The organism is Streptomyces nymphaeiformis (assembly GCF_014203895.1).
In the GTDB taxonomy this organism is placed as follows: Bacteria; Actinomycetota; Actinomycetes; order Streptomycetales; family Streptomycetaceae; genus Streptomyces; species Streptomyces nymphaeiformis.
Genome location: NZ_JACHJY010000006.1, coordinates 339060 through 396197, shown reverse-complemented (window position 1 = coordinate 396197; position 57138 = coordinate 339060). Strand labels below are relative to the sequence as shown.

Annotated in this window: 50 protein-coding genes and 1 pseudogene (2 of these 51 running past the window's edge); 35 read left to right on the top strand and 16 right to left on the bottom strand. The window is 72.7% G+C overall.

The features are described from left to right. From GGE06_RS22380 to GGE06_RS22360, 5 genes are all read left to right on the top strand, one after another. Positions 1–97, top strand: the 3' end of a protein-coding gene (locus tag GGE06_RS22380) for a L,D-transpeptidase (protein WP_312883233.1). Its footprint begins 788 nt before the window's first position; 97 of the gene's 885 nt are visible here — the last part of the coding sequence; the start codon falls outside the window, past its left edge; it ends in the stop codon at positions 95–97. A 20-nt stretch (positions 98–117) separates the two neighbouring features. Beyond that, positions 118–1266, top strand: a complete 1149-nt coding sequence (alr, locus tag GGE06_RS22375; RefSeq protein WP_184931544.1) for an alanine racemase — start codon at positions 118–120, stop codon at positions 1264–1266. 6 nt (positions 1267–1272) lie between these two features. After that, positions 1273–2439 (top strand): alpha/beta fold hydrolase, encoded by a 1167-nt coding sequence (locus GGE06_RS22370; protein ID WP_116159323.1) that lies wholly within the window; start codon positions 1273–1275, stop codon positions 2437–2439. 10 nt (positions 2440–2449) lie between these two features. Next, positions 2450–2950 (top strand): tRNA (adenosine(37)-N6)-threonylcarbamoyltransferase complex ATPase subunit type 1 TsaE, encoded by a 501-nt coding sequence (gene tsaE, locus GGE06_RS22365; RefSeq protein WP_116159322.1) that lies wholly within the window; start codon positions 2450–2452, stop codon positions 2948–2950. Positions 2951–3060: 110 nt separating this feature from the next. Then, positions 3061–3207 (top strand): hypothetical protein, encoded by a 147-nt coding sequence (locus tag GGE06_RS22360; protein WP_184931543.1) that lies wholly within the window; start codon positions 3061–3063, stop codon positions 3205–3207. Between the two features lie 7 nt (positions 3208–3214). On the opposite strand, the gene GGE06_RS22355 is transcribed toward GGE06_RS22360, so the two are convergent. Beyond that, positions 3215–3757: a hypothetical protein gene (locus GGE06_RS22355; protein ID WP_116159321.1), complete on the bottom strand. Its 543-nt coding sequence runs from the start codon at positions 3755–3757 to the stop codon at positions 3215–3217. A gap of 120 nt (positions 3758–3877) precedes the next feature. Here GGE06_RS22355 and tsaB point away from each other — a divergent pair, with 120 nt between their 5' ends. The 8 genes from tsaB (at position 3878) to GGE06_RS22315 (ending at position 9728) form a co-directional block, all read left to right on the top strand. Further along, the gene (gene tsaB, locus GGE06_RS22350) at positions 3878–4534 is read left to right on the top strand and encodes a tRNA (adenosine(37)-N6)-threonylcarbamoyltransferase complex dimerization subunit type 1 TsaB (RefSeq protein WP_116159320.1); all 657 of its coding nucleotides are present in this window, start codon (positions 3878–3880) and stop codon (positions 4532–4534) included. A 17-nt stretch (positions 4535–4551) separates the two neighbouring features. Beyond that, complete coding sequence (rimI, locus tag GGE06_RS22345; RefSeq protein WP_116165369.1) at positions 4552–5025, top strand: ribosomal protein S18-alanine N-acetyltransferase; 474 nt, start codon at positions 4552–4554, stop codon at positions 5023–5025. Then, positions 5015–6127 (top strand): tRNA (adenosine(37)-N6)-threonylcarbamoyltransferase complex transferase subunit TsaD, encoded by a 1113-nt coding sequence (tsaD, locus tag GGE06_RS22340; protein ID WP_184931542.1) that lies wholly within the window; start codon positions 5015–5017, stop codon positions 6125–6127. Before rimI ends, tsaD begins: the two co-directional genes overlap by 11 nt. An 11-nt stretch (positions 6128–6138) precedes the next feature. After that, a complete protein-coding gene (locus GGE06_RS22335; RefSeq protein WP_184931616.1) occupies positions 6139–6384 on the top strand; it encodes a hypothetical protein in 246 nt (81 codons plus the stop codon). Between the two features lie 57 nt (positions 6385–6441). Beyond that, complete coding sequence (locus tag GGE06_RS22330) at positions 6442–7287, top strand: polysaccharide deacetylase family protein (RefSeq protein ID WP_184931541.1); 846 nt, start codon at positions 6442–6444, stop codon at positions 7285–7287. A 99-nt stretch (positions 7288–7386) separates the two neighbouring features. Further along, positions 7387–7752 carry a YciI family protein gene (locus GGE06_RS22325; protein WP_116159316.1) on the top strand — a complete coding sequence of 122 codons (366 nt, stop codon included), beginning with the start codon at positions 7387–7389 and terminating at the stop codon, positions 7750–7752. 64 nt (positions 7753–7816) lie between these two features. Then, on the top strand, positions 7817–9052 hold the full coding sequence (locus GGE06_RS22320) for an RNA polymerase sigma factor (protein WP_116165368.1): 1236 nt from the start codon (positions 7817–7819) through the stop codon (positions 9050–9052). Positions 9053–9062: 10 nt separating this feature from the next. Continuing rightward, positions 9063–9728: a hypothetical protein gene (locus tag GGE06_RS22315; protein WP_116165367.1), complete on the top strand. Its 666-nt coding sequence runs from the start codon at positions 9063–9065 to the stop codon at positions 9726–9728. Here the strand turns inward: GGE06_RS22315 and GGE06_RS22310 are convergent. Further along, on the bottom strand, positions 9667–10857 hold the full coding sequence (locus tag GGE06_RS22310) for a THUMP-like domain-containing protein (RefSeq protein WP_221518396.1): 1191 nt from the start codon (positions 10855–10857) through the stop codon (positions 9667–9669). The genes GGE06_RS22315 and GGE06_RS22310 overlap by 62 nt on opposite strands. 133 nt (positions 10858–10990) lie before the next feature. Between GGE06_RS22310 and GGE06_RS22305 the strand changes: the two genes are divergently transcribed. From GGE06_RS22305 to groL, 4 genes are all read left to right on the top strand, one after another. Further along, the gene (locus GGE06_RS22305) at positions 10991–11938 is read left to right on the top strand and encodes a polysaccharide deacetylase family protein (protein ID WP_376773574.1); all 948 of its coding nucleotides are present in this window, start codon (positions 10991–10993) and stop codon (positions 11936–11938) included. Continuing rightward, entirely contained in the window at positions 11935–12186 is a 252-nt protein-coding gene (locus GGE06_RS22300; protein WP_116159313.1) for a hypothetical protein, read from the top strand. The genes GGE06_RS22305 and GGE06_RS22300 overlap by 4 nt, the downstream gene beginning before the upstream one ends. 146 nt (positions 12187–12332) lie before the next feature. After that, complete coding sequence (gene groES / locus GGE06_RS22295) at positions 12333–12641, top strand: co-chaperone GroES (protein ID WP_017239619.1); 309 nt, start codon at positions 12333–12335, stop codon at positions 12639–12641. 110 nt (positions 12642–12751) lie between these two features. Continuing rightward, positions 12752–14380: a chaperonin GroEL gene (gene groL, locus GGE06_RS22290; RefSeq protein WP_116159312.1), complete on the top strand. Its 1629-nt coding sequence runs from the start codon at positions 12752–12754 to the stop codon at positions 14378–14380. Positions 14381–14475: 95 nt separating this feature from the next. Here groL and GGE06_RS22285 read toward each other — a convergent pair whose 3' ends face one another. Continuing rightward, positions 14476–15174 (bottom strand): ester cyclase, encoded by a 699-nt coding sequence (locus GGE06_RS22285; protein WP_116159311.1) that lies wholly within the window; start codon positions 15172–15174, stop codon positions 14476–14478. A gap of 73 nt (positions 15175–15247) precedes the next feature. Here GGE06_RS22285 and GGE06_RS22280 point away from each other — a divergent pair, with 73 nt between their 5' ends. Then, complete coding sequence (locus GGE06_RS22280) at positions 15248–18733, top strand: hypothetical protein (protein ID WP_184931540.1); 3486 nt, start codon at positions 15248–15250, stop codon at positions 18731–18733. Here GGE06_RS22280 and GGE06_RS22275 read toward each other — a convergent pair. The 5 genes from GGE06_RS22275 to GGE06_RS22255 form a co-directional block, all read right to left on the bottom strand. Then, a complete protein-coding gene (locus GGE06_RS22275; RefSeq protein WP_116159309.1) occupies positions 18710–19729 on the bottom strand; it encodes a hydroxyacid dehydrogenase in 1020 nt (339 codons plus the stop codon). The two genes, GGE06_RS22280 and GGE06_RS22275, sit on opposite strands and share 24 nt — an antisense overlap. 18 nt (positions 19730–19747) lie before the next feature. Further along, positions 19748–20599 (bottom strand): carbohydrate ABC transporter permease, encoded by an 852-nt coding sequence (locus tag GGE06_RS22270; RefSeq protein WP_184931539.1) that lies wholly within the window; start codon positions 20597–20599, stop codon positions 19748–19750. After that, entirely contained in the window at positions 20596–21540 is a 945-nt protein-coding gene (locus GGE06_RS22265; RefSeq protein ID WP_116159307.1) for a carbohydrate ABC transporter permease, read from the bottom strand. Before GGE06_RS22265 ends, GGE06_RS22270 begins: the two co-directional genes overlap by 4 nt. 4 nt (positions 21541–21544) lie before the next feature. Further along, on the bottom strand, positions 21545–22861 hold the full coding sequence (locus GGE06_RS22260; protein ID WP_116159306.1) for an ABC transporter substrate-binding protein: 1317 nt from the start codon (positions 22859–22861) through the stop codon (positions 21545–21547). Between the two features lie 102 nt (positions 22862–22963). Continuing rightward, complete coding sequence (locus GGE06_RS22255) at positions 22964–24061, bottom strand: substrate-binding domain-containing protein (RefSeq protein WP_184931538.1); 1098 nt, start codon at positions 24059–24061, stop codon at positions 22964–22966. Between the two features lie 178 nt (positions 24062–24239). On the opposite strand from GGE06_RS22255, the gene GGE06_RS22250 reads away from it, so the two are divergent. Beyond that, entirely contained in the window at positions 24240–26090 is a 1851-nt protein-coding gene (locus GGE06_RS22250; protein WP_116159304.1) for a DUF2264 domain-containing protein, read from the top strand. 30 nt (positions 26091–26120) lie between these two features. Continuing rightward, positions 26121–27091, top strand: a pseudogene (locus GGE06_RS22245) (RNA-guided endonuclease InsQ/TnpB family protein). Between the two features lie 286 nt (positions 27092–27377). Here GGE06_RS22245 and GGE06_RS22240 read toward each other — a convergent pair. Both GGE06_RS22240 and GGE06_RS22235 read right to left on the bottom strand, forming a co-directional pair. Beyond that, a complete protein-coding gene (locus tag GGE06_RS22240; RefSeq protein WP_116159302.1) occupies positions 27378–28151 on the bottom strand; it encodes an SDR family NAD(P)-dependent oxidoreductase in 774 nt (257 codons plus the stop codon). A gap of 61 nt (positions 28152–28212) precedes the next feature. Beyond that, positions 28213–28887 (bottom strand): MOSC domain-containing protein, encoded by a 675-nt coding sequence (locus GGE06_RS22235; RefSeq protein WP_184931537.1) that lies wholly within the window; start codon positions 28885–28887, stop codon positions 28213–28215. Between the two features lie 80 nt (positions 28888–28967). Between GGE06_RS22235 and GGE06_RS22230 the strand changes: the two genes are divergently transcribed. Beyond that, positions 28968–29861, top strand: coding sequence for a LysR family transcriptional regulator (locus tag GGE06_RS22230; RefSeq protein WP_116159300.1), 894 nt, complete (start codon positions 28968–28970; stop codon positions 29859–29861). Positions 29862–29951: 90 nt separating this feature from the next. On the opposite strand, the gene GGE06_RS22225 is transcribed toward GGE06_RS22230, so the two are convergent. Continuing rightward, positions 29952–30299: a WhiB family transcriptional regulator gene (locus GGE06_RS22225; RefSeq protein WP_116159299.1), complete on the bottom strand. Its 348-nt coding sequence runs from the start codon at positions 30297–30299 to the stop codon at positions 29952–29954. 442 nt (positions 30300–30741) lie between these two features. Here GGE06_RS22225 and GGE06_RS22220 point away from each other — a divergent pair, with 442 nt between their 5' ends. From GGE06_RS22220 to GGE06_RS22205, 4 genes are all read left to right on the top strand, one after another. Continuing rightward, complete coding sequence (locus tag GGE06_RS22220) at positions 30742–31353, top strand: response regulator transcription factor (RefSeq protein ID WP_003948568.1); 612 nt, start codon at positions 30742–30744, stop codon at positions 31351–31353. Between the two features lie 243 nt (positions 31354–31596). After that, on the top strand, positions 31597–32199 hold the full coding sequence (locus tag GGE06_RS22215; RefSeq protein ID WP_030211429.1) for a sigma-70 family RNA polymerase sigma factor: 603 nt from the start codon (positions 31597–31599) through the stop codon (positions 32197–32199). A gap of 140 nt (positions 32200–32339) precedes the next feature. Next, a complete protein-coding gene (gene guaB, locus GGE06_RS22210) occupies positions 32340–33842 on the top strand; it encodes an IMP dehydrogenase (RefSeq protein WP_116159298.1) in 1503 nt (500 codons plus the stop codon). A gap of 105 nt (positions 33843–33947) precedes the next feature. After that, positions 33948–35072: a GuaB3 family IMP dehydrogenase-related protein gene (locus GGE06_RS22205; protein WP_086828596.1), complete on the top strand. Its 1125-nt coding sequence runs from the start codon at positions 33948–33950 to the stop codon at positions 35070–35072. Between the two features lie 64 nt (positions 35073–35136). On the opposite strand, the gene GGE06_RS22200 is transcribed toward GGE06_RS22205, so the two are convergent. The 3 genes from GGE06_RS22200 to GGE06_RS22190 all read right to left on the bottom strand — a co-directional run bounded on the left by GGE06_RS22200 (position 35137) and on the right by GGE06_RS22190 (position 37283). Then, positions 35137–35625, bottom strand: a complete 489-nt coding sequence (locus tag GGE06_RS22200; RefSeq protein ID WP_181924543.1) for a hypothetical protein — start codon at positions 35623–35625, stop codon at positions 35137–35139. 40 nt (positions 35626–35665) lie between these two features. Further along, complete coding sequence (locus GGE06_RS22195) at positions 35666–35935, bottom strand: hypothetical protein (protein ID WP_116159297.1); 270 nt, start codon at positions 35933–35935, stop codon at positions 35666–35668. Positions 35936–36041: 106 nt separating this feature from the next. Further along, positions 36042–37283 carry a nucleotide sugar dehydrogenase gene (locus GGE06_RS22190; RefSeq protein WP_116159296.1) on the bottom strand — a complete coding sequence of 414 codons (1242 nt, stop codon included), beginning with the start codon at positions 37281–37283 and terminating at the stop codon, positions 36042–36044. Between the two features lie 278 nt (positions 37284–37561). Between GGE06_RS22190 and GGE06_RS22185 the strand changes: the two genes are divergently transcribed. The 6 genes from GGE06_RS22185 (at position 37562) to GGE06_RS22160 (ending at position 50662) form a co-directional block, all read left to right on the top strand. Beyond that, positions 37562–39268 (top strand): glycerol-3-phosphate dehydrogenase/oxidase, encoded by a 1707-nt coding sequence (locus GGE06_RS22185; protein WP_184931536.1) that lies wholly within the window; start codon positions 37562–37564, stop codon positions 39266–39268. Positions 39269–39480: 212 nt separating this feature from the next. Beyond that, entirely contained in the window at positions 39481–41835 is a 2355-nt protein-coding gene (locus GGE06_RS22180; protein WP_181924542.1) for a serine/threonine-protein kinase, read from the top strand. Between the two features lie 159 nt (positions 41836–41994). Beyond that, a complete protein-coding gene (locus GGE06_RS22175; protein ID WP_184931535.1) occupies positions 41995–45024 on the top strand; it encodes a serine/threonine kinase C-terminal domain-containing protein in 3030 nt (1009 codons plus the stop codon). 217 nt (positions 45025–45241) lie between these two features. Further along, positions 45242–46942 carry a serine/threonine-protein kinase gene (locus tag GGE06_RS22170; protein ID WP_184931534.1) on the top strand — a complete coding sequence of 567 codons (1701 nt, stop codon included), beginning with the start codon at positions 45242–45244 and terminating at the stop codon, positions 46940–46942. Positions 46943–47094: 152 nt separating this feature from the next. Continuing rightward, the gene (locus tag GGE06_RS22165) at positions 47095–48759 is read left to right on the top strand and encodes a succinic semialdehyde dehydrogenase (RefSeq protein ID WP_116159292.1); all 1665 of its coding nucleotides are present in this window, start codon (positions 47095–47097) and stop codon (positions 48757–48759) included. An 88-nt stretch (positions 48760–48847) separates the two neighbouring features. After that, positions 48848–50662 carry a GMC oxidoreductase gene (locus tag GGE06_RS22160; protein ID WP_116159291.1) on the top strand — a complete coding sequence of 605 codons (1815 nt, stop codon included), beginning with the start codon at positions 48848–48850 and terminating at the stop codon, positions 50660–50662. A 698-nt stretch (positions 50663–51360) separates the two neighbouring features. Here the strand turns inward: GGE06_RS22160 and GGE06_RS22155 are convergent. After that, a complete protein-coding gene (locus GGE06_RS22155; RefSeq protein ID WP_116159290.1) occupies positions 51361–51651 on the bottom strand; it encodes a chorismate mutase in 291 nt (96 codons plus the stop codon). A 393-nt stretch (positions 51652–52044) separates the two neighbouring features. Here GGE06_RS22155 and guaA point away from each other — a divergent pair, with 393 nt between their 5' ends. The 4 genes from guaA to GGE06_RS22135 all read left to right on the top strand — a co-directional run bounded on the left by guaA (position 52045) and on the right by GGE06_RS22135 (position 56680). After that, a complete protein-coding gene (gene guaA / locus GGE06_RS22150; RefSeq protein ID WP_116159289.1) occupies positions 52045–53637 on the top strand; it encodes a glutamine-hydrolyzing GMP synthase in 1593 nt (530 codons plus the stop codon). A 176-nt stretch (positions 53638–53813) separates the two neighbouring features. Continuing rightward, positions 53814–54602, top strand: a complete 789-nt coding sequence (locus GGE06_RS22145) for a class II aldolase/adducin family protein (protein ID WP_116159288.1) — start codon at positions 53814–53816, stop codon at positions 54600–54602. Positions 54603–54788: 186 nt separating this feature from the next. Beyond that, on the top strand, positions 54789–56021 hold the full coding sequence (locus GGE06_RS22140; RefSeq protein ID WP_376773573.1) for a hypothetical protein: 1233 nt from the start codon (positions 54789–54791) through the stop codon (positions 56019–56021). 92 nt (positions 56022–56113) lie between these two features. Further along, positions 56114–56680 (top strand): DoxX family protein, encoded by a 567-nt coding sequence (locus tag GGE06_RS22135; protein ID WP_116159286.1) that lies wholly within the window; start codon positions 56114–56116, stop codon positions 56678–56680. A gap of 156 nt (positions 56681–56836) precedes the next feature. Here the strand turns inward: GGE06_RS22135 and GGE06_RS22130 are convergent, their stop codons facing one another. Beyond that, a protein-coding gene (locus GGE06_RS22130) for a PspC domain-containing protein (RefSeq protein WP_116159284.1) crosses the window boundary here: on the bottom strand, positions 56837–57138 show its 3' end. 1039 nt of this gene lie beyond the right edge of the window; the window shows 302 of its 1341 coding nt (coding positions 1040–1341); the start codon falls outside the window, past its right edge; the stop codon is at positions 56837–56839.

The following is a 57138-nucleotide window of genomic DNA, read 5'->3' as shown; positions in this document are numbered from 1 at the left end:
CTGCGTCAATCTCAGCTACGCGAACGCGGGGAAACTCTGGGGTGTCCTCCGCAAGGGTGACCGGGTCTACATCTGGGGAAAGCGGCCCGGGCACTGACACCTGAGAGACTGGGCGCGATGACTGAGACACCTCCGCCCCCCAGGGCCCGCGCCGAGATCGACCTCGGCGCGCTGCGTGCGAACGTCCGCACGCTGCGCGCCCGCGTCGCCCCCCACGTCCGGATCATGGCCGTGGTCAAGGCCGACGCGTACGGACACGGCGCCCTGCGCTGTGCCCGCGCCGCCCTGGAAGCGGGCGCGGACTGGCTCGGGACGGCCACCCCGCACGAGGCGCTCGCGCTGCGCGCCGCCGGGATCACGGACGTGCCGGTCATGTGCTGGCTCTGGACTCCGGGCGACCCCTGGGACCAGGGCATCGAGGCCGGGCTCGACATGTCCGTGAGCGGGATGTGGGCCCTGGAGGAGGTCGTCCGGGCCGCCAAGGCGGTCGGGAAGACCGCCCGCATCCAGCTCAAGGCCGACACCGGGCTCGGCCGCAACGGCTGCCAACCCGCCGACTGGCCCGAGCTCGTCGAGGCCGCCCTGAAGGCGGAGGTCGACGGCCTCGTCAAGGTGACCGGCCTCTGGTCCCACTTCGCCTGCGCGGACGAGCCGCACCACCCGTCCATCGCCGCCCAGCTCGACGTCTTCCGCGAGATGCTCGACCACGCCGAGCGGGCGGGGGTGCGCCCCGAGGTCCGGCACATCGCGAACTCGCCGGCCACCCTCACCCTGCCCGAGGCCCACTTCGACCTGGTGCGGCCCGGCATCGCGATGTACGGCGTCTCGCCGAGCCCCGAGCTCGGCACCTCCGCCGAGCTCGGCCTGCGGCCCGTCATGTCGCTCAAGGCGAGCGTCGCGCTGGTGAAGCAGGTGCCCGCCGGGCACGGGGTGAGTTACGGGCACCACTACGTGACCGGCGAGGCGACCACCCTCGGCCTCGTCCCGCTCGGGTACGCCGACGGGATTCCCCGGCACGCCTCCGGGCGCGGGCCCGTCCTCGTCGACGGCCGCGTCCGCACGGTCGCGGGGCGCGTCGCCATGGACCAGTTCGTGGTCGACCTCGGCGGGGACACCCCCGAGCCCGGCACCGAGGCCGTGCTCTTCGGTCCCGGCGACGGGGGCGAGCCGACCGCCGAGGACTGGGCGGTGGCCGCCGACACCATCGCGTACGAGATCGTCACCCGGATCAGCGCGCGCGTCCCGCGCGTCTACCTGGGGGAGTAGCCCGCCATGGCGGAGTCGAGCGGCGGCAGCTGGCGGAGGGCCGGGTTCGCCGGTGCCGCGATAGGCGTCCTCGCCGCCGGAGCGGCCGCCGGGGTCGCCGTCGAGCGGCTCACGGTCGGCCGTTCCGTACGGCAGAAGGCGCGGCTCGCCCTGGACGCCGCCGGGCCGTACGGCGGGCTGCGCGGCACGCCGGGCCGGGCCCTCGCCGACGACGGGACCGTCCTGTACTACGAGGTGGACGAGGTCGAGCCGGACACCGCGTCGCCCGGCCGCCGCCGCAGGCTCTTCGGGCGGAAGCCCCCCGCCCCCGTCACCGTCGTCTTCAGCCACGGCTACTGCCTCAACCAGGACTCCTGGCACTTCCAGCGGGCCGCCCTGCGCGGGCTCGTCCGCACCGTCCACTGGGACCAGCGCAGCCACGGCCGCTCCGGGCACGGGAACTCCCAGGCCGGGCCCGACGGGGTGCCCGTCTCCATCGACCTCCTCGGCCGCGACCTGAAGGCCGTCCTCGACGCGGCCGCGCCCGAGGGGCCGCTCGTCCTCGTCGGCCACTCCATGGGCGGCATGACGGTGATGGCGCTCGCCGAGCAGTACCCGGAGCTGATCCGCGACCGGGTCGCCGGCGTCGCCCTCGTCGGCACCTCGGCGGGGAAGCTGGACGAGGTGTCGTACGGGCTGCCGCTCGCCGGCGTCAACGCCGTCCGGCGGGTCCTGCCGGGCGTCCTGCGGGCCCTCGGCTCCCAGGCGGAGCTGGTCGAGCGCGGGCGCCGGGCGACCGCCGACCTCTTCGCCGGGCTGATCAAGAAGTACTCGTTCGCCTCGAAGGACGTCGACCCGGCCGTCGCCCGCTTCGCCGAGCGGATGATCGAGTCGACCCCGATCGACGTCGTCGCCGCCTTCTACCCGGCCTTCGCCGAGCACGACAAGGCCGCCGCCCTCGCCGGCTTCGGCGAGCTGCCGGTGCTCGCGCTCGCCGGCGACAACGACCTGGTCACCCCCAGCTCGCACACCGAGGCCATCGCCGCCCTCCTGCCGGACGCGGAGCTGGTCATCGTCCCGGACGCGGGCCATCTGGTCATGCTGGAGCACCCGGAGGCGGTCACCGACCGCCTGGCCGACCTCCTCGTACGGGCCGGCGCCGTCCCGGCGGGGGAGCCGTTCCGTACGAGCTAAGTTGGCCTGTATGGAAGCAGCTCATCCGCCCGTCTCCGGTGCCACCCTCTCCGTCGACTCCCCGCAGCAGATGCAGGAGCTCGGCCGCCGGCTCGCGAAGGTCCTCCGGCCCGGCGACCTCGTCATGCTCACCGGCGAGCTCGGCGCCGGGAAGACCACCCTGACCCGCGGCCTCGGCGAGGGGCTCGGGGTGCGGGGGGCCGTCACCTCCCCGACCTTCGTCATCGCCCGCGTCCACCCGTCCCTGGTCGGCGGCCCGGCCCTCGTCCACGTCGACGCGTACCGCCTCGGCGGCGGGCTCGACGAGATGGAGGACCTCGACCTGGACGTCTCGCTGCCCGAGTCCGTGGTCGTCGTCGAATGGGGCGACGGCAAGGTCGAGGAGCTGACCGACGACCGCCTGCACCTCCTCATCCACCGGGTGACCGGGGACACCGACGACGACCGGCGCACGGTCGTGCTGCGCGGGATCGGCGCGCGCTGGGCCGGCGAGGAGCTCACGCTGATCTGAACGCACGTAGATTCCGACAACGTGTCGGGAAGGTGTTGCGTGGGTCCCGCGCGCCGTGGTCACATGGATGCACGAGCTGGTTAGGTGTACCTAACCTACGGGAGGCATGCATGGCGACGCCCGAACGCGCGGAACCCGGCCGGGACCACGTCTCGATGAGTGAGCTGCTCGCGTCCTGCGCGGCCGCTCGCACGCTGTCGACCCCGCCGCCGGCCGAACCCGAAGAGGAAGAGCCCGTACGGGACGAGGCGGCGTAGCCGGGGCTCAGGAGACGACGACGACCTTCGCGCCGATCACCGCGAACGTCCACATCGCGTCGCCGTCGGCCCGCTTCATCCGGATGCCGCCGGTCTTCTTCGACGGGTCCGGGGACGGCGTCGAGCCGTCGACCGCCGCGCTGAAGCCGACCGCCACGTCCTGCGCCGTCGCGAAGCGGACGACGTGCTCGATCTGCACGCCGTCGGAGCCGCGCACCGAGCCCGAGCGCGAGCCCACCGTGTACGCGCCGGGCAGCGGGTCGACCGTGCTCGGCCACACCTTGAACGTCCGGGTCGCCTTGCCCTTGGCGTCCACGAGCCACACCCGGCGGTCGGACAGCGCGTACACCACGCGCTCGCCCGTGCCCGAGCCCGCCGGGACCGCGAGGGGGTCCTTCGCCGGCTGCTTGGGGCCGCCGCTCGGGGAGACCGAGGGGGTGGTCCTGCCCGACGCCGGCGGCTTCACCGACAGGTCGGCCGGGGCGTTCGCCGAGGCCTGGTAGGCGAGGAAGCAGACCGCGGCGACGGCCGCCGCCGTGAGCCCGGCCACGAATCCCGAGCTGCTCCGTGCCACCGTGCCCACCTTTCGTACGAACGTATCGAAGGGTGACGGTAGCAGCCGCCGGACCGAGGTTCGGGGCAGCGGGCCCGGGAGCCGTAGGCTGTTCGCGTGCTGTTGCTCGCCATGGATACCGCCACCCCCGCCGTCACCGTCGCCCTCCACGACGGCGAGGCCGTCGTCGCCTCGTCGAGCCAGGTCGACGCCCGCCGCCACGGGGAGCTGTTGCTGCCCGCCGTCGACCGGGTCCTCCAGGAGGCCGGGCTGAAACTCGACGCGGTCACCGGGATCGTCGTCGGCGTCGGCCCCGGCCCGTACACCGGGCTCCGGGTCGGCCTCGTCACGGCGGCGGCCTTCTCCTCCGCGCTCGGCGTGCCCGTGCACGGCCTGTGCACCCTCGACGGCCTCGCGTACGCCTCCGGGATCGACGAGCCCTTCGCCGTCGCCACGGACGCGCGCCGCAAGGAGGTCTACTGGGCGCGGTACGAGGACTCCCGTACGCGGGTGACCGAGGCGTCCGTCGACCGGCCCGCCGACATCGCCGACTCCCTCGCCGGGCTTCCGGTGGTCGGCGCGGGCGCGCTCCTCTACCCGGACGCCTTCCCGGACGCCCGCGAGCCCGAGCACCAGTCGGCCGCCGCGCTCGCCGCCCTCGCGGCGGAGAAGCTGGCCGCGGGCGAGGGCGGCTTCCTCGACCCGCTGCCGATGTACCTGCGCCGGCCCGACGCGCAGGTGCCGAAGAACTACAAGGTGGTCACCCCCAAGTGACGGCCGTGCTCCGTGAGATGCGCTGGTGGGACATCGAGCCCGTGCTCGCGCTCGAAGCCGAGCTGTTCCCCGAGGACGCCTGGTCGGAGGGGATGTTCTGGTCGGAGCTCGCGCACGCCAGGGGCCCCGCGGCCACCCGCCGCTACGTCGTCGCGGAGGACCCCGCCGGCGGCCGGCTCGTCGGCTACGCCGGGCTCGCCGCCGCCGGCGGCCTCGGCGACGTCCAGACCATCGCGGTCGCCCGCGACCAGTGGGGCACGGGCCTCGGCGCCCGGCTCCTCACCGACCTCCTCCAGGCCGCGACCGCCTTCGAGTGCGAAGAGGTCCTCCTCGAAGTGCGCGTGGACAACACCCGGGCCCAGAAGCTCTACGAGCGCTTCGGCTTCGAGCCCATCGGCTTCCGCCGCGGCTACTACCAGCCCGGCAACGTGGACGCGCTCGTGATGCGACACACCGTTCAAGGAACAGAGACTGATTCAGATGGCTGCTGACGAACCGCTCGTACTCGGCATCGAGACCTCCTGCGACGAGACCGGTGTCGGCATCGTCCACGGGACCACGCTCCTCGCCGACGCCGTCGCCTCCAGCGTCGACACCCACGCCCGCTTCGGCGGCGTCGTGCCCGAGATCGCCTCCCGCGCCCACCTGGAGGCCATGGTCCCGACGATCGAGCGCGCCCTGAAGACGGCCGGGATCTCCGCGAAGGACCTCGACGGCATCGCCGTCACCGCGGGCCCCGGCCTCGCGGGCGCGCTGCTCGTCGGCGTCTCCGCCGCCAAGGCGTACGCCTACGCCCTCGGCAAGCCGCTCTACGGCGTCAACCACCTCGCCTCGCACATCTGCGTCGACCAGCTGGAGCACGGCAAGCTGCCCGAGCCGACGATGGCCCTGCTCGTCTCCGGCGGGCACTCCTCGCTGCTGCTCTCCGCCGACATCACCTCCGACGTGCGGCCGATGGGTGCCACCATCGACGACGCGGCCGGCGAGGCCTTCGACAAGATCGCCCGCGTGCTCGACCTGGGCTTCCCCGGCGGACCGGTCATCGACCGGCTAGCCAAGGAGGGCGACCCGGCGGCGATCGCGTTCCCGCGCGGCCTCAGCGGCTCCCGGGACCCCGCGTACGACTTCTCCTTCTCCGGCCTCAAGACGGCCGTGGCCCGCTGGATCGAGGCCAAGCGGGCGGCCGGCGAGGACGTGCCCGTACGGGACGTCGCCGCGTCCTTCCAGGAGGCGGTCGTCGACGTGCTCACCCGCAAGGCCGTCCGGGCCTGCAAGGACGAGGGCGTCGACCACCTGATGATCGGCGGCGGCGTCGCCGCCAACTCGCGGCTCCGGGCCCTCGCCCAGGAGCGCTGCGAGCGCGCCGGGATCCGGCTGCGGGTGCCCCGGCCGGGCCTGTGCACGGACAACGGCGCGATGGTCGCGGCCCTCGGCTCCGAGATGGTCGCCCGCAACCGGCCGGCCTCCGACCTGGAGCTGTCGGCGGACTCGTCCCTGCCGGTGACGGACCCCCACGTGCCCGGTGCGTCGCACGACCACGGCCACGACCACGACCACGTGCACGAGGTCAGCAAGGAGAACCTGTACTCGTGAGGCTCACGCTCATGTGGGAGGCCAGGGCCGCCCAGGGCCGGGGCGCCGAGCTCCTGGAGTGGGCTCGGGCCCGGGCGCGGGTCCTCGCCCGTGAGCCGGTCCGCCGGGAGGTCTTCCGGGCCCCGCAGGACCGGGTCCTCGTCCTCACCTGGTGGGAGGCGGACGCGTTCGACGCCGAGCTGCCCGAGCTGCCGGAGCCGGACGCGGAGCTGATCACCCGTCCGGTCCACCGCTGGCGCTTCGAATCGGTCGAATAAGCGATATCGGCTCGGAAATAGAGCAACCTTTCGACCGCTGCGGGCATCCCACAGCGCGTGAAGAAGACGATCGCACTGTGGGCGACCCTGACCGCCGTCGCCCTCCTGGTGACCGGCTGCACGGCGGAGGAGCCGTCCGCCGCGGCCGCACCCCTCCCGGAGCGGACGAGCGCACCCGCCGCCACGCCCTCCGCCCAGGACGAGGCCCCCGGAGCCGCCGCTGCCGCCGCGTACCGGAAGTGGGGTCTGAAGCCCTTCGCCGCCCCGCCCGCCCCGCCCGCCGTCAAGCCGGTGGTCCGCCCGGCCGGTGGGCCGGTGCCCGTCATCAGCGAGATCCCCACCCGCGAGAAGATCGTCTTCATCACGATCGACGACGGGGCCGAGAAGGACCCCGGGTTCGTGCGGATGATGAAGGACCTCAAGGTCCCGTTCACGATGTTCCTCACGGACTCGGCCATCCGCGCCGACTACCCGTACTTCGCGCCGCTCATGGCCCAGGGCAACGGCCTCGCCAACCACACCCTCACCCACCCCAACCTGCGCACCCTCTCCCCGGAGGCCCAGCGCCGGGAGATCTGCGGCCAGCAGACGAAGCTGAAGGAGCGGTACGGCACCACCCCGCGGCTCTTCCGGCCGCCCTACGGCAACTGGAACGAGGCCACGCGCGCGGCGGCGGGGGAGTGCGGTCTCGACGCGATCGTGCTGTGGCGCGAGTCCATGCAGATCAAGAACATGCAGTACCAGCGCGGCGACCGGAAGCTGCACCCCGGCGACATCGTCCTGGCCCACTTCCGGGGCCCGTCCGAGCTCAAGGGCCGGACGATGACCGAGATGACGGCGACGATGCTGCGGAAGATCCAGGAGCAGGGCTTCACGGTGGCCCGCCTGGAGGACTACGTCTAGAAACTTCTCGCGGCACGGTGTCGATGCGGGCCCGGCCCGTTCGACGTATGTGTGGACGGCGGGGAACGGCCCCGCCCACCGCACCCCCGAGGAGTCGTCATGCCCCGCTACCTGTCCCTCGTGCGCATCGAGGAGAACACCATCGACATGGAGAGCGCCGACCCCGGCTTCGAGCAGCGCATGGGCGCCCTCTTCGAGGAGATCACCAAGGCCGGCGCCATGGTGGACACGGCCGGGCTCAAGCCGACCGCCGAGGCCACCCGGATCACCTGGTCGGACGGGAGGCTGTCGTTCACCGACGGCCCGTTCACCGAGACCAAGGAGGTCGTCGGCGGCTACGCGATGCTCCAGTGCAAGGACATGGCCGAGGCCGTCGAGTGGGGGAAGCGGTTCCTGGCCGTCCACCCGCCGCACTGGAAGGTCGGCCTGGAGGTCCGCGAGGTCGAGGAGATGCCGGAAGGCTGACCCGCACTGTGCTGTCATGTGAGACGTGACGGTGGTGGAGAGCACGCTGGAGACGGTCTTCCGGATGGAGTCGGCGCGGATCATCGCCACCGTGGCGCGGATCGTCCGTGACGTCGGCATCGCCGAGGAGCTCGCCCAGGACGCGCTCGTCTCCGCCCTGGAGCAGTGGCCGCGGTCAGGGGTCCCGGACAGTCCGGGAGCCTGGCTGACGGCCGCCGCCAAGCACCGCGCCGTCGACCTCGTGCGGCGCCGCGAGACGTACGCGCGGAAGCTCGCCGAGGTGGGCCGGACGCTCTCGGAGGAGTCGTACGACCCCGAGCCGTCGGGACCGGGCGACATCGACGACGACGTGCTCCGGCTCGTCTTCACCACCTGCCACCCGGTGCTCTCCGCCGACGCGCGCGCGGCGCTCACGCTGCGGCTCGTCGGCGGGCTCCGGACGGACGAGATCGCCCGCGCCTTCCTCGTGCCGGAGGCGACGGTCGCGGCCCGGATCACCCGCGCCAAGCGGACGCTGGCGAAGGAGGGCGTGGAGTTCGAGGTGCCGTACGGGGAGGAGCGGGCGGCCCGGCTCGGCTCCGTCCTGGAGGTCGTCTACCTGATCTTCAACGAGGGGTACGCGGCGACCGCGGGCGACGACCTGCTGCGGCCCGGCCTGTGCGAGGACGCGCTGCGGCTCGCCCGGGGCCTGGCCGCCCTGATGCCCGCCGAGAGCGAGGCGCACGGCCTGTCCGCCCTCCTCGAACTCCAGGCCTCCCGCATCCCCGCCCGCACCGGCCCCGACGGGCGGCCGGTGCTCCTCGCCGACCAGAACCGCAGCCGCTGGAACCGGCTGTTGACGCGCCGCGGATACGCGGCCCTCGCGCGCGCCGGGGACGGCCGCTCCTACGGGCCGTACGCCCTCCAGGCCGCGATCGCCGCCTGCCACGCGCGGGCCGCCTCGTACGAGGAGACGGACTGGGCGACCATCGCCGCGCTCTACGGCCGGCTCGGCGCCCTCACGCCCTCCCCGGTCGTCGAGTTGAACCGCGCGGTCGCCGTGTCGATGACCGAGGGCCCCGCCGCGGCCCTCGCCCTCGTCGACGCCCTCGCCGCCGAACCGGCCCTGGCCCGCTACCACTTGCTCCCGAGCGTCCGCGGCGACCTCCTGGCCCGCCTCGGCCGTACGGAGGAGGCCCGCGCGGAGTTCGAGCGCGCGGCCGCGCTCACCAGGAACGAGAGCGAACGGGAACTGCTGTTGGGACGTGCGGGCGAGGCGACGGGTGCCCGCGCCGAGGAGTCCCGGCACGGCGCGCCTTAGGGTGCAGGACATGTCCCCGCGCACCCCGCTCCCTCCGCCGCCCCCGCCCGCCGAACTCCGGAGCTGGCCGGACCGGGAGGCGCTGCTCGCCGACCGGGCCCTTGCGCTCGACGCACTCGGCAGACGGCTGCTCGGCGTCGGGCGGCTCACGCTGTTCCTGGTCTGGTTCCTCCTGCTCCAACTGGGCTGGGGACTCATCGGCCTGCTGCTCATCGCGCTCGGCTCGCCGTACCCCGACCCGATGACGACGGCGGTCATGGGCTTCGCGGCGGCCCTCGGCATCGGGGTCTTCGTCCCGGCCGTGTGGCTGACCGTCCGCAGCCTGCGGCGCGACCGGACCGTCCGCGAGCGCCTCGCCCAGTGGGCCGCCCTCGACCGGCACCCTCCGACGGACGCCCGGGTGGGTGCCCCCGTCCTCAGCGTCGTCTGGCTGCTGCTGTCGTTCGCGATGTGCGGGGTCGGCCTCTGGCTGGGCTTCGCGGTCCCGGCGGGCGTCAGCCGCGACGACGGCTACGGCCTGGTCGCGTACGGCATGGGCGTCGCCCTGATCCTCTGGATCACGGGTCTCACCGGCGTGGCGAAGGCCGTCGGCCACTACCGCTTCGCGGTGCGGCTCAACGGCCCCCGCCGGCCGGCCGCCCGATCAGCATCGTCGGGGCACCCGCGACCCGAGTGAGCAGCACCGTCGCCGAGTTGGGGCCCTTCGGCTTCACCTTGCGGCGGATCTCCTCGGGTTCGACCGCCGAGCCGCGCTTCTTCACGGTGAGGGTGCCGACCTCGCGCTCCCGCAGCAGGGCCTTCAACTTCTTCAGGTTGAAGGGGAGTTCGTCGGTGATCTCGTACGCGGCGGCGTACGGGGTCTCCCGCAGCCCGTCCGCCGTCACGTACGCGATCGTCTCGTCGATCAGACCGCCGTCCAGCTCCTCCGCGACCTCGGCGACGAGGTGCGCGCGGATCACGGCGCCGTCCGGCTCGTACAGATAGCGGCCGACCGGGCGGACCGCCGGATCGGGCAGTCCCCGGCCGGTGAGCCCGGCACCGGAGGGCAGCAGGGTGGCCCGGCGGGCGCCCGGCTCCGTGCCGAACCAGAGCACGGCCTCCTTCACGTCCCCGCCGTCCGAGATCCACTCCGCCTCGGCCTCCTCCGGCACCGCCTCGTGCGGGATGCCCGGCGCCACCTTCAGGGCGGCGTGCGGCGCGCGGCGGGCCGCGTCGATCGCCCAGGACAGCGGCGGGGAGTACGCCTCGGGGTCGAAGATCCTGCCCCGGCCGCCGCGCCGCGCCGGGTCGACGAAGACCGCGTCGTACGGGCTCGTGTCGATCTCGGTGACGTCCGCGCACCGGACCTCGATCAGCTCCGCGAGCCCGAGCGCGGCCGCGTTGGCCCGTACGGCCTCGGCGGTCAGCGGGTCCCGGTCGACGGCGAGGACGGAGATCCCGGCGCGGGCCAGGGCGATCGCGTCGCCGCCGATCCCGGAGCAGAGGTCCGCGACGCTCCGGACGCCGAGCGCCTTCATCCGGGCCGCCCGGTACGCACCCACCGAGGCGCGGGTGGACTGCTCGACGCCGTTGGGCGTGAAGTACATCCGGTACGCGTCCTCCGCGCCGAACTTCGCCACCGCCCGCTGCCGCAGCCGCGCCTGGCCGAGGGCCGCGGTGACGAGCTCGGCGGGGTGGTCGCGGCGCAGCCGGGAGGCGACCGCGAGCTCCTGCGCGGGGTCGTAGTCGCGCAGGGCGGCGAGGAGCGTCTGCCCCTCGGGGGCGAGCAGGGCGGCGAAGGAGGCGAGGTCGGTCACCCGTCCCATTCTGGGGCCTGGGAGTGCCCGGCCCGACCGGCAGGACACCCCCGCCGGGCTGTGGGCCGGCCGGGGGACGGTGGGGGCCGTACGGCGGTGTCGCGGCCCGGAAGGAGCCCTCGCGCTGACAGGATGCGGCGCCATGCAGCTCGTACGACAAAAGGACCAGATGATGGCAAAAGGCGTGCACCGCTCCCGCCGGACGCTCGGGGCGGCGCTCGCCGTGGCCGCCCTCGCCTCCGCCGCCACGGCCTGCTCCGGCGGTGCCGCACCCGAGCGCGGCGCGCCCGCCCCCGCCCCCGCCGCCGAGAAGCAGGGCCCCGCCGCCGGCGCCCTCGGCGCGTACGTCGAGAAGGTCCGCGCGCAGCGGGCCGCCCGCGTGCTCGCCGCCAAGAAATGGGGCCTTCAGAAGGTGCCGCTCGAAGCGCCCGCCCCGCCCGCCGTCAAACCGAAGATCACCACCCGCAAGGGCTTCGAGACCGACGGCGAGGGCCTGCCGCCCGTCTTCACCACCGTGCCCACCAAGCAGAAGGTCGTCTTCCTGACGATCGACGACGGCGCGGAGAAGGACCCCCAGCTGCTGAAGATGATGAAGGAGCTGCGGATCCCCTACAGCGCCTTCCTCAGCGACTACCTCGTCAAGGACGACTACGGCTACTTCGCGAAGATGCAGAAGTCCGAGGACTCCGGCGTCGCCCTGAACAACCACACCCTCCACCACCGCTACCTGCCCGCCCTCTCGTACGGCGAGCAGAAGCGCGAGATCTGCGGCATGCAGGACGTCATCGAGAAGCGGTTCGGCAAGCGGCCCCCGCTCTTCCGCCCGCCGTACGGCAACTACAACGAGGACACCCTGCAGGCCGCGAAGAGCTGCGGCATCAAGGCGGTCCCGCTCTGGGCCGCCGAGGCCTTCCCCGACCACATGGAGTGGCGCGAGTGGGACCGGGACCTGCACCCCGGCGACATCGTCCTCACCCATTTCCGGGGCAAGGAGGACTGGAAGGGCACGATGCCGGACATGATCCGGCGCGTGATGAACGTGATCACGTCCAAGGGGTACGCGGTCGCGAAGCTCGAGGACTACGTGTGAGGTGGCTCGCCGTGCTCGCCGTGACCGGCGCGCTCCTCGCCCTCCCGGCCTGCGCCTCCTCCGTCGACCCGATCGAACGGCTCGGCCGGAAGGCGGCGGAACGGGTGGGCCCCCACCCCTCACCGGTCCAGCGGGTGCGGGCGGCGGTCGACGCGAAGCGCTGCGAAGAGGCCGGCGGACCTCGTACGGTCACGCGTACGGTCACGCCACGGAGCGATGAATTGGCACTCCGCTTGACCGAGTGCTAATCGCGGTCATAGTCTCGGCCCTGGCACTCCCCACTGGAGAGTGCCAACACAGCGACGGGCAGGTCCGGCACCCGCGACGACGGATCCACCTGGTCGCCACCTCAGACAGTTAACCCCGTGAGATCTCCGAAGGGGGAGGTCGGATCGTGACGACCACCAGCTCCAAGGTTGCCATCAAGCCGCTCGAGGACCGCATCGTGGTCCAGCCGCTCGACGCCGAGCAGACCACCGCCTCTGGCCTGGTCATTCCGGACACCGCCAAGGAGAAGCCCCAGGAGGGCGTCGTCCTGGCCGTGGGCCCGGGCCGCTTCGAGAACGGCGAGCGTCTGCCGCTCGACGTCAAGACCGGCGACATCGTGCTGTACAGCAAGTACGGCGGCACCGAGGTGAAGTACAACGGCGAGGAGTACCTCGTCCTCTCGGCTCGCGACGTGCTCGCGATCGTCGAGAAGTAATTCACCGAAGTATCTGAAGCAGATGCTTTGAGCTGCGCCCCTTGACCCCGCACCGGGCGTCCGGGGGCGCAGTTCGTTCCACCCCATTCCGAGAGGGCTGAACCGCTCCCATGGCGAAGATCCTGAAGTTCGACGAGGACGCCCGTCGCGCCCTTGAGCGCGGCGTCAACAAGCTTGCCGACACGGTGAAGGTGACGATCGGCCCCAAGGGCCGCAACGTCGTCATCGACAAGAAGTTCGGCGCCCCCACCATCACCAACGACGGTGTCACGATCGCCCGCGAGGTCGAGATCGAGGACCCGTACGAGAACCTCGGCGCCCAGCTCGTGAAGGAGGTGGCGACCAAGACCAACGACATCGCGGGTGACGGCACCACCACCGCCACCGTGCTCGCCCAGGCCCTGGTCCGCGAGGGTCTGCGCAACGTCGCCGCCGGCGCCTCCCCGGCCGCCCTGAAGAAGGGCATCGACGCCGCCGTCAAGGCCGTCTCCGACGAGCTCCTCGCCACCGCGCGCCCGATCGAGGACAAGTCCGACATCGCCGCCGTCGCCGCGCTCTCCGCGCAGGACCAGCAGGTCGGCGAGCTCATCGCCGAGGCGATGGACAAGGTCGGCAAGGACGGTGTCATCACCGTCGAGGAGTCCAACACCTTCGGCCTGGAGCTCGACTTCACCGAGGGCATGGCCTTCGACAAGGGCTACCTGTCCCCGTACATGGTGACCGACCAGGAGCGCATGGAGGCCGTCCTCGACGACCCGTACATCCTGATCCACCAGGGCAAGATCTCCTCGATCCAGGACCTGCTGCCCATCCTGGAGAAGGTCATCCAGGCCGGCGCCAGCAAGCCGCTCCTGATCATCGCCGAGGACGTCGAGGGCGAGGCCCTCTCCACCCTCGTCGTCAACAAGATCCGCGGCACGTTCAACGCCGTGGCCGTCAAGGCCCCCGGCTTCGGCGACCGCCGCAAGGCGATGCTCGGCGACATGGCGACGCTCACCGGCGCCACCGTCATCGCCGAGGAGGTCGGCCTCAAGCTCGACCAGGCCGGTCTCGACGTGCTGGGCACCGCCCGCCGCGTGACCATCACCAAGGACGACACCACCATCGTCGACGGTGGCGGCAACTCCGAGGACGTCGCGGGCCGCGTCAACCAGATCAAGGCCGAGATCGAGTCCACGGACTCCGACTGGGACCGCGAGAAGCTCCAGGAGCGCCTCGCGAAGCTGGCCGGCGGCGTGTGCGTGATCAAGGTCGGCGCCGCCACCGAGGTGGAGCTCAAGGAGAAGAAGCACCGTCTGGAGGACGCCATCTCCGCGACCCGCGCCGCGGTCGAGGAGGGCATCGTCTCCGGTGGTGGCTCCGCGCTCGTCCACGCCGTCAAGGTCCTCGAGGGCAACCTCGACAAGACCGGCGACGAGGCCACGGGTGTCGCGGTCGTCCGCCGCGCCGCCGTCGAGCCGCTGCGCTGGATCGCCGAGAACGCCGGCCTCGAGGGCTACGTCATCACCTCGAAGGTGGCGGAGCTCGACAAGGGCCAGGGCTTCAACGCCGCGACCGGCGAGTACGGCGACCTGGTCAAGGCCGGCGTCATCGACCCGGTGAAGGTGACGCGCTCCGCCCTGGAGAACGCCGCCTCGATCGCCTCCCTCCTCCTCACCACCGAGACCCTCGTGGTGGAGAAGAAGGAAGAGGAGCCGGCGGACCACGGCCACGGCCACGGTCACGGCCACTCCCACTGAGGCAGCTGACTGACAGCCGAGGCCTGCTGAGGCGGCCCGGCTGACAGCCGAGGCCCGGTGCTCCCGTCGCGGGAGCACCGGGCCTCGGCGTCCGTTCAGGCCTCCACGGCCCCGAGCTGCCCCATCAGCCCGAGCAGGTCGTACTGCCACCAGCCCTCGACGGCCTTCCCGTCCTCCCGGAAGCGGTGGACGACCATCCCGGTCATGCTCACCTCCATCCCGGTCGGCTGGATCCCCATGAAGTCGCCGACCTGCGTGCCCTTCCACGCCCAGCGGGTGCAGACCCGGTCACCGTCGGCGATCTGGTCCTCGACGGTGAACGTGAAGTCGAACGCCGACCGCCACATCTCGGACTCACGCCGCAGCGCGTCCATCCCGACCGTGTCGGTCGGATTGTTCGGATCGTGGTCGTGATACCCCTCGGCGAACACCTCGTCGAGCGGCGGCAGCTCCCCGGGCATCGAGACCAGCTCGAAGAACCGGCGCGAGGCCGCCTTGTACATCTGCTCGTCCCGGACCACGTCCAGATCGGTGAAGGTCGGCATCTCGTCACAGAGCGCGACCATCTCCCGGAAGATCCGGTCGGTCTCGGGAAGCTGCGAATTGCGCATGGCGACGTCGTACGACGGGAACTCCACGATCTCCACGACGTGCGAGGCGTCGGAACGGTCCTTCCCGACGATGCTGTGCGTCGCGGTCCGCTTCCCCTTGGTCTGCTCGACCCACCGGTCCATGAGCCGGTTCAGGTCGTCGACCCGGCTCGTCTTGCAGTCGATGATCTGCACGAATGTCATGACGCCTCCCGACCCAGGTAGGACCCTTCCAGTCTAGGTCCGGGAAGCCGGGATGCCCTGGCAGCATGGGGTCATGGTGGAGCGGGGGTCCGAGCGGCACCTCACGGTGCACAACGAGTCGGGTGTCGTCGTGATAGGCGAAGGCAACCGGGTCGTGAACGTCGTCGTGCCGCCGGTCCGCTCGGTGTACGGCGAACAGGTCCGTCGTATCGCCCCCGGTGAACTCCTCGACAGAGAAGAGGAGCTGGCGGAGCTGGCCGCCTTTTGCCGCTCGGGGGACGGCTATCGGTGGTGGCGGGCCGACGCTTGGGCCGGGAAGACGGCCCTGCTGTCCTGGTTCGCCCTCCACCCGCCGCCCGGCGTACGGATCGTGCCCTTCTTCGTCACCGCCCGCTGGGGCGCGCAGAACGACGCCACCGCGTACGTCGACGTCGTCCTGGAACAACTCGCCGAACTGGCCGGCGAACCGCTGCCCCCGTTCCTCCCGGCCGCGACCCGCCATGCCCGACTGCTGCATCTGTACGGGACGGCCGCCCGCGCCTGCGCCGGACGGGGGGAGCGACTCGTCCTCCTGGTCGACGGCCTCGACGAGGACCGGGGAGTGACGACCGGGCCCGACGCCCACTCGATCGCCGCGCTCCTCCCGTACGACCTGCCGGTCCTCGTCTCCGGCCGGCCGAACCCGCCCGTCCCGGCCGACGTCCCCGAGGACCATCCCCTCCGGGACCCCGCGATCGTACGGATCCTCTCCCCGTCGCCCTCCGCCCGCGCGATCCGGGTTGAGGCCGAGCGGGAGCTGAAGCGGCTCCTGGAGGGCAGCGGACTCCCGTACGAGCTGCTGGCCCTGGTCACGGCGGCCGGCGGCGGTCTGACGGCGGACGACCTGGTGGAGCTGACCGGCGACGTCCCGTACCGGGTCGCGGACGTCCTCCGTACGGGCCCGGGGCGGACGTTCGCCGTACGGGACGGGGCCTACCTCCTCGCCCACGAGGAACTGGCCGCCCGGGCACGGGAGATGCTCGGCGCCCGCGAACTCGCCCGGCGGCGCGCGGTGTTGCACGACTGGGCGAACGAATGGCGGGCCCGGGGCTGGCCGGAGGGAACGCCCGGCTATCTGCTGCGCGGCTATGTGCCGATGCTCCGCGAGGCCGGGGACGTCGACCGGTTGACCGACTGTGCGCTCGACGTCGTACGGCATGACCGGATGCTGGCGGCGACGGGTGGCGACGGGGCCGCGCTCACGGAGGTGCGGACGGCTTCGGAGGCGGTCCTCGCTCGCGGCGACGCGCCGGGCCCGGCCGGCGCGATGCTGCGGCTCGCGGTCCGGCGGGACCGGCTCGAACAGCGCGGCGGCCTCATCCCGCCGGAGCTGGCTGCCGGGTGGGCGGCCGTCGGCGAGGTGGACCGGGCGGTGGCCCTGGCCCGCGCGCCGGGCGACGAGCGGGCGGCCGTAGCGCTGTGCGCGGTCGCGCTGAAGCTGCTCGAACGGGGGGAGCGGGAGCGGGCCGCCGCGCTGGTCGACGAGGCGGAGGCGCTCGCCCTGCGGGACCGCGAGGCCGGCCGACGGGACGCGGCGGCCGCCGCGGTGGCCGGGGCGCTGGTCGCCCTCGGCGCCCTTGACCGGGCGGAGCGCCGGCTCCGCCGGATCGGCGGCGAGCCGGCCCGGTCCGGGCCGCTGACCGCCCTGATCCGCGCGTTCCGCGCGGCGGGGGAGGACGAGCGGGCCCTCGGCCTCGTACGCGCCGAGCCGGACCCCCGGCTGCGGGCCGGGGCGCGCACGGAGACGGTACGGCTCCTGGCCGCCGCCGGCCGGGCGGAGGAGGCGGCCCGCGCCGCGCGGGAACCGGACCCGAACCGGGCGGTCCGGGCCGTGGTGCTACTCAGGGCGGCCGTCCTGCCCGGTGCGGGAGCGCTGCTCGCCGAGGGCCTGCGGGAGTGGGAGGCGACGGAGCCCCAGGAGGAAGAGGGCGGGCTGCGCGGCGAGTTGGTCGAGGCGCTGGTCGCGGTCGGCGAGAGGGCACGCGCGCGCGTGCCCCGGCACGGGCCGTTCGGCGCGGACGACACGGTGGCGCTCGCCGCCGCGTTCGCCCGGGCGGGGGACTGGTACGAGGCCTGGGCGCTCGTCGACGCACTGGACACCCAGGACGTCGAGCGCGCGGTGCTGCGCTTCGCCCGGGTCAGGCTCGACGCCGGGGACCTCGAAGCGGCCCGGGAGCTGGGCTACCTGGGTCTGATGAGGGACCAGGAGGGCTTTTGGGAGAGCCTCGCGGAGGCGCACCTCGCGCGCCGGGAGCCGGACGACGACGAGGAACTCGCCGGTCTGATGTCCGTCAGCCGGCGCGGGTTCGCGGTGCTCGGCGTCTGGGCGCGGCGCTGGATCGAGCGGGGCGAGGCCGAGCGGGCGCTCGCGTCCGTCGGGAGGTGGACCCGGCTCGTCGAGGAGGCGCAGCTCACCGCCCCCCTGGTCGGTGCGGCGGCCGAGGCGCTGCACGACGCGGGGCGCACGGCCGAGGCGCGTGCGCTGCTGCTCTCGGCGGAAGAGGCGGCCCGCAGACCGCCCCGGCGCGTCACGGCGGTGCGGCTCGCGCGGACGGCGCGGGCGCTGGCGGCGGCGGGCCTGCGGGCGGAGGCGCTGGATCTGCTCGACGCCTTCCCGCCGGACGGGCCCCATGAGGATCACGAGGAGGCGGACCTGGTGGCGGCGCTGCTCGTGGCGGGGCGGCCGGGCCATGCCGAGGCGCATGTGTGGGCGGGAGCCGGGGAGGAGACGTGGCTCCTCGCGTGGATCGTCACGGCGCTGATCACCGAGGGCACCTCCGCGTACGCCGAGCGGCTGATCCAGCAGCAGCACGGCGACGAGGTCGTCGCGGCCGGGGCCGTGGCGTACGCGGACACGGGCGACACCCGTCGGGCCGGGACGCTCCTGGAGCGGCTCTCCGACGGGGCGCTGGTCGCCGTGGTGTCGGCCCGGCTGGCCCTCGCGCTCGACGGGCAGGGCCGCGCGGCGGAGGCCGCCGGCCGTCTGGACCGGGCGGTGGAGGCGGCCCGGGAGCAGGTCGCGGTCACGGCGGTCATGCTGCCGGACGTGGTCCGCGCCCAGCTCGCTCTGGGGCGGCGGGCGGAGGCGGCGGAGCTGTTGGCGACGGCCACGCGCGCGTGGTCCATGGGGTACGGACGCGAGCAGCCCTCGGACCTGCCGGGGGCCTGGGTCGTCGCCGGGGAGTACGACCGGGCGGTGCGGCTCGTCCGTACCCTGCCGCCCGACCTCGCGGAGCGAGGGCTGCTCGCGGTCGCCGTGGACCTCGCCCGCGCCGGGCGGTTCGACCACGCCGAGGCGCTGCTCGCCGGGCTGCACCACCTGGGGCCGGCGTGCGCGGGCGGGTACACCGTCCTGGCGGCGGAACACCCGGACCCGGCCGCCGCCCGCCGGCTCACCGCGCTCGCCCTGCACCTCGGGCCCTGGTTCGAGGCGCTGCCCGCCGTCCTGGGGCGCGCGCCCGAGACCGTACCCCTGGTCCTGGAAGAGGCGGCGCGGCTACGCCGAGCGCTGGAGGTCTGAGGCTCGGACCTCCTCCAGGAAGGGTTCGCCGCGTCCGTACCGGGCGACCTCTTCGACGGCCTGGTCCGCCATCCGGTGGAGTTCGTTGCCCAGGGAGCCGGCGACGTGGGGGGTGAGGAGGACGTTCGGGAGGGTCCACAGGGGGGAGTCCGGGGCGGGGAGTTCCGGGTCCGTGACGTCGAGGATCGCGTGGAGGCGGCCCGTGACGAGGTGGGGGAGGAGGGCTTCCTCGTCGACCAGGGAGCCCCGGGCCGTGTTGATCAGGGTGGTGCCGGCGCGCATCGCGGCGAGCTGCGCCGGGCCGATCATGTGGTGCGTGGACGGGAGTTGCGGCGCGTGGATCGAGACGACCGTGCTGCGGGCGCAGAGCTCGTCGAGGTCGGTCAGTTCCGTGCCGGGCGGCGGGGTCGTCACGTACGGGTCGTACAGGAGGACGTCGACGTCGAAGGGGCGGAGCAGGTCGACGACCCGGCGGCCGATGCGGGAGGCGCCGACGATGCCGATCGTGCGGCGGTAGTTGCCCCAGGGGGCGGATTCCGTGAGCCAGGCGTCGTCGGTGCGGAGTTCGGCGTACCGCTGGGCCGAGCGCAGCACCCGCTTCCCGGCGAGGAGGATCGCCGCCAGCGTGTACTCCGCGACCGGCAGCGCGTTGGCCCCGGCGGCCGAGGTGACGCGCAGGCCGCGGTCCCAGCACGCGTCGGTGATGTGGTGCTTGACGGAGCCCGCCGCGTGGACGACGGCCTTGAGCCGTGGGGCCCGGGCCAGGACCTCGGCCGTCAGCGGGGTCGCCCCCCAGCAGGTCAGGAGGATCTCGGCCTCGGCGAGCGCGGCGGCGACCCGGGGGTCGGGGGCCGTCAGGTCGTGGGCCACCAGGTGGGGGTCGGTGTGGGTGAGTCGGGCCAGGCGGGTGCGGTGGGTGTCCGTGAGGAGGCGGTCGGCCACCCCGGGGCCCATCGCCAGCAGGAGGTTCGGGCGGTTGTCAGTGGTCGGGTGCATCGTGGATACCGGCCTTCCTCACTTGACGCTGCCGGCCGTCAGACCGGCCTTCCAGTGGCGCTGGAGGGAGACGAAGGCGATGACGAGGGGGACGACGGCGAGCAGGGATCCGGTGACGACGAGGGGGTAGTAGTCGGGTTCGGCGTGGGCGTTGCTGTTCCATGCGTACAGGCCGAGGCTCAGCGGGTAGAGCTTCTGGTCCGAGAGCATCACCAGGGGGAGGAAGAAGTTGTTCCAGACGGCGGTGAACTGGAAGAGGAAGACGGTCACGAAGCCGGGCATGACCATGCGCAGGCCGATGGACCAGAAGACGCGCATCTCGCCGGCTCCGTCGATACGGGCGGCTTCGAGGGCCTCGTCGGGGATGTAGCCGGCGCAGAAGACGCGGGAGAGGTAGACCCCGAAGGGGTTGACGAGGACCGGGATCAGGACGGCCCAGTAGGTGTTGACGATGCCGACCTCGCTGGCCAGGAGGTACATCGGCAGGGCGAGCGCGGTGGTGGGGACGAGCACGCCCAGGAGGACGAGGCCGAAGAGCTTCTCCTTGCCCCGGAAGTCGTAGACGTGGAAGGCGTATCCGGCGGCGACGCTGATCAGGGAGCAGGCGAGGGCGCCGAGGCCCGCGTAGAGGAGGCTGTTGGCGTACCAGCGGAAGTAGATGCCGTCGTTGTACGCGGCGATCCGGGAGAGGTTGCCGCCGAGGTCGAAGCCCTCGAAGGAGAAGGCGTCTCCGGCGAGGAGGCCTCCGGCGTCCTTGGTGGCGGCGGTGAGCAGCCAGACCAGCGGGAAGAGCATGTAGACGACGGCCAGGACCAGGGCGCCGTTGACGGCCGTCTTGGAGAGCCATCGGTTCGGAGAGCGGTTGCTCATGCCGGCTGCTCCTTCCGTGCCCGGCTCGGCTTGGGCGCGGGGGCCGCCGCGCTCGCCGTGCCCGCCTTGCGGCGGCCCGTCAGGCGCGTCACCGCGAAGGAGAGCAGCGCCGCCGTCAGGGCGAGGAGCACGGAGGCCGCCGCGGCGAGTCCGTAGTCGTTGCGGTCGAAGGCCGCGGTGTACGCGTACATGTTCGGCGTCCAGGTGGAGGTGACGGCGGAGCCGGTGCCCTTGTTGAGGATGAGCGGCTCGGTGAAGAGCTGGAGGGAGCCGATGATCGTGAAGAGGCCGACCATCGCGAGCGAGGACCTGATGAGCGGGACCTTGATGGAGAAGGCGATGCGCCAGGCGCTCGCGCCGTCGACGGTGGCGGCTTCGAGGACGGAGCGGTCGATGGCCTGGAGGGCGGCGTAGAAGATGACCATGTTGTAGCCGAGCCACTCCCACAGGGCGATGTTGACGACGGAGGGCAGGGTGCCTTCGGGGGAGAAGAAGTCGAAGCCGATGCCTCCGGCGTCCATGGCCTGCACGACCGGGCTGAGCTGGGGCGTGTAGAGGTAGACCCAGATCAGGGCGGCGATGATGCCGGGCACGGCGTGCGGCAGGAAGAGCGCGAGCTGGAAGAAGCGGCGGGCGCGGGCGAGCGCCGAGTCGAGCAGGAGGGCGAGGCCGAGGGCCCCGGCGAGCAGCAGCGGGATGTAGAGCAGGCAGTACCCGAGCAGGACGCCGAAGCCCTCGACGAAGGCCCGGTCACCCAGCGCCGCCGTGTAGTTGTCGAGTCCGGTGAAGACGGTCTCGGTGCCGCCGAAACCCAGTCCGGACTGCTTCTCGGTGAAGAGGCTGAGCCAGACCGCGTATCCGATCGGCACCACCATCACCGCGGTGAACAGGACGAAGAAGGGGGTCAGCAGAAGTGTGGCGGCGCGGGTGCGGGCCTTCATCCGGTCAGCCCTCGACCTTCAGGCCGCGCTTGGTGAGTTCGGCGACGGTGGCGTCGTGGCCGGCCTTGACGGCGTCGGCGAGGGTCGGGCCGCCCTGGGCGATCTTGCCGAACCGGTCCTTGATCGCGGTGTTGGTGGTGCCGGTGGTCGGGCCCCAGGCCCAGTTGGGGTTGATGGAGGCGCCGGCGGCCTCGAAGAGGGCGTAGATGTCCTCGCCGCCGTAGTAGCTCGCGTCGAAGGCCTTCTTGGCGACCGGGCGCAGGGACGCGGCGGCGGGGAAGGCGGAGGAGGTGCCGGAGGCGATCCGGGCCTTCACTCCCTCCTCGGTGGTGGACATCCACTCGGCGAAGGTGACCGCGGCGGCCTTCTGCTTGCTGTCCTTGGTGACGGCGAAGGACGTTCCGCCGAGCATGCCGCTGGCGGGCTTGCCGTCCCAGGTGGGGACGGGGGCGACGGCCCACTTGCCGCTCAGCTCGGGGACGTTGCCCTTGAGGACGCCCGCGCCCCAGGAGGCGCCGAGGTAGCCGATGGTGGTGCCGTTCTTGAGGGAGCCGACCCACTCGGGGCTGAAGGAGGCGTCCTTGTGGACGAGGTCGGCGTCGAGGAGGCCCTGCCAGTAGGCGGTGACCTTGGTGGTGGCCGGGTCGGTGGTGTCGATCTTCCAGGTGTCGTTCTCGGCCTTGAACCACTGGGCGCCGGCCTGCCAGGCCATGGCCTCGAAGGTGGTCGGGTCGTCGGGGAAGAAGGTGGCGATGCGGGCCTTGGCGTCGGCCTTCTTGACCTGCTCGGCGGCCTTCTTGAAGGCGTCCCAGGTGGTGGGGACGTTCACCTTGTACTTGGCGAAGAGGTCCTTGCGGTAGAAGAAGGCCTGCGGGGCGGCGTCGAAGGGGACGGCCCAGGACTTCCCGCCGAGGGTGGTGAGTTCGACGGACTGCGGGAGGAGCTTGGCGCGGTCGGCCTCGGTGAACTGGTCGCCGATGTCCTGGAGGGCGCCGGAGCTCACGAACTCGGGGAGCGAGGCGTACTCGATGGAGACCAGGTCGGGGGCGTTGCCCGCCTTCACGGCGTTGGAGATCTTGGCGTAGCCGCCGGCGGTGCCGGAGGGGATCTCCTCGAACTTCACCTGGATGTCTTTGTGGGAGGCGTTGAAGGCGTCCACGACGTCCTTGGAGCCCTTGGCCCAGCCCCAGAAGGTGATGGTCACGGGCCCGTCGGGCTTGCTCGATGTGTCGTCACCGCCGCCGCCGCAGGCCGTGAGGACGGCGAGGGCGGTGGCGGTGCCGGCTATGACGCGGGACGTTCTGCTCCAAGTACGGGTCACGGCACGGCTCCTGAGGGCGGGGCGGCTGGGAGGTTGTGGCCGTGATCCTGTGACCGTTCATGACCGAAGTCAAGAGCGAAAGATTGATTGATCGAAAAAAGATCAAACTATGGGTGTCGTGCCCGCCCCGCACGAGGCCCGCACGCGCAGCCGCGGCAGCAGGCTCAGATGCCGCCGCGCCGACTCCTCCCCGGGCCCCTCCGTGAGCCGCTCCACCAGGAGTTCCATGGCGTGCCGGCCCACCTGGCGCTTCGGCGGGGCGACCGCCGTCAGCGGGGTGTCGGCGAGGGCGGCGACCTCGTCGTCGTACGCGATCAGGGCCAGGTCCTGCGGCACCCGCACGCCCAGCTCGGCCAGGCGCTGCACGATCTCGATCGCGTCCACGTCGTTGTGGACCAGGGCCGCGCTCGCCAGGCCCGAGCCGACGGCCTCGTGCAGCGCCCGCACCGCCCGCTCGAAGCCCTCCGGATCCGCCTCGGCCGGTACGGAGTCGATGACCGGGCGCGGCTCCTTCAGGCCCAGCGTGCCCAGCGCCTCGGCGTAGCCCGCGCGCACCGCGAGCGCGGTCGGGGAGTCCCGGCGGGCCACGAGCAGCGGGGTCGCGTGGCCGAGCGAGAGCAGATGGCGCAGGGCGAGCAGTACCCCGTGGGCGTGGTCGGAGGAGACCCGGTCCAGGCCGTCGAGCGGGCTGCCGGGCTCGGCGCGGCGCTCCAGGAGCACGGTCGGCACGGGCAGTTCGGCCAGCCAGTCCCCGTACGCGAGCCGGTCCTCGGGCCCCCGCCAGCCCGGCGCGACGAGGACGCCCTCGGCGCCCGCCGCGAGGAGGCCCTCGGTGCGGGCCCGGTCCTCCTCCGGCCGGTAGTCGGAGATCCGCAGCACGAGCCGCGCCCCGGCGCGGGCCGCCGCCTCGTGCGCCCCCCGGATGACCTCGGCGAAGTAGTACGTGGCGGAGGGGGCGAGCAGCCCGAGGACCAGGCCCTCGCCGGGGCGGCCGCCGCCGGGCCCGGCCCCCCGCCGGGGCCAGGAGACCTGGCCGTGCACCCGGTCGAGCAGGCCCCGGCCGGCCAGGACCTCGACGTCCCGGCGGGCGGTGACGGGGGAGACCCCGAGGCGTTCGGCCAGTTCGGAGACGCGGGCGGTGCCGCGCTCGCGCACCAGGGCCAGCAGTCGGTCGTGTCGTTCGGCAGCACTCTCGCGCACGGCGCGGTTCCCCCTCGCGGTGGTGGTGGTTCGTCGAGCCTAGCTCCAGGAATGATCGAATGGCAGAAGTTTCGATCATTCGCTCCGATTCTCTTGACGATCGATCGGAGTCTGTCCAGGATTCCCGGCGATGCGGACGGCGACGCAGACGTCATCGCACGGAGCCCCAGGGAGCATCATGCCCACGCCGCCCGAGAACCGTGAGCTCAGCCCGTACACCGGCTGGACCCGTGCCCACTGGGAGAACGCGGCCGACCGACTCCTCCTGGACGTCCGCCCGTTCGCCTCCCCGAGGCGCGGCCTCGTCGACCTCCCCGGCCCCCGCCCCAGCTGGTCGGGCCCCCGCTCCGACGGCCTGGAGGGCTGGGCCCGCACCTTCCTCCTCGCCGCCCTCCGCGTCGCGGGCGCCCACGGCGAGGACCCCCACGGCCACCTCGACCGGTACGCCGAGGGCCTCGCCGCCGGCACCGAGGAGCCGGGACGGGAGGACCGGGAGTCCTGGCCCCTGATGGCCGACACCCGCCAGGCGGTCGTCGAATCCGCCTCGGTCGCCCTCGGCCTCCGCCTCACCCGCCCCTGGCTCTGGGACCGCCTCGACGACCGCACCCGGCAGCAGGTCGCCGACTGGCTCCGCCCCGCCCTCGCACCGTCCCCCGTCGACAACAACTGGTGGCTCTTCGGCCTCACCGTCGCCGGCTTCCTCCAGGACGCCGGCATCGAGACCGACCGCGCCGCCGCCACGATCGACCGCTCCCTCGCCCGCGTCGAGGACTGGTACCTCGGCGACGGCTGGTACAGCGACGGCGACAACCGCGCCTTCGACCACTACAACGCCTGGGCCCTGCACTTCTACCCCGCCCTCCACGCCCACCTCGCCGGCGACCGGCGGCTCCTCGACACCTACGGGCCCCGCCTCCGCGCCCACCTCGACGACTACGTCCACCTCTTCGACGCCGACGGCGCCCCCGTCCCGTACGGGCGGTCCCTGATCTACCGCTTCGCCGCGGCCGCCGCCCCCTGGCTCGGCACCCTCACCGGCCACACCCCGCTCACCCCCGGCGCCACCCGCCGCCTCGCCTCCGGCACCCTGCGGTACTTCCTCGAACCCGGCGAGGGGCGCGGCGCCACCGACGAGCGCGGCCTCCTCACCCTCGGCTGGCACGGCCCGTACCCGCCGCTCGTCCAGGAGTACTCGGGACCCGGCTCCCCCTACTGGGCCTCCAAGGGCTTCCTCGGCCTCCTCCTGCCCGCCGACCACCCCGCCTGGACCGACCCCGAGGAACCCCTGCCCGCCGAACGCGCCGACACCGTCCGCGCCTTCGCCCCCGCCGGGCTGCTCGTCCAGACCACCGCCGCCGACGGGCTCGTACGCCTCCACAACCACGGCAGCAACCACGTCCACAGCGCGCCCGGCGAGGAGGACGACCCCGGCTACGCCCGCCACGCCTACTCCACCCGTACGGGACCCAGTACGGGGACCGCCGCGGCCGACAACCACTTCGCCCTGCTCGTCGACGGGAAGGCCACCACCCGCGGCCCCGCCGTCCCCCTCGGCACCGGCCCCGACCGGGCCGTCTCCCTCCACCACCCGCTGCCCGGCGTCCGGGTCCTCTCCGCGACCCTCGCCCACGGCCGCGCCGAACTCCGCGCCCACCTGGTCCTCGGCGCCCCGGAGGGGACCCCCGTACGCCAGACGGGCTGGGCCGTCACCCCCGAAGGACCGCACGCCCAGCTCCACCCGGTCCACGGCTACCGGCCGGACGCCGGGGAACTCCCCACCGGGGAAACCCTGCAGGGCCCGGGGACCCGCACCCTCGCCCTGCACGGCACCACGAGCGGCCCCGCGACGCTCTTCGTCGCCCTCGCCTCCCTCACCGCCGAACCCGACCCCGCACCCGTGTCCGACCTCGCGAACGTCCACGTCACCGGCCCCCACACGCTCACCGTGACCTGGCAGAACGGCACCACCGCACAGCTCGACCTCGAAGCCCGGGCCAGTATCAACTCGCGCGAATGTTCTGATGCCTAGCCGAAAGTCAACTGCAGGACGGTGATCGGCGTGCAGCTTCGGTACGGCTTCCGTCTGTACCCGAACGGTCCGCAGCGTGCGGCGCCGGCGAGGGCGTTCGGGTGTGCTCGGGTGGTTTTCAACGACGCGCTGCGTGCCCGTGAGACCGCCCGCGCCGAGGGAGCCCCGTTCCCGAAGGCCGGAGAGCTGTCGAAGCTGCTGATCACCGAGGCGAAGAAGACCGTCGAGCGTGTCTGGCTCGGCGAGGTGTCCGCCGTGGTCCTCCAGCAGTCGTTGCGGGACCTGGACACCGCGTACCGGAACTTCTTCGACGGCCTGAAGGGCAAGCGCCCGCAGACGGGTGCGCCGCGGTTCAAGTCCAAGCGGGACAACCGACAGGCGGTCCGGTTCACCGCGAACGCCCGGTGGAGGATCACCCCGGGCGGAGAAGAGGCTCAAGAAGGCCCAGAAGGACCTGAGCCGCAAGGTGAAGGGGTCGAACAACCGGGGCAAGGCCCGCATCAAGGTCGCTCGTGCGCACGCGGGTGGCCGATGCACGGCGTGACTTCCACCATCAGCTCTCCACGAAGATCATCCGCGAGAACCAGGCGGTGGCGGTGGAGGATCTGGCGGTGAAGGGACTCGCCCGCACGCGTCTGGCCAAGTCCGTCCACGACGCCGGATGGGCCGCGTTCGTCGCGATGCTGGAGTACAAGGCCGCCCTGTACGGCCGGACCTTCCTCAGGATCGGACGCTTCGAACCCACCAGCCAGGTCTGCTGCGTGTGCGGCACCAAGGACGGCCCCAAACCCCTGCACATCCGCGTCTGGACATGCCGGGGCTGCGGAACCGTCCTGGACCGGGACATCAACGCGGCGGTCAACATCGCCAAGGCCGCCGGACCGGCGGTGACAGCCTGTGGAGCGCAGGTAAGACCGGGGCCCCAGGTCCCGGCACAGCGCGAAGAAGCAGGAACCCACCGAGACGGCCGACCGGCCGTGGTAGGAATCCCCGCCCTTTAGCGGCGGGGAGCGGAAGTCAAGCCTTCAAGAACCCGCCGCTCCCCGGGCTGTCCTTCTCGTACAACCTCTTCCACGGCATCACGATGACCCGCCCCGACCCGGGCGGCCTCGACGCCGATCCGCTGCTCCTGCCCGACCTGCGGCTCGCCGCCGGCTCCCCCGCCCTGTCCGCCGGCACGCTCATCGCGGACAACGGCGGCAGGGACTGGTTCGGAAACGCCGTGTCGGCGACGGCGGCTCCGACGATCGGCGCGTACGAAGGAGAAGGGGAGGGCGTGAACCAGGGCTACTGCGGACCGTACTTGCGGCCCGCCTTGGAGGAGACCCCGCCGAGCAGGCCGCGCGGCGCCAGCTTCACCACACCCATGAGGGCCTTGTAGCGGGGGTCCGGGATCGACAGCGTCCGCCCCCGCTCCAGGTCGGTGAGCGCCGCCGCCACCAGCTTGTCCGCGTCGAGCCACATCCAGCCCGGGATGTTGTCCGTGCCCATCCCGGCCCGCTCGTGGAACTCGGTCCGTACGAAGCCGGGGCAGAGCGCCATCAGACGCACCCCGCTGCCCGCGAGGTCCCGCGCCGCGCCCTGGGTGAACTGCACGACCCAGGCCTTCGAGGCGCCGTAGGTCCCGCGGGGCAGGAAGGCCGCCACCGAGGCGACGTTCACGACGGCGCCCCGGCGGCGGCCCTTCATCGAGGTGGCCGCCGCCGAGGTCAGCCGCAGCACCGCCTCGCAGTGCACCGTCAGCATCTTCAGCTCGTCGGCCATGGAGACTTCGAGGAAACGGCCCTTGTTGCCGAAGCCCGCGTTGTTCACCAGCATGTCCACCGGCTGCTTCGGGTCCGAGAGCCGGGCCTCGACGGCGGCGATGCCCTTCTCCTCGGAGAGGTCCGCCGCCAGCACCTCGGCCTCGACGCCGTGCCGGTCGTGCAGTTCGGTCGCCTGCTCGCGCAGCCGCTTCACGTCCCTGGCCACGAGCACGACGTCGTGGCCGTCCGCCGCCAGTCTCCGTGCGAAGGCGGCCCCGATGCCCGCGGTGGCGCCCGTAATCAGTGCAGTCGTCATACGGGCAACCTAGTGCCTGTCCTCCGGGCCCGACCGGGCTCCCGGGCGCCCGCTCCCGCCGCTACGACGAGGCGTACTTCTCCTTGTACCGGCGGGCGAGCGCGAGGAGCCCCGACTCCATCCACTCGGCGGCGGCCAACATGGCGGGCAGCTGGTCGCGTTCGGTGGTCGCGGCGCGGTGCAGGCGCGCCACGGTGATGTCGTGGTCCGGCCGGTGCAGCACGGTGATCGGGTCGCCGGCCTTCACCTCGCCCGGCACGATCACCCGCAGCAGCGCGCCGGGACCGGCCTCCGACTGCGTGAACCGCTTCACCCAGCCCTTCTCCTCGACGAAGCCGGCGAACGTACGGCACGGGATGCGGCCGCCGGTCACCTCCAGGACCACCTCCTCGCCGATCCGCCACCGCTCGCCGATCAGCGCCCCGTTCACGTCGAGGCCCCGCGTGGTGAGGTTCTCGCCGAAGGAGCCGTTGGCCAGTTCGCGGCCGAGCTCCCGCTCCCACAGGTCCATGTCCTCCCGGGCGAAGGCGTACGCGGCCCGGTCGTTCCCGCCGTGGAAGCGCAGGTCGCAGACCGCGTCCCCGGCGACCCCGCTCGCCCCGACGCCGGGCGCTCCGGGCGCCTCGATCCGTACGGGCCCCTCCACCGGACGCTTGTCGATGCCCGTCATCCCCGAGGCGGCGTCGGTGTACTCCAAGGGCTCGGCCCGGCCCACATTCACACTCAGCAAGGTCATGCGGGCACTGTAGGCGGGACGATCTCAAAGGCGCACGCGAGAACGGGCTGCTTCACCCAAGAGTCGCTTATGCTGGACGCATGATCGAGGCCCGCCACCTCCGCGTCCTGCGCGCCGTCGCCGCCACGGGCTCCTTCTCGGCCGCCGCGCGCGAACTGGGCTGCACCCAGCCCGCCGTCAGCCAGCAGATGAAGGCGCTCGAAGCCTCCGCCGGCACGCCGCTGCTGATCCGTACGGGACGCGAGATGCGCCTCACCCAGGCCGGCGAGGTCCTGGTGCGCCACGCCTCCGGCATCCTCGCCGGGCTCACCGCCGCCGAGGAGGAGGTCGCCGCCATCGCCGGGCTCCGGGCGGGCCGCGTCCGGCTGGTCTCCTTCCCGAGCGGCAGCTCCACGCTCGTGCCGACCGCGCTGGCCGCGCTGCGGGCCGCGCACCCCGGGACCCGGGTCTCCCTCGTCGAGGCCGAACCGCCGCGCTCGATCGAGATGCTCCGCGAGGGCGACTGCGACATCGCCCTGGCGTTCCGCTACGGGGCCGGGCAGGCCGAGTGGGACGACCTGGTGGTCCGCCCGCTCCTCGCCGACCGGCTCGTCGGCCTGGTGCCCGAGGGGCACCGGCTCGCCGACGCCGGGGCGGTCGGCATCGGGGAGCTCGCGGACGAGTCCTGGATCGCGGGCTGCCCGCGCTGCCGCCGCCAGCTCGTCGACGTCTGCGAGGAGGCCGGCTTCACGCCCCGCATCGACTTCGCCACCGACGACTACCCGGCCGTGGTGGGCCTGGTGGGCGCCGGTCTGGGCGTCGCCGTCCTGCCGGAGCTGGCCATCGAGTCCGTACGGCCCAAGGGCGCGCGGACGGTGGCCGTGGAGCCGGCCGTGGAGCGGGAGATCGTGGCCCTGACGCTGCCGGACCTCGCCCAGGTGCCGGCCGTGGCCGCCACGCTCGACGAGCTGATCCGCGCCGCCACGCGCGCGTAGACACGGGGTCGCGTAGCGACGCGACACGTGGTCGTGACGCGCGCGGGCGCGTGAGTCTTCAGTTCATGTGCACGTTGAGGAAACGTTCCTTCACATACGCTCCACGATGGACGCTGCCGACGCGACCGATGCGGCCGTCGGTGCCGTCGTGACCAGGCGATTGCGCGCGCGTCCCATGAGTTCTTCGCGTTCGTCCTCGGTGAGGCCGCCCCATACGCCGTAGGGCTCCCGCACGGCGAGTGCGTGTGCCGCGCACTCCGCGCGCACCGGGCACCGCATGCAGACCTCTTTCGCCGAGTTCTCACGCGCACTCCGTGCCGCGCCGCGCTCTCCCTCGGGGTGGAAGAACAGGGAGCTGTCGACTCCGCGGCAGGCCGCGAGGAGTTGCCAGTCCCACAGATCGGCGTTGGGTCCGGGAAGGCGGGAGAAATCTGCCATTGCGCTTGTCCCCTTGAAACCGTGTCGAACGGATAGGTGGGCGGGTGGATGGCTGATGGCCGGGGCTCCTGGGGTCCCGGCGGGTCGGGTGGCGGTCGGGTAGCTACATCTACTGTCGAAGTAGATGTAAATATGACTCATTGCGAATCTAGTCACAGACACTGCGAAAAGGGAAGAAAACCAGCTAAATGGGGCATAGCTTTTGATGTTGGGACGAACGACCTGCGACACTCTCCTCCGCGCACGACTCCTCACGTAGAGTGCCGAAGCCGCCGTCCGACCCGTAACTCTTTCGAGTGACCGTCGTTGAGAGTTGCGAGGCGGTTGAAGGAAGAAGCGATCGGGCACATGTCCGAGAGCGTCAACCGCACAGGTGACGATACGTACAGCCCTGGAGGCTCAAGGTGACGCGCAACAGCTGCGAGAGCCGCGGAGGTCAGGCATGACATCCGTCCTCGTCTGCGACGACTCCCCGCTTGCCCGAGAGGCGCTCCGCCGCGCGGTCGCGACCGTGCCCGGCGTCGAGCGCGTGACCACCGCGGCCAACGGCGAGGAAGTCCTCCGCCGCTGGGGCGCGGACCGCTCGGACCTGATTCTGATGGACGTACGCATGCCCGGCCTGGGCGGCGTGGAGACCGTCCGCCGGCTGCTCTCCGCGGACCCCGGCGCCCGCATCATCATGCTCACGGTCGCCGAGGACCTCGACGGCGTCGCGCTCGCGGTCGCCGCGGGTGCCCGTGGCTACCTGCACAAGGACGCCTCGCGCGCCGAACTGCGGGCCACGGTCACGCAGGCCCTCGCCGACCCGACCTGGCGGCTCGCCCCCCGCCGCCTCCGCTCGGCCGAGATGGGCGCCGCGCCCACCCTCACCGCGCGCGAGATCCAGGTCCTCGAAGGCATGAGCCACGGCCGGTCCAACGCGGAGATCGGGCGCGAGCTCTTCCTCTCCGAGGACACGGTCAAGACCCACGCCCGGCGCCTCTTCAAGAAGCTCGGCGCGTCCGACCGGGCGCACGCCGTGGCGCTCGGATTCCGCTGGGGTCTGGTCCGCTGAATCGCAGGTCACCTGCCGTCTCCCCGTCCTCACCCGCGTCCGTCGTGGGGTGGACGGGGTGGGCTTGTGTCACTTCCCCGCGGAATGCCGCATCCTTGAGATGTGGAGTTCCTCGGGGACGAGTCGATCGAGCGGGAGGGGAGGGCGCGGGAGATGAGTGCCGGCGCACCTGCTCATAACGCTTCGGTGCACAACTACGGACGCGGTGCCGCGAACCGAGAGGCGTCGGGGCACCATGGAGCGATGCGCGACGACGAGACCGTGGGTTCCCCCATGCCTGCCGGGCAGGGGGAGATCGGCGCGCTCGTGCACCGCGCGGTCGACGGCGACGCGCAGGCCACCCACGACCTGCTCGCGCGCGTCCACCCGCTCGCCCTGCGGTACTGCCGCACCCGCCTCAACCGGCTGCCCGGCGACGCCCGGCACTTCGTCGAGGACCTGGCGCAGGAGGTCTGCGTCGCCGTCCTGATGGCGCTGCCGCGCTACAAGGACACGGGCAGGCCCTTCGAGGCCTTCGTCTTCGCCATCGCCGGGCACAAGGTCGCCGACCTCCAGCGGGCCGCCATGCGGCACCCGGGGTCCACGGCCGTCCCCTCCGACGAGATGCCCGAGCGGCCCGACGACTCCCTCGGTCCCGAGGAGCGGGCCCTGCTCAGCGATGACGCCGAGTGGGCCAAGAAGCTGCTCGCCAACCTCCCGGAGAACCAGCGCGAGCTGCTCGTGCTGCGGGTCGCGGTCGGGCTGACCGCCGAGGAGACCGGGCAGATGCTCGGCATGTCCCCCGGCGCCGTCCGGGTCGCGCAGCACCGCGCCCTCAGCCGGCTGCGCGCACTGGCCGAGCAGTAAGCCTTGCCGGGCTCGGTCATCCCTTTCGTACACGTGTGAACGTCCAAAGCTTCCCGGTGATCTTGCTCGTGGAATGAGACACCGCTCCAGCCCGTTAGCATGGACATCCCGCACCGATCAAGGCCATTTGGGAAGGTGTCATGACTGCCAACGTCGACGGAGTGCCCGAGAAATTCGCGACACTCGGGCTGACCTACGACGACGTGCTGCTTCTGCCCGGCGCGTCCGACATGGCGCCCGACCAGATCGACACCGCCTCGTACATCTCGAAGAACGTGCGGGTGAACATCCCGCTCCTCTCCGCCGCGATGGACAAGGTCACCGAGTCCCGCATGGCGATCGCCATGGCGCGACAGGGCGGTGTCGGTGTGCTGCACCGCAACCTCTCCATCGCCGACCAGGCCAACCAGGTCGACCTGGTGAAGCGCTCCGAGTCCGGCATGGTGACCGACCCGATCACGGTCCACCCGGACGCGACGCTCGCCGAGGCCGACGCGATCTGCGCCAAGTTCCGCATCAGCGGCGTCCCGGTGACCGACCCGGCCGGGAAGCTCCTCGGCATCGTCACCAACCGCGACATGGCCTTCGAGTCGGACCGCGACCGCCGGGTGCGCGAGGTCATGACCCCGATGCCGCTGGTCACCGGCAAGGTCGGCATCTCCGGCGTGGACGCCATGGAGCTGCTGCGCCGCCACAAGATCGAGAAGCTGCCGCTGGTCGACGAGGCGGGCCTCCTCAAGGGCCTCATCACGGTCAAGGACTTCGTCAAGGCCGAGAAGTACCCGAACGCCGCCAAGGACAAGGAAGGCCGGCTGCTCGTCGGCGCCGCCGTCGGTGTCGCCGGTGACGCGTACGAGCGCGCCCAGGCCCTCATCGAGGCGGGCGTCGACTTCATCGTCGTCGACACCGCGCACGGCCACTCCCGCCTGGTCGGCGACATGGTCGCCAAGATCAAGTCGAACTCCTCGGTCGACGTCATCGGCGGAAACGTCGCCACCCGCGACGGCGCCCAGGCGCTGATCGACGCCGGTGTCGACGGCATCAAGGTCGGTGTCGGCCCGGGCTCCATCTGCACCACCCGCGTGGTCGCCGGCATCGGCGTCCCGCAGGTCACCGCGATCTACGAGGCCTCCCTCGCCGCCAAGGCGGCCGGCGTCCCGGTCATCGGCGACGGCGGTCTGCAGTACTCCGGCGACATCGCGAAGGCCCTCGTCGCCGGCGCCGACACGGTGATGCTCGGCTCGCTGCTCGCGGGCTGCGAGGAGTCCCCGGGCGAGCTGCTCTTCATCAACGGCAAGCAGTTCAAGTCGTACCGCGGCATGGGCTCGCTCGGCGCCATGCAGTCCCGCGGCGAGCAGCGCTCCTTCTCCAAGGACCGCTACTTCCAGGAGGGCGTCGCCTCCGACGAGAAGCTCGTCCCCGAGGGCATCGAGGGCCAGGTGCCCTACCGCGGCCCGCTCTCGGCCGTCGTCCACCAGCTGGTGGGCGGTCTGCGCCAGTCGATGTTCTACGTCGGCGGGCGCACGGTGCCGGAGCTCCAGGCGAACGGCCGCTTCGTCCGGATCACCTCGGCGGGCCTCAAGGAGAGCCACCCGCACGACATCCAGATGACGGTCGAGGCGCCGAACTACAGCAGGAAGTAACGCAGCGCGACCGTGGGGGCGGTTCCGGCATGTGGCCGGAGCCGCCCCTCACGCTTGTGTCGGGGATACTGGTAGGCGCAGACGTAGAGGGAAAGGCCACACATCGTGACTGAGATCGAGATCGGGCGCGGCAAGCGCGGCCGCAGGGCGTACGCGTTCGACGACATCGCCGTCGTCCCGAGCCGGCGCACCCGGGACCCGAAGGAGGTCTCGATCGCCTGGCAGATCGACGCCTACCGCTTCGAGCTGCCGTTCCTGGCCGCCCCGATGGACTCGGTCGTCTCGCCGCAGACCGCCATCCGGATCGGCGAGCTGGGCGGCCTGGGCGTCCTGAACCTGGAGGGTCTCTGGACCCGGTACGAGGACCCGCAGCCGCTCCTCGACGAGATCGCCGAACTGGACGAGGCGACCGCGACGCGCCGTCTGCAGGAGATCTACGCCGCCCCGATCAAGGAAGAGCTGATCGGGCAGCGCATCAAGGAGGTGCGCGACTCCGGTGTCGTCACCGCCGCCGCGCTCTCCCCGCAGCGCACCGCCCAGTTCTCGAAGGCCGTCGTCGACGCCGGCGTGGACATCTTCGTCATCCGCGGCACGACGGTCTCCGCCGAGCACGTCTCGGGCGCGGCCGAGCCGCTGAACCTGAAGCAGTTCATCTACGAGCTCGACGTCCCGGTCATCGTCGGCGGCTGCGCCACGTACACCGCGGCCCTGCACCTGATGCGCACCGGCGCGGCCGGTGTCCTGGTCGGCTTCGGCGGCGGCGCCGCGCACACCACCCGTAACGTCCTGGGCATCCAGGTCCCGATGGCGACCGCGGTCGCCGACGTGGCCGCGGCCCGCCGCGACTACATGGACGAGTCCGGCGGCCGGTACGTGCACGTCATCGCCGACGGCGGCGTGGGCTGGTCCGGCGACCTCCCGAAGGCCATCGCCTGCGGCGCCGACGCCGTCATGATGGGCTCCCCGCTGGCCCGTGCCACGGACGCGCCCGGCAAGGGCCACCACTGGGGCATGGAGGCCGTCCACGAGGACGTGCCGCGCGGCAAGCTGGTCGACCTGGGCATCGTCGGCACCACCGAGGAGATCCTCGCGGGCCCGTCGCACATCCCGGACGGCTCGATGAACTTCTTCGGCGCCCTGCGCCGCGCGATGGCCACCACGGGCTACAGCGAGCTCAAGGAGTTCCAGCGCGTCGAGGTCACGGTCGCGGACGCGCAGCACAAGCGCTGACCGTACGGATCCGACAGGGGCCCCGCACCGGGTGGTGCGGGGCCCCTTCGCGTGCGCGGGTGGCCTACCGGGCGGCCTTCTTGGCGCCGGAGAACGCGGCGAACGCGGCCAGGCCGAAGAACAGGAACGTCAGCGGGTCCAGGTCTTCCTTCCACGCCGCGGTGAGCACGTCGAAGTGCTCGAAGAAGAGCTCGGTGGCGGAGACGTTCAGCGCCTTGGCGCCGATGATCGAGAGGGCGACCAGCTGGCCGAGGTACACCGAGCCGAGCGAGAGCACGGAGCCGGCCACGGACAGCACGGGGTTGTTGCCGCCGGCCTTGCCGGCCGCGAAACCGACGAGGAAGCCGACGCCGACGGCGGCCCAGCCGATCTCGCGCTCGATGGCGCCGGCGATACCGCCGTAGACACCGGCGGCGACGAGCGCCGCGACCAGTCCGGCCACCAGGCCGAGCCCCACGTTGTCACGGGCGGGGGCCTGCGGGGCCACCGGGTACGGCTGGGGCGCGGCGCCGTCGGCGAACGGGTTGCCGGGCGGCGGAACGGGCTGGCTCATGGTGTGGATCCCCCCAGGGAACAGTCGGGCGTGACGTGCGTCAGCCGGTGAAGGCGGCGATCAGTGCCGCGAAGATCAGTCCGAACGGGACCAGGGCCAGCAGCCCGCCGGCCACGCGGATGCCGAAGGCGGTGGCGAACCGGTCGGGCGGGCCCAGGTCCCCCCTGGCGTGTGCGCGCAGCTCGATGTTGCGCAGCTGCCGCTGCTCCAGCCGGACGGCGCAGTCCTTGACGTTCAGCGCGAAGCAGAGGCCGGTGACCCCTGCCGCCAGGAAGAACGTGAGGAGCAGGAGGATGAAGACGACGAACAAGCGGGCCCCCGGGACGGTGCGCGCGCGTGGAACGGCGCGCGCGGTGGTCCCGGAGGTTAGCACCGGTACATGACAACGACCTAGGGAATTCCGGCCGGGGCCGTCCTCACAACCGGTGGGCCGCTCCCGCGGGCGTCGCGCCGCGGGTGTCCAGGAGGAGTTGGGCCTTCACCGAGAGGCCCTGGAGGTCGTACGTGCGGTGGTGCTGGAGCAGGACCGTGAGGTCGGCGTGGGCGGCCGCCTCGTAGAGCGAGTCCGCGCGGGGGACGGGCAGCTCGCGGACGCGCCAGTCGGGGACGTGCGGGTCGTGGTAGCTGACGGCCGCGCCCAGGTCCATCAGGCGGCGGGCGATCTCGTCGGCGGGGGAGCCCTGCCGGTCGGGGAGGTCGGGCTTGTACGTGATGCCGAGCAGCAGGATCCGGGCGCCGCGGGCCGACTTGCCGTGTTCGTTGAGGAGGGTCGCGGCGCGCTGGACGACGTACTGCGGCATGCGCTCGTTGACCTGGCCGGCGAGCTCGACGAGGCGCAGCGGGCGGTGGGCGCCGACCGTGTCGACGGGGACGCCGTGGCCGCCGACGCCGGGTCCCGGGCGGAAGGCCTGGAAGCCGAAGGGCTTGGTCTCGGCGCAGCGGATGACGTCCCACAGGTCGACGCCGAGTTCGTGGCAGAGGACCGCCATCTCGTTGACGAGGGCGATGTTGACGTGCCGGAAGTTGGTCTCCAGGAGCTTGACCGTCTCCGCCTCGCGGGGTCCACGCGCGCGTACCACCTTGTCGGTGAGCCGGCCGTAGAAGGCGGCCGCGGACTCGGTGCAGGCCGGGGTGAGGCCGCCGATGACCTTGGGGGTGCCGGCGTAGTCGTGGGTGCGGCTGCCGGGGTCGAGGCGGCCGGGCGAGTACGCCAGGTGGAAGTCACGGCCGGCGCGCAGGCCGGAGCCCGACTCCAGGACCTCGCGGAGGAGGCCCTCGGTGGTGCCCGGGGGGACCGGGGACTCCAGGAGGACGGTGGTGTGGGGGCGCAGCCGGGCGGCGAGCGCGCGGGCGGCGTCGGTGACGGCGGTGAGGTCGAGGGTCCGGTCGGGGCCGAGGGAGGTCGGGGCGCAGAGGACGGCGGTGCGGACCCGGCCGAGCTCGGCGGGGTTGGTGGTCGGCCGGAAGCCCCCCGCGAGCATCCGGCGGATCTCGGGGACGGTGAGCGAGCCGTCGACCGGGGAGCGGCCGGCGGCGAGTTCGGCGACGGGGCGCGGGTCGGTGTCGTAGCCGATGGTGTCGATGCCTGCGGCGGTGGCGGCCTGGGCCAGGGGGAGCCCGTGGTGGCCGAGGCCGATGACGGCGAGATCAGCGGGCATGGGGGGTGGGCCGTCCTTCCCGGTAGCCGGAGGTGACGCGACGCGCAAGCCCGGTGGACAGAACGGGTCGAGCGCAATGTCAGACTAGGCGTAAATATGACCGAGATGCGGCATTGTGTGACCGAAGGTCGCCGAGTGTTATCCACAGGTCAGCGGCGAGGCGGTGGCTGAAGTCGCGGGGGCGGGCCAGAATCGAGCTGTGAGCCGGACCACACGGGCCCGGTTCACGGCTCGATCTGTTCGCGGCGTGATCCGGGGGACGACGGGAGGCAAGCAGCGTGAGGACAGCGACACTGGGACCCGCCGAGCGCGCCGAGGCGCTCGCGGCCATGGCCGGGCGAGAGCTGGACGTGCTGGTCGTCGGCGCCGGAGTGGTCGGCGCAGGAACCGCCCTCGACGCCGTCACGAGAGGGCTCTCCACCGGCATCGTCGAGGCCCGCGACTGGGCCTCGGGCACCTCCAGCAGGTCCAGCAAGCTCATCCACGGCGGTCTGCGCTACCTGGAGATGCTGGACTTCGCCCTCGTGCGGGAGGCCCTCAAGGAGCGCGGACTGCTCCTGGAGCGGCTCGCACCCCACCTGGTGAAGCCGGTCCCCTTCCTCTACCCGCTCCAGCACAAGGGCTGGGAGCGGTTCTACGCCGGCTCGGGCGTCGCGCTGTACGACGCGATGTCGCTCTCCTCCGGACACGGCCGGGGACTCCCCGTCCACCGGCACCTCTCCCGGCGCAACGCCCTGCGCGTCGCACCCTGCCTGAAGAAGGACGCCCTCGTCGGCGCCCTGCAGTACTACGACGCCCAGATGGACGACGCCCGCTTCGTCACCACCCTCGTGCGCACCGCCGCCTCCTACGGAGCCAAGGCCGCCAGCCGGGCCCGCGTCATCGGCTTCCTCCGCGAGGGCGAGCGGGTCGTCGGCGCCCGCGTCCAGGACGTCGAGGCCGGGCAGGCGTACGAGATCAGGGCCAAGCAGATCGTCAACGCCACCGGCGTGTGGACCGACGACACCCAGGCCCTCATCGGGGAGCGCGGCCAGTTCCACGTCCGCGCCTCCAAGGGCATCCACCTCGTCGTGCCCAAGGACCGCATCCACTCGACCACCGGACTGATCCTGCGCACCGAGAAGTCCGTCCTCTTCGTCATCCCCTGGGGCCGGCACTGGATCGTCGGCACCACCGACACCGACTGGGACCTCGACAAGGCGCACCCCGCCGCCTCCAGCGCCGACATCGACTACCTCCTGGAGCACGTGAACACCGTCCTCGCCACCCCGCTCACCCGCGACGACGTCCAGGGCGTCTACGCCGGACTGCGCCCGCTCCTCGCCGGCGAGTCGGACGCCACCAGCAAGCTCTCCCGCGAGCACACCGTCGCCCACCCGGTCCCCGGCCTCGTGGTCGTCGCCGGCGGCAAGTACACGACGTACCGCGTGATGGCGAAGGACGCCGTCGACGAGGCGGTGCACGGCCTCGACCAGCGCGTCGCCCCCTGCGTCACCGAGGACACCCCGCTCCTCGGCGCCGAGGGGTACCGCGCCCTGTGGAACGCGCGGGCGAGGATCGCCGCCAGGACCGGGCTGCACGTCGTCCGGGTCGAGCATCTCCTCAACCGCTACGGCTCCCTGACGGAGGAGATCCTCGACCTCGTCGCGGCCGACCCGAGCCTCGGCGAACCGCTCGCGGCGGCCGACGACTACCTGCGCGCCGAGATCGTCTACGCCGCCTCCCACGAGGGCGCGCGCCACCTCGACGACGTCCTCACCAGACGGACCAGGATCTCCATCGAGACCTTCGACCGGGGCACGCTCAGCGCCCGCGAGTGCGCGGAACTGATGGCACCGGTCCTCGGCTGGGACGAGCGCCAGATCGAGAAGGAGGTCGAGCACTACGAGAAGCGGGTGGAGGCCGAGAGGGAGTCGCAGCGGCAGCCCGACGACCTGACGGCGGACGCCGCGCGGCTCGGCGCGCCGGACATCGTGCCCATCTGACGAGACGTCCGCGGGCCGCCGCGCAGGGGGTGCGAGGGGCCCGTGTCCGGTGGGAACCTAAGGGGCGCCCGGAGGCGTCGTATCCCGGAGTGCGGACCCGGGGGCGCCACCCGCCCCGAGGTGAGGGACAATGGCCTCTCTTCCAGGGCGGGTTACCGCATCGCGCGGGAAGCGGCAGACGCGGCGAAGATCAGGGATCGCAGAGGGGACGCATGTCGGAGGCGGAGCAGTCGCGGGACAAGGCGAGGGACCCCAGGCGGGACGCCGCCGCGGGGGCCGCGACCGACGGCGACCGAGGAGCGGTTCCGGCCGCGCGCAAGCCGGAGCGGAACGCGGAGGACGCGCAGGTCAGCGAGGGTGCACAGGACCCCCGGGACGGGCGTGAGCCGAAGCGGGACGCGGGAGACGGGAAGCCTGCGGAGGCCGTGGGGTTCGGAAAGTCCGCGGAGTCCGCGGGATCCTCTCAGGGCGTCGGGGACGTGAAGGACCCTCAGGACGCGCCGTCCGACCGGGCGACCGGTGCGGGCGACGCCGTCGGCGCCGGGCGGCTGCGCGGCACCGAGCCCTCGACCGGACGCGCCGGATTCGGCGCCGGGGACGGCGACGGCGAGAGCGACCGCCGGACCGGCCCCACCACGCGAGGCGGCGACAGGCTCCGCAAGGAACCGGCCGGCGAGGGACGGCTGCTCTCCGGCCGCTACCGGCTCGGCGCGGTCCTCGGCCGCGGCGGCATGGGCACCGTCTGGCGCGCCGTCGACGAGACCCTCGGCCGTACCGTCGCCGTCAAGGAGCTCCGCTTCCCGACGAGCATCGACGAGGACGAGAAGCGACGCCTCATCACCCGGACCCTGCGCGAGGCCAAGGCCATCGCCCGGATCCGCAACAACGGCGCCGTCACCGTGTACGACGTCGTCGACGAGGACGACCGCCCGTGGATCGTCATGGAGCTCATCGAGGGCAAGTCCCTCGCCGACGCCGTCCGCGAGGACGGCACCCTCACGCCCCGGCGCGCCGCCGAGGTCGGCCTCGCCATCCTCGACGTGCTGCGTTCGGCGCACCGCGAGGGCATCCTGCACCGCGACGTGAAGCCGTCCAACGTGCTGATCGCCGAGGACGGCCGCGTCGTCCTCACCGACTTCGGCATCGCCCAGGTGGAGGGCGACCCCTCGATCACCTCCACCGGCATGCTCGTCGGCGCTCCCTCGTACATCTCCCCGGAGCGCGCCCGCGGCCACAAGCCCGGACCGGCCGCCGACATGTGGTCGCTCGGCGGTCTCATCTACGCGGCGGTCGAGGGAAACCCGCCGTACGACAAGGGCTCGGCCATCGCCACCCTCACGGCCGTCATGACCGAGCCGGTCGACCCGCCGAAGAACGCCGGCCCCGAGCTGGAGAAGGTCATCTACGGCCTGCTCGCCAAGGACCCGGCGCAGCGGCTCGACGACGCCGGCGCCCGGGTCCTGCTGCGGGCCGTGCTCGACGCGCCCGAGCCGGTGCCCGCGGCCTCGCCCGAGGTCACCACCGTCGTACCGCTGCCGCCGCGCCCCGAGCAGACCGCGGTGGTTCCGGCGACCCCGGCCGCCGACAAGGGGCCCGACGCGGCCGCCGAGCGGATGCGGGGCGCGCTGAAGTCCGTACGGAACGCGGCGGCGTCCGTGAAGGCCGAGCCGACTCCGGCGCCCGCTCCGAGGCTCGCGACCGAGCCGCTGCGGGGCGGCGGCAAGCCCGCCCCGGCCCGCGCGCCGCTGACCGACGTCGTGCCGCGCCGCACCCTGGTGATCATCGCCGCGGTCGCCGTCCTCGCCGTGCTCGGGACGATCCTCGCGGTCTCCCTCGGCGGCGGGGGCGACGAGGGCAACCAGGGCAAGGGCGGTGGCGGCACCACGGCCTCCGCCGGTGCCTCGACCGGAGGCGCGGACGGTTCCGGCGGTTCCGGCTCCGGCGGCGCCCAGGGCCAGTCCTCGGGCGGCCCCGGCCAGCAGGGCGGCGTGCAGCCCGGCGACAACGGCAGCACGGGGTCGACCGGTGCCGACGGCACGACCGGGTCCACCGACGGGCAGCACGGCACCACGCCCTCCGGGAAGCCCGGCGGCGACGCCGGCAAGCAGCTGCCCGCCGGCTACGCCGTCGTCACCAACGGCCCGCTGCACTTCTCGATGGCGATGCCCGCGTCCTTCAAGCAGCGCTCGATCCCCGGCTACTCGCTCGGCGCGATCTTCAGCGAGAGCGGCGGCTTCCCGCGCGTCCAGGTCGACTACAACGGCAGCCCGAAGGACGACGCGGCGAGCGCCTGGGAGCTCGCGCGGTACGGCGTGGCCGCCACCAGCCAGGACTACAAGCACCTCGGCATAAGGACGGTCTCCTACAAGGGCTACCCGACCGTCGCCGACTGGGAGTTCGAGCGCACCCAGAAGGGCATCCGCGTCCACGTGCTCAACCGCGGCTTCAAGGTGGACGCCACGCACGGCTACTCCATCATGGTCAGCTGCGCGACGGACGAGTGGAACGGCGCCGAGTGCAAGACGCTGCGGGAGACGGCGTTCGCCACGTTCAGCCCCAAGGACTGACCGGTGGCACGTATCGTGAGGCTCACGGACCGAAAGCAGCCGAACAGAGCCGTCAACTGCGCGGTGCCGGACCGGAACTGACAGCGAACTCGCGTGATCCCGCCCGATCCCGAGGGATCCGCGGGCCACGGGGGACAGCGTGCGCGCGGGGGAGGCGTCGTGGACGACTACGCGGGAAGGGTGCTCGCCGACCGCTACCGCCTTCCGCTGCCGCCGGCGGACGCCGACGCGTACGACCCGGTGGAGACGCGCGCGTTCGACACGTACAGCGGGCAGGAGGTCCTGGTCCGCCAGGTGCCGCTGCCGGAGTTCGTCGACGCCGAGGTGCTCGACGACGGGCAGGGCGGTCCCGCCGGCCCCTACGGCGCCGCGGGGCAGGCCACCCGCCGGCCGGCCGAGCCCGTCGTCCGCCGGGCGATCGAGGCGGCCCAGGCCGCCGCGCAGATCCCCGACCATCCCCTCCTCGACCAGGTCTTCGACGTCTTCGCTGAGGCCGGCTCGCTGTGGATAGTGAGCGAGCGCGTCGCCGCCAGACCGCTGGCCGAGCTCCTCGCCGAGCGGCCCCTCAACCCGTACCGCGCCGCCGAGATAGGCGCCGACGTCCTCACCGCCCTGCGGGTGCTCCACGCGCACGGCTGGGTGCACCGGAACATCACCGCCAGGACCGTGCTCGTCTGCGACGACGGCCGCGTGGTCCTCACCGGCCTCGCGGCCGGCGCGGCCGAGGAGGCCCTCTGCGGCTACGCCCCGGTCCCGGCACCGGAGGACGGGTTCGCGGCGCCGACTCCGGCCGCCGAGCCGGAGGAGCTTGAGCAGGGGGACGACGGGGCTGACCCGTACGGGGCGGAGGGGTACGGCTCCGAGGAGTACGGGGCGGAGACCTACGAGGCCGAGGCGTACGGCTCCGAGGGGTACGGCTCCGAGACCTACGGGGACGGCGGGTACGGCTCCGAGGAGTACGAGGACGGCGCGTACGGCTCTGCGGCCCATGAGGTCGAGGAGCACGGATCCGAGGAGTACGCCTCCGAGGAGTACGGATCGGAGGAGTACGGATCGGAGGAATACGCCCCCGAGGAGTACGCCTCCGAGGCCTACGAGGTCGAGGTGTACGAGGAGGTCGGCGAGGGCGAGGAGGACGGCGGGTCCGGCGGTGAGCCGCACCCGGACGCCACCGGGACCGGCCCCTACGGACCCCCCGCCCCCGACTCCTACGGAGCCGACCCCTACGGGCGGGCCGCGCCGGCCCCCGCCGAGACGCAGCCCGTGCCCGTGCCGCCCACCGCCGACGTGCGGGCCGCGCGGGCCGGGGCCATCGCCGCCTACCGCGCCGGAGCGCGAGCCGCCGCCGCGCTCGGCGAGACCGGGTCGCTCCCCGCCCAGCGCCCCGCACCGCCGGACACGCCCGCACCGCCCCCGCCGCCGACCGCGCAGGCGGCCGGCGCGCCCGAGCCGCAGTGGTGGGCGCGGGTGGCCGAGGACGAGGACGACGAGGACGACGGCGACGAGCCGTACGGCGGCCCGCAGGCCGGCCCGCCGCCGCGCGTGATGCTGGCCGGCAGCTGGAGCGACGGCCCGCACGCCTCGCGGGACGGCTCCGGGCCGATTCCGGCCGGTGGCGGCAGCGTGCTGCCAGGTTCGGGCCGCCCGGCCCTGCCCGCCGGGTACACCGCGGCGAACCCGGACCCCGCGCGCCTCCCGGTCCCCGTGGGCGCCCGCGACGAGGCGCCGGTCGCGATCCCGGCACAGGCGCACCGCGGCCCGACGACGCGGCTCGCCGCCGAGCGGGCCCGCCAGACCAGGATCGCGGTCGTCGGTGCCGTCACCGAGCGCTGGGCGCCCGAGCAGGCCGGCCCCGTGCACGAGAACTGGCGCCTCGCCCCGCCGATCGGCCCCGCGACCGACCTGTGGGCGCTCGGCGCGCTGCTCTACCGGGCCGTCCAGGGCCATGCCCCGTACCCCGAGGACAGCGCGGCCGAGCTGGTCCAGCTGGTCTGCGCGGAGCCTCCGGCCTTCGCCGAGGAGTGCGGGCCCCTGCGCCCGGTCGTGGAGTCCCTGCTGCGTCAGGACCCGACCGAGCGGCCGGACTTCGAGGAGCTGCGCGGCTGGCTGCGCTCCCTCGTCCGCTCGGCGCCGGAGCCGGACGCCGGGCTCGGAGTCGTACCGCTGCCGTCCTTCGACGAGGCCCGGCTGCCGATCGTGCGCCGGCGCGGTGAGCTGGTGCGCCGGTGGCGCGGGGGAGCGGGGGCGGGCCGGCACCGCCACAAGCGCGGCAAGGACCCGCGCCCCGCGACCCGGCAGGACCCCGGGCACGGTGAGGAGTACGGCCACGCGCGCGTAGAGCCGGATTACCGCGAGGAGTTCCACGAAGGGTTCCGCGAGGAGTTCCAGGAGGGGTTCCGCGAGGAGTACGACGGCGAGATCCCGCAGCGCGCCCCGCGCGCCCCCCGGTCCTCCGCGCGCCCGTCGTCCTCCCGTACGCCCGGCTCCCCGCGCGCCCTGGGCCGCACGCTGCTGCTCCTCGTCCTCCTGCTGCTCGTGGGGGCGGTCGCGTACGCCGTCCTCTTCATGCCCAAGGAGGGCGAGCAGCCCACCGCGCCGACCACGCCCACGACCGCGCCCGCGACGACGAAGCCGTCCGCCGAGCCGACCGCGCAGCCGACGGCCAAGCCGTCCTCGCGGCCGACCGCCGAGCCGGCCACCACCCCGCCCCCCGCCGACCCTGCGGCCCCCGCGCTCGCCGCCGGGTACGAACTGCGCCGGGACCCGGAGGGCTTCCGGATCGGGGTCCCGAAGGGGTGGCGGCGCAGCCCGATCAACGACGCCGGGCAAGTGCGCTTCACCGACGGCGGGTTCACGATGATCGTGGTCCCCGGCCGGGACAGCGTCCGGGACGGCGGTTCGGACCCGCTGGAGTACCAGAACGTCAAGGAACGGGAGCTGGAGCCGTATCGGTCGTCCAGCTGGGCGCAGGTGGAGCGGACGCGCCGGGTGGACATCGGCCGGACGCCGACGGCCGAGGGCAGTTACACCTGGCCGGACAGCACGGGCCGCCAGGTCTTCGTGCGTAATCTCGTCGTGATCGACGGCGGCCGGTACCACGTCGTCCAGGTCATCGGCCCGGAGAGCGAGCGTGACAAGGTGTCCGAGATCTACGAGCAGGCGACGAAGGCGTTCCGCCCGGGACGGTGAGATCCGGACCGGTGAGATCCGGACCGGTGAGATCCGGACGGGCGAGATGCGGACCAATGAAATCCGGACGGGCGAGATCCGGACGGGCGAGATGCGGGACGCTGGTACGAAAGTTCCACCGGCCCCCGGTCACAGTGCTGTTCCTATGACCGCCCCGAGGTTCCGCCCGCCGTCCCCCCCTCCGTAACCTTGCATCAGAAGGAACGGGCGGGGGCAAGTGGAACATTCTCAGAGCGCTTCTCAGGGCACAGGATCGGGGCTGCTGCTCGCCGGTCGCTACCGGCTGGGCGAGTCCATCGGACGCGGCGGCATGGGCAAGGTCTGGCGCGCGCACGACGAGGTGTTGCACCGCGTGGTGGCGGTCAAGGAGCTGACGGCGGGCCGGTTCGTGGCCGAGGCCGACCGGCTGGTGCTGCACGCCCGTACGCAGAAGGAGGCGCGGGCCGCCGCGCGGATCACGCACCCGGGCGTGGTGACCGTCCACGACGTCCTGGAGCACGACAACCGGCCCTGGATCGTCATGCAGTACGTCGACGGGCCCTCGCTCGCCGACGCCGCCAAGGAGGCCGGCACGATCGAGCCGCGCGAGGCGGCCAGGATCGGGCTGCACGTCGTCGGCGCGCTGCGTGCCGCGCACGCGGCCGGGGTGCTGCACCGGGACGTCAAGCCGGGCAACGTGCTGCTCGCGCGCGACGGGCGCGTCCTCATCACCGACTTCGGGATCGCGGCGATCGAGGGGGACTCCACGATCACCCGGACGGGTGAGATCGTCGGCTCCATCGACTACCTGGCGCCCGAGCGGGTACAGGGCGGCGATCCGGGGCCCGCCTCCGACCTCTGGTCCCTCGGCGCCACGTTGTACACGGCGGTGGAGGGCACCTCGCCGTTCCGCCGCACCTCGCCGATCAGCACCATGCAGGCCGTGGTGACCGAGGAGCCGCCGCACCCGCAGAAGGCGGGGCCGCTGTCCTCCGTCATCGTGGCGCTGCTGCGCAAGGACCCGGCGCAGCGGCCGCGCGCGGACGAGGCCGAGCGGATGCTGCTCGACGCGATGGAGGGGCGCTCGCCGGCGGCTGCGCAGGCGTACGTGCCGACCCAGCGCGTGGCCAGGGAGGACCTGGACTCCGGGGCGGACGGCACGACTGCCGACGCCGGTGCGGAGGGCCCGACGGACGGGCCCCCGAAGGTCACCGCGCGATGGCCCGAACCGTCGCAGCAGCACCAGTCGGCACACGCACCCCAGCCTCACGGGCCGCAGGGGCCTGCCACTCTCGCGCCCGCCTCCCCGTCCTCCTCCGGCCGTGGCCGCTGGCGTTCCGCCGTGCTCGCGGCGCTGCTGGCGGGGGTCGTCGCCGGCGGCGCCGTCTTCGCCGCGATGAACTACGCGGGTGGAGACGGTGAGGGTGACACCGGTGGACGGACCACGACGACCGCCCCCGCGACCAAGAAGGCCCCCGACACCGGCGTCCCGGCCGGCTGGCACCGCGTCGAGGACCCGGAGGGCTTCAGCCTGCTCGTACCGGACGGCTGGAAGCGGCAGACGGAGGGCGACCAGATCGACTACACGCCGGACAACGGCCGCCACCGCATCCGGATCAGCATCGACCGGAGCCCCGACTTCGAGAATCCGTACATGCACGCGATCGACCTGGAGCGCCAGCTCGGGAAGCGCATGGATTACAACCGGGTCAAGCTCGACCAGACGACCTACCGCGACCAGGTCCGCTCCTGCCTGTGGGAGTTCACCTGGACCGAGAAGAAGACCTTCCCCGGGCCGCGGCACGCGATCGACCAGATGTACTACGAGGACGACGGCACCGAGTACGCGATCTACATGTCCTCGCCGGAGTCGAGCTGGGAGACCACCCGGGAGCAGTTCGACATCGTCGTCCGGCACTGGCGCGCGCCGGGGGCCTGAGGGGCGGAGAAATCTCCGCGCCGGGTCTCCGGCGGCCGTAAGCCCCTGATCAGGGCTTACGTGCCAGTGATCGCTGGCGTGATGTGTGTGGACGGTGAAAACGCGTTACCGACGGGTACCCAAAGGCCGGAACGCGGCCTACGCTCGGCCCCATGACGGACTCGCTGGCCCCCGCCGCCCACCTCGACGCCGACAACGCCGCCGAGGCGGCCCGCCCGGCCGCCCCCGCCGGTGCGACCAACCCGGTCGCGCCCGCGCCCGCCGGCGCGCGGACCGCCGCCGACGTCGTGACGCCCGAGCTGGTCGCCCGGCTCACCCGCGGTGTCGTCGGATCCGGCCGTACCGCCAACCACACCCCCTTCACCGGGAAGAAGCTGGCGGACCTGCCCGAGTCCACCCCCGAGGACGTCGCCGAGGCCTTCACGCGCGCGCGTGCCGCCCAGGCCGCCTGGGCCGCCACCCCGGTCCGGGCCCGCGCCGCCGTCCTCCTGCGCTTCCACGACCTGATCCTCCAGCGGCAGGCCGAGGTCCTCGACCTCATCCAGCTGGAGACCGGCAAGGCCCGCCTGCACGCCCACGAGGAGGTGCAGGCGGTGGCCGTCGCCGCCCGGCACTACGGCCGCAAGGCCCCCTCGTACCTGCGCGCCAAGCGCCACACCGGCGTCGTGCCGACCCTCACCAAGGTCACCGAGCTGCGCCAGCCGCGCGGGGTCATCGGCCAGATCGCCCCCTGGAACTACCCGCTGGAGCTCTCCGTCGGCGACGCGCTCCCCGCCTTCGTCTCGGGCAACGCCGTCGTCATGAAGCCCGACACGGAGACCGCGCTCACCGCGCTCTGGGCCCGTGACCTGCTCATCGAGGCCGGCCTGCCCGCCGGCGTCTTCCAGGTCGTCCTGGGCGAGGGCCCGGTCGTCGGCCCCGAGGTCGTCGCCCACGGCGACTACGTCTCCTTCACCGGCTCCACCCGCACCGGCCGCGAGGTCGCCAAGGGCGCCGCCGCCCGGCTCGTCGGCGTCACCCTGGAACTCGGCGGCAAGAACGCCATGCTCGTCCTCGAGGACGCCGACATCGAGAAGGCCGCCGCCGGAGCCGTCCGCGCCTGCTTCTCCTCCGCCGGACAGCTCTGCATCTCCATCGAGCGGCTGTACGTGCACGAGTCGATCGCCGACGCCTTCCTCGACCGCTTCGCCGCCCGCACCAAGGCCATGCGCCTCGGCAACTCCCTCGCGTACGGGGCGGACATGGGCTCCCTCGTCGGCGAGCGGCAGCTGGAGGCCGTCACCACGCACGTGGAGGACGCCGTCGCCAAGGGCGCGAAGCTCGTCGCCGGCGGCGTCGCCCGCCCCGACATCGGCCCCCTCTTCTACGAGCCGACCATCCTCGACGGCGTCGAGGCCCCGATGGCCGTCTGCACCGAGGAGACCTTCGGCCCGGTCGTGTCGATCTACCGCTTCCGCGACGAGGACGAGGTCGTCGAGCTCGCCAACGCCACCCCGTACGGCCTGAACTCCTCCGTCTGGACGAAGGACTCGCGCCGCGGCCACGCCGTCGCGGCCCGGCTGCGCACCGGCACCGTCAACATCAACGAGGGGTACGCGCCCGCGTACGGCAGCGTGCAGTCCCCGATGGGCGGCATGAAGGACTCCGGGCTCGGCCGCCGCCACGGCTCCGAGGGCATCCTCAAGTACACCGAGGCGCAGACCGTCGCCCAGCAGCGGCTGATCCCGCTCGCCCCCTCCTTCGGGATGGACGACGAGAAGTACGCCGCGTTCATGAGCGTGTCCCTGAAGGCGATGAAGGCCCTGCGCCTGCGCTGACGTCCTGTCTTTACTCACGCCCTTCCGTCCTTCCGTCCGTCCTTCCGTCCTTCCGTCCGTCCTTCCGTCCTTCCGCACGAGGAGAGCCATGACCGCGGTACCCCCTGCCCAGAATCAGGCCGAGGACGGCCCGGAGGGCGGCTACGACTACGACGTCCTGGTCGTCGGCTCCGGCTTCGGCGGTTCGGTCACCGCCCTCCGCCTCACCGAGAAGGGCTACCGGGTCGGCGTCCTGGAGGCCGGGCGCCGCTTCACCCGTGCGACCCTGCCCAAGAACTCCTGGGACCTGAAGAACTTCCTGTGGGCCCCCGCCCTCGGCCTCTACGGCCTCCAGCGCATCCACCTGCTCGGCAACGTCATGGTGCTCGCGGGCGCCGGCGTGGGCGGCGGCTCCCTCAACTACGCCAACACCCTCTACGTACCGCCGAAGCCCTTCTTCGACGACCCGCAGTGGAAGGACATCACGGACTGGCAGGAGGAGCTGCGGCCGTACTACGACCAGGCGAAGCGCATGCTCGGCGTCCGCATCAACCCGACGATGACCCCCTCCGACGTGCACCTGAAGTCCGCCGCGCAGGCCATGGGCATCGGCGACACCTTCCACATGGCGCCCGTCGGCGTCTTCTTCGGGGACGGCGAGGACGCCGACGGCACGACGAGGGCCAAGCCCGGCAGCGAGGTCGCCGACCCCTACTTCGGCGGCGCGGGCCCGGCCCGGCGCGCCTGCACCGAGTGCGGCGAGTGCATGACCGGCTGCCGCCACGGCGCCAAGAACACCCTCAACGAGAACTACCTGTACCTCGCCGAGAAGGCGGGGGCCACCGTCCACCCCATGACCACCGTCGTCACCGTCACCGAGGACTCGCGGGGCGGCTTCGCGGTGAAGACCCTGCCGACCGACAACCGCAGGAAGGGCGCCGGCCGGACCTTCACCGCCCAGCGGGTCGTCATCGCGGCCGGCACGTACGGCACGCAGACCCTGCTGCACCGGATGAAGGACAGCGGACTGCTGCCCCGGATCTCGAACCGGCTCGGCGAGCTCACCCGCACCAACTCCGAGGGCCTGGTCGGCGCCCAGACCACCGACCGCCGCTACCGCAAGAAGCACGGCAAGGAGAAGGCCGACTTCACCAGAGGCGTCGCCATCACCTCGTCCGTGCACCCCGACGAGAACACCCACATCGAGCCCGTCCGGTACGGCAAGGGCTCCAACTCGATGGGCAGCCTGACCGTCCTCCAGGTGCCCTACGGGGCCCATCGGGTGCGCAGCTGGTTCCTCAACCTGCTCAAGCACCCGACGCTCGCCGTCCGCTCGCTCTCCAACTGGCACTGGTCCGAGCGGACCATCATCGGCCTGGTCATGCAGTCCCTCGACAACTCCCTCACGACCTACCGCAAGCCCGGCGGACTCGGAAAGGGCCTGCTCACGGCCCGCCAGGGGCACGGCGCACCCAACCCGGTCCAGATCCCGGAGGCCACCCAGGCAGCCACCCTCCTCGCCGAGGAGATCAACGGCTTCGCCGGCTCCAACGTCGGCGAGCTGATGGGCACCCCGCTCACCGCGCACTTCCTCGGCGGCTGCCCGATCGGCGCCGACGGCGAGACCGGCGTCATCGACCCGTACCACCGGCTCTTCGGCCACCCGGGGATCTCCGTCGTCGACGGCGCGGCCGTCTCCGCCAACCTCGGCGTCAACCCGTCCCTGACGATCACGGCCCAGGCGGAGCGCGCCATGTCCTTCTGGCCGAACAAGGGCGAGGCGGACCCGCGCCCGCGGCAGGGCGAGGCGTACGCGCGGATCGCGGCCGTCGAGCCGAAGTCGCCCGCCGTCCCGTCCGAGGCCTTCGGCGCCCTGCGGCTGCCGTTCCTGGGGATGCCGGCGGTCCCGCCGAAGAAGGACTGACGTCCGACACGCGTAGATGGAAAGGGCGCTGCACCCCCCTCCGAGTGCAGCGCCCTTCCAGCTTTGGTGTTGCTGCATAGATGACCTGCGACCGGAGGGATTGGTTGTAGCGGTTGCACAGGTTCTTCATGTGACGCGCGTCACGTTCTGATGCGGGTCGTGAAAAGGGCCCCGCGCTCGCGATTCCGGTCGCGGCGCGGGGCCCTCGGGGTCGGCACCGGTGTCAGGGCAGCGGCGGTGCCGAGCGGGGCGGCGCCGGGGGTCGCGCCGCAGGGGGGGAAGGGGATCGGGGGATCAGGGGGACGGGAGGGTCGGGAGATCGGCCGGTTGCGGCCGGCCCCGGGCGTCCCCGGGACCGACCGCCCTTTCTGGGTGACCGGGCTGCTGTCCCCTGCTGTCCGGTCACACGCGCTGGTGCGAGGTCCCACGACGTACCGGAGAGGTACGCCACACGCCCCAGCGAAGCCACGCGTGGTTTCTTCGGGCCCGCCCCTGGCTGGCACGGACATCCGGACCAACGAAGCCCGGCCGGAGCCGGTCACGCGCCGTACGGGTGAGAGCCGTACCGAACGCGGGTACGGGCACGCACCCGGATGCGTTTCCAGGGGCTCTTCGGATGGGGCCCGTGGCGGCTTCGTCGGCGGCTTCTCAGGCGGTTTCCTCGGGTGCGGCCCCGGGCGGCTTCGCCAGCGGCTTCTTCAGATGCGGCCCCGGCACAGCTCCAGCATCGTCATCGCGAGCGCCGTGCCCGGCTTGCCCAGCGCGTCCCTGTAGTGGCCGAGGACCTCCATCTCGCGGGCCAGGTTCACCCGGCGGCCGCCCGAGGAGATCCGGGCCTCCTGGATGACGGCCGAGACGGCCACCCGTTCCTGGATCAGGCCGATGATCCGGTCGTCGAGCGCGTCGATGCGCTCCCGGGCGTCGCCGATCAGCGCCGCCGCCTCGTCGGTGCGGGCGCCGGTCTTCTCGGTCTGGGTCATGGCGGTCATGTCGGGGCTCCTCGTGGTGTCGGGTCCGGAGCCCCGGGGCGACATCGCCCGGAGACAAGCAGAACGCCCCGGGCCTTGTCGGCCCGGGGCGCCTGGGAAGTCGCTTGTCAGTTGCTCAAGCAGCACGACCATGGCAGCCGGTGGGCCGGTTGCCATAGGTAAAGACGAAGGTCGAGTACTTGCGCATGGCGACAGTATGGACCCTTCCGCGCACCCCGGGACAACCCGGGTTCGGATGGTGAGACGAAAAGAGACACCGGCGCGCCGGTAGAATCGACAAATAGCCCCCCTTCGAGGGAACCCTCAAGGCCCCCCCGGGGAACCTCAGGGAAATCCCGAGAGACCCCCGAGAGACCCCCGGGGAACCGCTCCTACCGCCGGAAGGCCGCCGTAGTGTCATCAGCGACTCCCGCTGCCGCGCCCGACGTCTCCAACCCGGACGTAGTCCTCGTTGTCGACTTCGGCGCCCAGTACGCCCAGCTCATCGCCCGTCGCGTCCGTGAGGCGCGGGTCTACAGCGAGATCGTCCCGTCCACCATGCCGGTGGCCGAGATGCTGGCCAAGAACCCCAAGGCGATCATCCTCTCCGGCGGCCCGTCCTCCGTGTACGCCGAGGGCGCCCCGCGCCTCGACCGCGCGCTGTTCGAGGCGGGCGTCCCCGTCTTCGGCATGTGCTACGGCTTCCAGCTGATGGCGACGACCCTCGGTGGCACCGTCGACAACACCGGCGCCCGCGAGTACGGCCGGACCCCGCTGCACGTCTCCAAGGCCGGCTCCACCCTCTTCGAGGGCACCCCGGTCGAGCAGTCCGTGTGGATGTCGCACGGCGACGCCTGCTCCGCCGCCCCCGAGGGCTTCGCCGTCACCGCGTCCACGGACGTCGTGCCGGTCGCCGCCTTCGAGAACGACGAGAAGAAGCTGTACGGCGTCCAGTACCACCCCGAGGTGCTGCACTCCACGCACGGCCAGCAGATCCTCGAGCACTTCCTCTACCGCGGCGCGGGCATCGAGCCCAGCTGGACCACGGGCAACGTGATCGAGGAGCAGGTCGCGGCCATCCGCGCCCAGGTCGGCTCCAAGCGCGCCATCTGCGGTCTCTCCGGCGGCGTCGACTCCGCCGTGGCCGCCGCGCTCGTGCAGAAGGCCATCGGCTCGCAGCTCACCTGCGTGTACGTCGACCACGGCCTGATGCGCAAGGGCGAGACCGAGCAGGTCGAGAAGGACTTCGTGGCCGCCACCGGCGCGAACCTGGTCGTCGTCGACGCGCAGGAGCGCTTCCTGGACGCGCTCGCCGGCGTCTCCGACCCGGAGACCAAGCGCAAGATCATCGGCCGTGAGTTCATCCGCGTCTTCGAGCAGGCGCAGCTGGAGATCCTCCAGGAGGAGGGCCCCGAGGTCGCGTTCCTCGTGCAGGGCACCCTCTACCCGGACATCGTCGAGTCCGGCGGCGGCACCGGCACCGCCAACATCAAGTCGCACCACAACGTGGGCGGCCTCCCCGACGACATCGAGTTCGAGCTCGTCGAGCCGCTGCGGCAGCTCTTCAAGGACGAGGTCCGCATGGTCGGCCAGGAGCTCGGCCTGCCGGAGGAGATCGTCCAGCGCCAGCCGTTCCCCGGCCCCGGCCTCGGCATCCGCATCGTCGGCGAGGTCACCAAGGAGCGCCTGGACCTGCTGCGCGAGGCCGACGCCATCGCCCGCGAGGAGCTCACCGCGGCCGGTCTCGACCGCGAGATCTGGCAGTGCCCGGTCGTCCTCCTCGCCGACGTCCGCTCCGTGGGCGTCCAGGGCGACGGCCGCACCTACGGCCACCCGATCGTGCTGCGTCCCGTCTCCTCCGAGGACGCCATGACGGCCGACTGGTCGCGCCTGCCCTACGAGGTGCTCGCCAAGATCTCGACCCGCATCACGAACGAGGTCGCCGACGTCAACCGTGTCGTCCTCGACGTCACGAGCAAGCCGCCGGGCACCATCGAGTGGGAGTGATCCCTCCCGCACGCCGTCGAAGCCGTCGTCCCGGACCTCCGGGCGGCGGCTTCGTCGCGTCCGGACGTCCCGGGGTTGGCGGCTTCATCGTGTCCGGACGTCCCGGGGCCGGCGGCTTCATCGTGTTCGCGTCGGGACTCTGGTGACTTGACCGGCCGGGCGTTACCTTCCCGCGCATGAGCGTGATACCGGACCCCGTACCCGTCGAACGGCTCCACTTCGCCCTGCCGCCCGTCCACGCGACGGCCGAGGAGGAACGCACCCACCGCAAGCAGCGGCTCGCCGGCGCGCTCCGGGTCTTCGGGCGGCTCGGGTACGAGGAGGGCGTCTCCGGCCACATCACCGCCCGCGACCCGGAGTACCCCGACTGCTTCTGGGTGAACCCCTTCGGCGCCCCCTTCGAAGAGCTCACCGCGAGCGACCTCATCCTCGTCAACGGCGACGGTCAGGTCGTCCGCGGCGGCCACCACGTCAACCAGGCCGCCTTCACCGTCCACGCCCAGGTCCACCGCGCCCGGCCCGACGCCGTCGCCGTCGCCCACACCCACTCCGTCCACGGGCGGGCCCTCGCCGCGCTCGGCGAACTCCTCGACCCCCTCACCCAGGAGGCCTGCGCCTTCTACCAGGACCACGCCCTCTACGACGCCTACACCGGCGTCACCGTGGACGCCGAGGAAGGCCGCAGGATCGCCGTCGCCCTCGGCACCTTCAAGGCGATCGTGCTCCGCAACCACGGACTGCTCACCGTCGGCACCTCCGTCGACGCGGCCGCCTGGTGGTTCATCGCCCTCGAACGCTGCGCCCAGGTCCAACTGGCCGCGCGCACCGCCGGCAAACCGGTGCTCATCGACCACCGCGACGCGGTCGCCACCCGGGAGCAGCTCGGCAGCGACCTCGTCGCCTGGATCAACTACCAGCCCCTGTGGCGCAGGATCAGCCGAACGGACCCCGAACTCCTGTCGTAACACCATCGCTTCACCCTTCTGTACGTCAATGAGATGGCGCGGCAATCACTCTTCGGCGGGGCGCACGCGGCAGGCGCGGGAGCCATCGGTGCGGCACAATTCCCTGCAATCAACGGCTGGTTGACCCTTCGGGGCGCGCCGGGACGCATCGAAGCGGGCCGTGAAGTGAGCTCGGGAGTGAGCACCGTGGCGGTTCAAGAGGCGAGACAGTACGGCGAGCACGCGACGGCCTGTGCCGGCTGCGCGCACTGCGGGCAGACCGGCCACCGGCGCGCCGTCGCCGCCTTCCTGGCCCGGCGCGACGAGCTCGCCGCCGGGCACGGCGTCCCCGCGGCCGTCGCCCACTCGCCGGTCGCCGCCCGCCAGTGGGTCTCCGACGAGCTCGCCCAGTCCGCCCGCGCGGTGGCCGTGCGCGGCCGGGAGGCCGGGCACGCCTGGCTCGACCACGTCCGGCGCGGGGGTCTCGGCGCGGTCTGGGGCGCCGTCCTCGCCCTCCTCCTCGGCCAGGCCCTCACCGCCATCGACGGCGGCTGGACCGGGGCCCGCACGGCGGGCCTGTGCACTGCCCTGGTCCTCGCCGTCCTGCTCAGCGCCGCCGCCCACGCCCACCGGGCCCGCGGCGGTCTCCTCGCCCCGCTGATCGGCGAGGACAACCGGCTCTCCACCACCCGCGCCGTCGCCGCCGGCTGGCTGCTGCTCCTGGCCTACGCCCTCCTCTTCCTCGCCTTCCGATCACCGGGCACGACCGCCTTCGCCCTCTCGCGCGGCGCGGGCCTGCTCACGGTCCTCGCCCTCGTCGCCTCCGTCACCGTCACCGCCCGTCTCGTCGTCGTCCTGGGGATCGCGGCCGGCCGCCTCCAGAAGGTGCGCGCCGACCGGCCCCGCGCCGGCGACCTCGTCTGCGACGACAGCGGCCGGGCCGCCCTCGCCGACGTCCAGTACCTCCTCGTCTCCGGCGCCGTCCTCGCCCTGGCCGCCGTCGGTCTGGCCCGCGACCCCGACCGGCTCCCCGAGGTGCCCTGGTCCCTCGTGCTGCTCGTCGGCGTCTCGGCGGCCTGGCACGTCGCCGCGAAGTGCACCGAGGGCGTCCGCCCCGCGATCCACTCCGTGGTCCGGTCCCGGGAGGCGGGCGACCTCGACGCCCCGATCCGCACGGGCGACGACATCGAGATCCGCGGCTGCGGCTTCGTCCCGCCGGGCGCCGCCGCCCCTGACCCGCTGACCCGTCTGGTCGTCCGCATCGGCCCGGTCCACGCCCATGTACCACTGGTCCCGGTCCCCGGCGGCTTCGCCAACCCCACCGACACGTCCCTGACCGTCCCCCTCCCGGCCGACGTGGAACCGGGCCGGGTGGAGGTCTCGGTCGTCACGGCGGCCGGCGTGGAGACCAACCGGGTCACGATCGAGGTCCTGGACTGAACGTCCGGCCCCACCTTCCCGTGTCCTCGACGCAGGGTGCGAGGAGAATCGACCCGCGAACAGCCGTACGGGGCGTGGAGAGGTGACCGACGATGACGGGACAGACGGACCGACCGCACGACAGGGACGACGACCCGACGGGCCCGGGCCCGGCCGGTAACGGTGGGCGATTCGTCGAGCGGAAGGCGACCTTCGACGTGTGGCGGGCGACCGCCTCCCGCTATGCCCTCCTTCCGCTGCGGATCTTCCTCGGGGTCACGTTCGTCTACGCCGGACTCGACAAGCTCACCGACTCCGCCTTCTTCGCCGACACGGGCAGCGGCTCCATCGGCGAGATGATGCGCGGCGTCCGTGACAGCTCCGCGATCCCCGCCCTCGTCGACCTCGCCCTCAACAACCCGACCGGCTTCGGATACGCCATCGCCTTCGGAGAGCTCGCCGTCGGGCTCGGAACCCTCTTCGGTCTCTTCGCCCGACTGGCCGCGCTCGGCGGCGCGCTGATCTCGCTGAGCCTCTGGCTGACCGTGAGCTGGCAGGTCCACCCGTACTACCTCGGCAACGACCTGATCTATCTGATGTCCTGGCTGCCGCTGCTGCTGGCCGGGGCCCCGGTGCTCTCACTGGACCGGCTCCTCGCCGAACGGCGCCGTATTCGATAGGCGACCCAGGTCGCGAGGGCGGCGATGCCCAGGCCGCCGCAGAGGACGGGGATCACCGTGTACCACGGGGTCGTCCAGGCGCCGGCGGCGTCACCCGCGTAGGCGGCGGCCAGGACGAGGGCCGTCAGGCCGACGAGCAGTCGGCCGGGGCGGAACTCATGAAGCAGCACGGGTGACCTCCACCTGTCCGAGTCCGACCTCGAGCGAGAGGTCCAGGGTGCCCGCCGGGGCGGTCCCGGCCGGCGGGGTGAGCGTCCGGGTCACGTCACGGCCCGGCGCGATGTCGATGTCGCCGGGGGGCGCGCCCGGCAGCTGCAGATCGCCCAGGCCCACCTCGGCGTGCAGCTTCACCACCGCGCTCTTCGGGACGATCACCTTGAGCTGTCCGGCGCCGACCCCGACGTGCGTCGTCACGGTCGTGCCGGCCGGGAGCGGGAGCCGGGTCAGGTCGAGCGTCC

Excerpts from the sequence above, each read along its gene's own strand:
- GGE06_RS22155 (WP_116159290.1), bottom strand. The coding sequence starts at position 51,651 with ATGACCGCCATGACCCAGACCGAGAAGACCGGCGCCCGCACCGACGAG.
- alr (WP_184931544.1), top strand. The coding sequence starts at position 118 with ATGACTGAGACACCTCCGCCCCCCAGGGCCCGCGCCGAGATCGACCTC.
- GGE06_RS22215 (WP_030211429.1), top strand. The coding sequence starts at position 31,597 with ATGCGCGACGACGAGACCGTGGGTTCCCCCATGCCTGCCGGGCAGGGG.
- GGE06_RS22160 (WP_116159291.1), top strand. The coding sequence starts at position 48,848 with ATGACCGCGGTACCCCCTGCCCAGAATCAGGCCGAGGACGGCCCGGAG.
- rimI (WP_116165369.1), top strand. The coding sequence starts at position 4,552 with ATGCGCTGGTGGGACATCGAGCCCGTGCTCGCGCTCGAAGCCGAGCTG.
- GGE06_RS22190 (WP_116159296.1), bottom strand. The coding sequence starts at position 37,283 with ATGCCCGCTGATCTCGCCGTCATCGGCCTCGGCCACCACGGGCTCCCC.
- GGE06_RS22325 (WP_116159316.1), top strand. The coding sequence starts at position 7,387 with ATGCCCCGCTACCTGTCCCTCGTGCGCATCGAGGAGAACACCATCGAC.
- tsaE (WP_116159322.1), top strand. The coding sequence starts at position 2,450 with ATGGAAGCAGCTCATCCGCCCGTCTCCGGTGCCACCCTCTCCGTCGAC.
- GGE06_RS22225 (WP_116159299.1), bottom strand. The coding sequence starts at position 30,299 with ATGGCAGATTTCTCCCGCCTTCCCGGACCCAACGCCGATCTGTGGGAC.
- GGE06_RS22135 (WP_116159286.1), top strand. The coding sequence starts at position 56,114 with ATGACGGGACAGACGGACCGACCGCACGACAGGGACGACGACCCGACG.
- GGE06_RS22305 (WP_376773574.1), top strand. The coding sequence starts at position 10,991 with ATGCAGCTCGTACGACAAAAGGACCAGATGATGGCAAAAGGCGTGCAC.
- guaB (WP_116159298.1), top strand. The coding sequence starts at position 32,340 with ATGACTGCCAACGTCGACGGAGTGCCCGAGAAATTCGCGACACTCGGG.
- GGE06_RS22270 (WP_184931539.1), bottom strand. The coding sequence starts at position 20,599 with ATGAGCAACCGCTCTCCGAACCGATGGCTCTCCAAGACGGCCGTCAAC.
- GGE06_RS22240 (WP_116159302.1), bottom strand. The coding sequence starts at position 28,151 with ATGACGACTGCACTGATTACGGGCGCCACCGCGGGCATCGGGGCCGCC.
- GGE06_RS22180 (WP_181924542.1), top strand. The coding sequence starts at position 39,481 with ATGTCGGAGGCGGAGCAGTCGCGGGACAAGGCGAGGGACCCCAGGCGG.
- GGE06_RS22310 (WP_221518396.1), bottom strand. The coding sequence starts at position 10,857 with ATGGGACGGGTGACCGACCTCGCCTCCTTCGCCGCCCTGCTCGCCCCC.
- GGE06_RS22370 (WP_116159323.1), top strand. The coding sequence starts at position 1,273 with ATGGCGGAGTCGAGCGGCGGCAGCTGGCGGAGGGCCGGGTTCGCCGGT.
- GGE06_RS22165 (WP_116159292.1), top strand. The coding sequence starts at position 47,095 with ATGACGGACTCGCTGGCCCCCGCCGCCCACCTCGACGCCGACAACGCC.
- GGE06_RS22315 (WP_116165367.1), top strand. The coding sequence starts at position 9,063 with ATGTCCCCGCGCACCCCGCTCCCTCCGCCGCCCCCGCCCGCCGAACTC.
- tsaD (WP_184931542.1), top strand. The coding sequence starts at position 5,015 with ATGGCTGCTGACGAACCGCTCGTACTCGGCATCGAGACCTCCTGCGAC.
- GGE06_RS22145 (WP_116159288.1), top strand. The coding sequence starts at position 53,814 with ATGAGCGTGATACCGGACCCCGTACCCGTCGAACGGCTCCACTTCGCC.
- GGE06_RS22220 (WP_003948568.1), top strand. The coding sequence starts at position 30,742 with ATGACATCCGTCCTCGTCTGCGACGACTCCCCGCTTGCCCGAGAGGCG.
- GGE06_RS22235 (WP_184931537.1), bottom strand. The coding sequence starts at position 28,887 with ATGACCTTGCTGAGTGTGAATGTGGGCCGGGCCGAGCCCTTGGAGTAC.
- groL (WP_116159312.1), top strand. The coding sequence starts at position 12,752 with ATGGCGAAGATCCTGAAGTTCGACGAGGACGCCCGTCGCGCCCTTGAG.
- GGE06_RS22265 (WP_116159307.1), bottom strand. The coding sequence starts at position 21,540 with ATGAAGGCCCGCACCCGCGCCGCCACACTTCTGCTGACCCCCTTCTTC.
- GGE06_RS22250 (WP_116159304.1), top strand. The coding sequence starts at position 24,240 with ATGCCCACGCCGCCCGAGAACCGTGAGCTCAGCCCGTACACCGGCTGG.
- GGE06_RS22285 (WP_116159311.1), bottom strand. The coding sequence starts at position 15,174 with ATGACATTCGTGCAGATCATCGACTGCAAGACGAGCCGGGTCGACGAC.
- GGE06_RS22230 (WP_116159300.1), top strand. The coding sequence starts at position 28,968 with ATGATCGAGGCCCGCCACCTCCGCGTCCTGCGCGCCGTCGCCGCCACG.
- GGE06_RS22360 (WP_184931543.1), top strand. The coding sequence starts at position 3,061 with ATGGCGACGCCCGAACGCGCGGAACCCGGCCGGGACCACGTCTCGATG.
- GGE06_RS22280 (WP_184931540.1), top strand. The coding sequence starts at position 15,248 with ATGGTGGAGCGGGGGTCCGAGCGGCACCTCACGGTGCACAACGAGTCG.
- GGE06_RS22335 (WP_184931616.1), top strand. The coding sequence starts at position 6,139 with ATGTGGGAGGCCAGGGCCGCCCAGGGCCGGGGCGCCGAGCTCCTGGAG.
- GGE06_RS22275 (WP_116159309.1), bottom strand. The coding sequence starts at position 19,729 with ATGCACCCGACCACTGACAACCGCCCGAACCTCCTGCTGGCGATGGGC.
- GGE06_RS22200 (WP_181924543.1), bottom strand. The coding sequence starts at position 35,625 with ATGAGCCAGCCCGTTCCGCCGCCCGGCAACCCGTTCGCCGACGGCGCC.
- GGE06_RS22320 (WP_116165368.1), top strand. The coding sequence starts at position 7,817 with ATGGAGTCGGCGCGGATCATCGCCACCGTGGCGCGGATCGTCCGTGAC.